This is a genomic window from Pseudomonas aegrilactucae (assembly GCF_019168305.1).
Classification (GTDB): Bacteria; Pseudomonadota; Gammaproteobacteria; order Pseudomonadales; family Pseudomonadaceae; genus Aquipseudomonas; species Aquipseudomonas aegrilactucae.
This window is the reverse complement of the sequence record NZ_JAHTBI010000023.1, coordinates 57,253-113,871: the sequence shown is the minus strand read 5'-3', so window position 1 is coordinate 113,871 and position 56,619 is coordinate 57,253. Positions and strand designations below refer to the sequence as shown.

Here is a 56,619-nt window from a genome sequence, read left to right as displayed (position 1 = left end):
GGCCAGGTGCTGGGTGACCTGGACTACTACGTCGCACTTACCGACTCGGAGTACGACGGTTATCAGGACCACAGCAGCGGCAGCAGCAAGGGCATCGCCGCCAACCTCGGCTACCGCTTCAACCCAAACCTGGAAACACGCTTCTACCTGCGCTACCGCGAAACCGAAAACGAACTGGCCGGGCGCGTGACCAAAGACCAGATCAAGCACCACCCGCGCTCGGCCAACCCGCTGTACGTGAGCCGCGATGCCAGCCGCCCGCAACCAGGCAGCACCTGGCTGGCCAACAAGACCACGTTCTACCTCGATGACGACTCACGCCTGGAAACCGGGCTGGTCTACCACGACTATCCGATGGACCTGCGCGAAGGCACCAAACGCCTGAAAGTCGCCTACACCGACGTCAGCGGCACCCTCAATTACCTGCGTCGCGACACTCTGTTGGGGCACGAAAGCAAGACCACCGTGGGCTGGCGCACCACCAAGCATCTGCCCAACACCGGCGCCTCCGAGTTCGTGCGGGTGCAAACCGGCACAGACTCGATCGGCACCAAGACCCGCGACTTCACCTACCAAGGCTCAGACAACGTCATCCACTTCAGCAACGAACTGGAGCTGGTGCCCGACCTGTGGCTGACCAGCGGCCTGGCGATGATCTACACCCGCCGTGAAAGCGCCGTGACCTACCCGGCAGGCGGTGGCAAGGTCAGCCAGCACGACTGGGACTATGCGCCGCGCCTGGGGCTGCGCTACGACCTCAGCCCCGAACTGCAGTTGTACGGCAACCTGAGCCGCTCGGTAGAGCCCGCGCACCCGTGGGCACTGATCTGGAGCTCGCCGGCGATCAACGGCGTACAGACCCAACCCATCGAACTGCAGAACCAGACCGCCACCACCCTGGAACTCGGCGCGCGCGGCGACTCGATGCTGGGCCGCTGGGACCTGGCCTGGTACTACTCGGCCGTGCGCCACGAGCTGCTCGCCGTGGAAACGGTAGCAGCCAGCAGCACCACCAACGCGATTGTCGGCGAGGTGAACGCCAGCCCTACCGTGCACCAGGGCATCGAGGCCGGCCTGGACAGCCTGCTGTGGGAACGTGGCGGGGTGGGCAAGCTGTCGTTGCGCCAGGCCTATACCTTCAGCGACTTCCACTACCGCGATGACGATGCATTCGGCGACAACCGCCTGCCCGGCATCCCCCTGCACTATTACCAGGCAGAGGTGCGCTTCGATCACCCGAGCGGCTTCTACGCCGGGCTCAACACGCAGATGGCCTCCAAGGTGCAGGTCGACTACGCCAACTCCTACCAGGCCGACCCATACGCGCTGCTGGGTGCGACCTTCGGCTACGCCTCGCCCAGGCAGGACTGGCAGACCTGGCTGGACCTGCGCAACCTGACCAACCAGCGCTATGCGGCCACCGTCACGCCCGGTTACGACGACCGCGGCCAGGACATCGCGCGCTCTACCCCCGGCGAAGGCTTCGCCGCCTACGTCGGCATGTCCTATAGCTGGAATTGATCACACCATCGACCCGCCTCAGGGCAATTGCACCTGAGGTTTGGTCGACACGAAAATCCCCCAGCTGGACATGAACAGCGCAGCAATCAACGGCCCGATCACGAACCCGTTGAGGCCGAACACCGCCAGCCCGCCCAGGGTGGAGATGAGGATCAGGTAATCGGGCATGCGCGTGTCCTTGCCCACCAGGATCGGACGCAGCACGTTGTCCACCAGGCCGATCACCAGCACCCCGAATGCGGTCAGCACCACGCCCTGCCAGATCGCCCCGCTGAGCAGGAAGTACACTGCCACCGGTGCCCAGATGATACCTGCGCCAACCGCCGGCAGCAGCGACAGGAACGCCATCAGTACTGCCCACACCAGCGCGCTGGGGATATCCAGCACCCAGAAGATAAACCCGCCCAACGCACCCTGGGTGACGGCCACCAGCAGGTTGCCCTTGACCGTGGCGCGCACCACGCGGTTGAACTTCAGTTGCAGGCGACGCTTCTGCTGCTCGGCCAGCGGTACTGCGGTGCGAAGCTTGCGCACCAGTTCAGCACCATCGCGCAGGAAGAAGAACAGCAGGTAGAGCATGATGCCGAAGCTGACCAGAAACTCGAAAGTGCCCTGGCCGAAGCTGAACGCCTGGGTGGCGAAGAACTGACTGCCCTGCATGGCGCCCTTGGCGATCTTGTCACGCAGCCCCTCCAGATCACCCATGCCCAGGCGCTCCAGGCCGGTCTGAGCGAAACCTGGCAGCATGTCCTTGAAACGTTCGATGTAGCTGGCGATATCCAGCTGGCCGCTTTCGATGTTCTTGTACAGCGTCGCGCCCTCCTGCACCAGCAGGGTGCTGATGATGATCACCGGCAGGATCGCGATCAGCAGGCACACCAGCAAGGTGATGCCGGCCGCCAGGTTGCGCCGAAAGTCCAGGCGCATCAGCAGCCGGCGTTGCAGGGGGGCGAACACGATACCGAGGATCACCGCCCAGAACACCGCGCCGTAGTAGGGCAATAGAATCCAGATGAAGGCCAGGGTCACCAGGACCAGCAGTACCACCAGGGCTTTTTGCTGCAATGCCGTTTCGCTCATATCCGCTCCTTTGCGCTCTGAACATTAGTGCGCTGCACACTGCAGAAAGTGCCCTTGCCGCAGATCAATAAATTCGCCAGCGCGCCGGCGTAGCATCGGCGTTTTTGTCGCGACCTTGCCATGACCTCCCTCGCCAGACCCGAATTGCTTGCCCCCGCCGGTACCCTGAAGAACATGCGCTACGCCTTCGCCTATGGCGCGGATGCCGTGTATGCCGGGCAACCGCGCTACAGCCTGCGCGTGCGCAACAACGAATTCGACCACGCCAACCTGGCGCTGGGCATTCAGGAAGCCCAGGCCCAGGGCAAGCGCTTCTACGTGGTGGTCAACATCGCGCCGCACAACGCCAAGCTCAAGACCTTCCTCAAGGACCTGGCGCCCGTGATCGCCATGGGCCCGGATGCCCTGATCATGTCCGACCCCGGCCTGATCATGCTGGTGCGCCAGCACTTCCCGACGATGCCGATCCACCTCTCGGTGCAAGCCAACACGGTGAACTGGGCCAGCGTGGCGTTCTGGCAGGCACAGGGCATCTGCCGGGTGATCCTGTCCCGCGAGCTGTCGCTTGAAGAGATCGAAGAGATCCGCCAGCACGCACCCGAGATGGAGCTGGAGGTGTTCGTGCACGGCGCCCTGTGCATGGCGTATTCGGGGCGCTGCCTGCTGTCGGGCTACCTGAACCGGCGCGACGCCAACCAGGGCAGTTGCACCAATGCCTGCCGCTGGCAGTACAGCGCCAGCCCCGCGCAGGAAAACGAGGTGGGCGATATCGTGCGCCAGGTAGAGCCGACCCTGGGCCTGGGCGCGCCGACCGAACAGGTGTTCGTGTTGCAGGAAGCCAATCGCCCGGGCGAGGACATGCCGGCGTTCGAAGACGAGCACGGCACCTACATCATGAATGCCAAGGACCTGCGTGCGGTGCAGCATGTCGATCGGCTGACGCGCATGGGCGTGCACTCGCTGAAAATCGAAGGCCGCACCAAGTCGCACTTCTACTGCGCACGCACTACCCAGGCCTATCGCCAGGCCATCGACGATGCCGTGGCCGGGCGCGCGTTCGACCGCTCATTGATGCTCGACCTGGAATCGCTGGCCCAGCGCGGCTACACCGAGGGGTTCCTGCGCCGGCATGTGCATGACGAGTACCAGAACTACGAGCGTGGCAACTCGGTGTCCGAGCGCCAGCAGTTCGTGGGTGAGCTGACCGGTGAGCGGATCAACGGCCTGGCCGAGGTCAAGGTGAAGAACCGCTTCGGGCTGGGTGATCATCTGGAGCTGATGACGCCGCGGGGCAACTACCCTTTCGATCTGCACCAGTTGCGTGATCGCCAGGGCAACCCGATCGAGCTGGCGCCGGGGGATGGGCACACCGTGTACCTGCCGATTCCTGAACAGATCGAACTGGCGTTCGGGTTGTTGTTGCGGGAGGTGAATCCGTAGCGGCCCCTTCGCCGGCAAGGCCGGCGAAGGCTGCGCAGAGTCAACGTGCGCTATTGGCCACGACGCCGGCATCCGTCTCACGAATCACCTGCACCTGATACTGCGGATCGGCCTTGATCTGCGCCTCGGTGAACGGGATCCTGTGCCACTGCTTGGCCGAGAACGCACGGGTCTGGTCACTGGCATGCGCCGAGTCGGCTTCGCTGGACTGGGAAAACGCCAACAGCCCCTGGGCATGCGGTCCCTTGTCATCGAAGCTGACCAGTTGCAGGTAGCTGGTACCGCTGACCACATGGCGCTTGCCGCCCTCGCCCGCCACGCTCTGCATCGCGTTGTAGACGCCCAGGTTCGCCGGGCCACCATGGATCGGCGTACCATCGAACGCCTGCTGGATCTGCCCCCACCGGCTGTCGGCATTGAGCCCTGCCTGCGCTACCTGCGCAGCCGACGCCAGGGCGGCTTCACGCACCACCTTGGCCACTGCCTCGCGCTCTACCGCGACCCCGCGTGGAGTGTGCTGCGCGTCGGCGGGATCGAATGGCACACGCCAGAATTCGCCGTATTTCTGCAACCCTTGAAGAATGTTCTGAAAGTGCACCAGGCCAATCCCGCTGTCCAGGTCGGCCTTGCGATCCCACGCCGCGAGGCTGCTGCACAGCGCCACGAGCGAGGCTTCGTCGCCCACGCCCTTGCACCACTGCAACAGGTCCGGCAACGCCAGCTCGGCCAGATACACCTGGTCGTCCATCACCATGGCTTGCAGGTCCTGCGCACTGATCTTGCCGGGCCGCGCCAGCTGCTGCAGCGCAAAGCGGCTGCGTGGCCCCAACGGCACATCCTCACGACTGACCAGCGGCGAGTAACCGCGCAAGGGGTGCGCCGGGTTCACCATCCACGCCGAATCGTTGGAGTGCTGGACGAAATCGCCACGGCTCAGGCTCGGCTGCAACTGTGCCGGAAAGATGCCCGGCTGCGCCGCACGTGCGTCGGTCTTCCAGTTGCAGGTGCTGCGCGAACCATCCAGCACGATCATCTCCAGGCCTGCCGCCGGGTCGCTGCAGGTCGCCAGCAAGGCTGCATCCACATACGGCACCACCGACTGGTTCAGGTACAGCGCCTGCCCCTTGGCATCCACCGCCACGGTGTTGACCCACGGAATACCGTGCAGACGCTGCACCGAGTGCTGCAGGGCCTGCAGGCTGTCGGCCTGGTTCATGCTGTACCACTGTTGCAGCACACGGGTGTTCTGCAGGTTGGCATCACGCAGGCTGAAGGCCACCTCGCCGGTCCAGTCCAGGCGACCAGGCCACTGCACCACCGGGCCGAATACCGAACCGTACAGCTCACGGCTCACCGTCTGCTGCTTGCCATCCTCGCCCTTGACCGAGACCTTGACCTGCACACGAGTCATGGCGACGGACTTGCCGTCGAGCAGGTAACGGGTCGGGTCTTTCGGGTCGAGCTGCAGGCGATGCAAGGTGAAATGCTTGGACGAGTCGACGGTGTGGGTCCAGGCCAGGTGCTGGTTGAAACCGATGTTGATCACCGGCAGGCCGGGCAAGGCCGCACCCATCACGTCCAGCTTGCCGGGAATGCTCAGTTGCATCTGGTAGAAGCGCATGCCGCCCACCCACGGGAAGTGTGGGTTGGCCAACAGCATGCCGCGCCCGTTGACCGAACGTTCATGCCCGATGGCCACCGCGTTGCTGCCGCGCTCCAGGGCAAAGTTGGCCTGGCGCGCCTGCACCCGGCTGAAATCTGGCGCCAACAGCTGCGCGGTGGCTTTGGGCGGGGTGGCCGCCGCCACGGCTTCGGCGAACTGGCCCACACCGCCTTCAACCAGCAGACGACGGGTCAACTTGATCAGGTCCAGCGCGGTGATCGGGCGCAGCCACTCGGCCTGCCGACACTCGCCAGGCAACCCCTGCGCCGTGCGTTCGGCCAGCGCGCGGTTGTAGCCCAGTGCATAGCCCTCGAGGCGCTCGCGGATAGCCACAGGCTGCGCCTTCCAGTAATCGGATACCGCCGCCGGGGTATTGAGCCAGGTGAAGAACAGGTCGCTGCTGAGGTTGTCGCGCTGCTCCAGGGTCAGTGCCTGCGGCCCGAAAAACCGCGAGCGCTGGCCATTGACCGTCAACACTTCGTTGGCCAGCAGGCACAGGTTGTCCTGGGCATAGGCGTAGCCGATGCCATAGCCCAGGCCACGGTCGTCCTTGGCCACGATATGCGGCACGCCAAAGCTGGTACGACGGATCTGCGCCTGGGCCTCACCCGGTGGCGCCACGCGGGCGTGGGACGAAAGGCTCGCCGCGACGAGCAACGCAGCCAGGCATAACTTGGGTATCGGACGAATGGCAGACACGCGAACTCCGGCACTATCAGGGTGAAAAGTCATCCTGAATGGACGAAATCGGCCCAGAAAATTTACCGCTTTTGCCGTGCTCGTTCGTCTCTATGAATACACAGAGAATATTTTTTTGCCGGGAAGATGCAGATTTGGCGCGCTCGTTCGTCTTATAGAGTGTGAGCGTAATACGAGAACTGGACAGGCTCTGGAAAGGGAGTTTTCACATGTACAACCAGCAACAGCCAATGACCCCGGTACGCTTCAGGCGCAAAGCACCTGTACCGATGCCGGAAAAGACCGACGCACCGGACACCGATCGCGCCGGCAACGAACACATCCGCGAGCTGCTCAAGGCCTTCGGCCTGCGCACCAGCCTGATACGCCTGAAGGTCATCGATGCCCTGCACGTGGCCGCCCGGGACGGACGCAGCATCGGCGTGCGGGGCGTGCACAGCCAGCTCGAACAGCTGGACATTCCGCTGTCGTTTCTGAGTGTGCGCGAGGTACTCAAGCGCCTGTGTGTGGAGGGTGTGATCAGCATGGGCAGCGACAAGTGCTACAGCCTGAACCCCGAAGCCCGCGCCGTACTGGAGCAACCCGTTCCACGTTGAGCGAACGGCCGGGTAATACCGGCCGCTGGCCCGCAGCAGGTCAGAACTTGACCTTGCGCCGCATGATGCCGTTGATGATCACGGCACAGACTGCCACGCCAATGGCGATGTACTGGAACACCTTCTCGCTGATCACGCCAGTGTTCTGCAGGTAGGACCCACCCAGCATGATCCCCAGCACCACCACGGCGACCAGGATCGAATATTTCAGGCGTTGCGCTTGAGTCATTGAAAAAATCCTTACGACTACGGGTTTGACGGCCCGACGGTGGCCGGCCGCCATGATACAACGCAGTGCCGCGCAGGAGGATGTTTTCCCTGTTTTTCCCGACGGCGGTCGCTGCGACCATGGGCATGGGCACCGGCCTGACGCGCCGTCGCCGATCACTCCCGCCTCACTCAGGGTATGCCAGGTTGCACCCGGCTCAGCCGACTCGCTTCACGCGACTCAAGGTCTGAAGAGAAAACCTGTCGTAACTTCCTACACAAACACCTCCGAGCACCTACAGCTCGCGTGTGCTAAAGCCAGCCCTTCCGACGGCCTTGCTACCTAGATCCTGCCACGGCGGGTAACCGAGAATCGACCCAGCCCCACTGCCAGCACACGCATGCCGATCACTCGGGTTGCGTTCGGACTGGGCACGGATGCTCAGCACCCGACGCGTGCAAGGCAGTGGCTTTTCTCGCACATTACCGCCCACAAGGAAGTCATCATGGAACTCTGTGACCTGAACCGGATTGACGTCGAGCAACTGCCACAGTCGCTGCAGATGCTCATCGAGTGCATCGGGCTGGAACACGCCTACCGGCTGACCAGCATCTACGGTGGACGCCCCAAATACATTCCCAAGCATCGCGAGCGCACTACGCTGGCCGAGATACTGCCGCCCGAAGCGCTGGATGCATTGATCAAACGCTACGCGGGCATGGCCCTGGAAATCCCCAAGGCCGACCATTTCAACCGACAGCTGCGCAACCAGCAGATCCAGCAGGAAAGCTCCAATGGCCAGTCCCGCAGCGTACTGGCCGACAAGTACGGCCTGAGCCTGCGCCAGATTGGCAACATCCGCCGTCAGGAGGCCTCCGCTTCACGCTGACAGGCATGCTTACGTGCCTCACCCTCTGCGGTGAGGCCGGGTTCAGAAATCGCGCTTGTAGAAAATGTCCAACGAACTGGCAATACCGCTGGCCGCCTCCAGGTACACCCGCTTGCTGAGCAGGTAACGCAAGGCGATGGTGTTGGCCGGCTCGAACACCCCTACACCGTAACGCAGGCTCAGCCGCTCGGTCAGGTTGCCACTGGCGACCACACTGGTGCTGGCCCCGCTGCCCTGGGTATCGAGCTGGAAGTCGTCAATCCCAAGGCTCGAGGCCAGGCTGCCGGTAATCCCGGCACTGCCGGCCAGGCCCAGGCCCAACGCGGCCTGCGCCAGCATGTTGTTATCTTCGCCTGTGGTCCCCAACGGCCGCCCCAATACCAGGTACGACAAGGCCTGCTCCTGGCTCATCGCAGGTTCGGAGAACACCTGGGTGGTCGGTTGCTCGGCGCTGCCGCTCAAGCGGATACCAGCAATCACATCGTCGGTCTTGCGAATCGCCTCGATATCCAGATACGGCTGGTCGATAGGCCCGGCAAACAGCAGGCGCGCGCGGCGAATGGTCAAACGTTGCCCGTAGGCGCGGTAGCGACCATCGGCCAGGCTCAGTTCGCCGCGGGTATCGAGATTGTCACCGATGTGCACATGCCCAAGCAGGTTGGCGGTCAGCCCGAAGCCGCTGAAAGCCAGCTTTTCCTGTCCGACCTCGACATTGATGTCCATGGCCACTGCGATGGGCGCCTTACCTTGTTCGGTCTGGTGCCCGACGATAACCGTATCGTCCGACACCTTCACCGTGGACGGGGGCAGTTCACGTACGGTGATCACGCCCTTGGGCACCAGCACCTTGCCAGTCACCGCAAGCTTCTCGCCGGCCATCTGGATCTTCAGGTCAGGCGCCACTTCCAGGGCCGCATAGGGTTCCACGCTCACCGGCAGGCGCTGGCCCTGCAACTGCACGTCCACCGACAGGGCCTGGGCCCAGCCGATCTGGCCGCTCAGGCGACCCTGGCCGGCCTCGCCGCTTTTCCAGTCACCGCTCAGTTGCACCTGTTCACCGGCAATCTGCGCCCGCAGGGTGAGATTGTTGAGGCTGATCGGCAACTCCGAACCTGACACCTCGCCATTGCTCAGCACCAGGTTGCCATTGACCTGTGGCGCCAGCAGCGTGCCTGTGATCTGGCCACTGCCGTTGAGCTGCCCGGCCAGGCGTTCGACCATCGGCGCAAACGGCCGCCCTACCGCCAGGTCCAGCCCGCTCAGGCGGAAGTCACCAGTCACCGGTTTGTTGCGCGCCAGCGGATCGATGCGCGCCGACAAGGTCAGCTCGCCCAGGCGCCCGCCCACGAAGTCCAGGCGCATGTCCACACGACGCGGGGCCAACGTGCTGCTCAGGCGCAAGGCCTGGTAAGGAAAGTCGAGCCACTGGTCCTTTTCACGTACCCGCAAGGTGCCGCCGCTGGCATCCACCAGAATCGAGCCCTTGGGCCCGCTGGCTGGCAGGTCGAGGTTGATGTCGGCGTTGAGCAGCCCCTGCCAGGCAAAATCCTTGGGCAGCCACTGCGCCAGGCTTTGCAGCGGGAACTGCTTGAGGTGGTAGCGCAACTTCGGCTCGGGCGCCAGACGCTGGTCTTCACCGCACAGGCTGGCTTGCCCGGAGCGCCAGCAGTGCGCACCGAAATCCAGTTGGCCGTTGGCCAGGCGCTGCAACTTGGCCGGTGCCTGCAAGCGCCAGTCCTGGCCACCGGCCTGGATCTGGCCGCTGGCCAGGCGCCCGCGCCAGTTGCCCTTGTCGAGCAGGCCATCCAGGCCCAGGTCGAGCTTGAGTTGCGGGCCATTGAGCGCCAACTGCAGCTGTTGCTGGCGGATATCGCCCTGGCCCCTGGCAGTGAGCGTACCCAGGTCTGTGTCACCCAGACGGATGGCCGTGACCTGCAGGTCGACCTGGGCACGCTGAGCAGCATCGAGTGTGGCCTCCAGGTTCAAGCGCTGCACACGATTCTCGGCCTGGGCCAGTTGCTGGCCCTGCAGGCTCAACTGCCCCTGCGGCGCCTGGAGCGTACCAGCCACTTCAAGGCGACCCTTGAGCTGACCCTGCAATTGCGGCCACAGTTGACCGAGGCGGGGCAGGTTGAGGTCCAATTGCCCCGCCAGGCGCTGCTGCAGGCTGCCACTGCCGATGATGCGGTTGTCGCCCAGCTGGATCTGCAGGGTGCCCAGGGTCCAGTGCTCGCCGGCGCCTTCGGCCTTGGCCTGCAATACGGCAGGCTGCCCGCGCAGGCGGCCCTTGAGGTCCAGGTCGGCGTTCAGCCGCAGGTGTTCATTTTTCAGCTCGCCCTGGCTGCGCAACGGGCCGGCCAGGGTGCCCGGCAGCTCGGCCAGCCAGTACGCGGGGTTGAGTGCCGACAGTTCAAGTGCCGCGTCCCAGGCCACGCCATCGGCAAACTTCACCGCGACAGCGCCCGCCACTTTGCCCTGCCCTGCCTCCAGCGCCAGTTGCGGCAGGCTCACCTGCCCCAGGTCGCCTGTGAACGGGCTGCTGACCTTGAAGGCGCCGGCCGGGCCGTCAAGGTCACCCTTGAACTCGCCCTGGTAATTGCCATCGCGGTAGCTGACCTTGGCAGTCAAGCGCCGCAGCGTCACCTGAGGCGCCTGCTCCAGCGGGTACAGGCGCAGCCAGGGGAAATCCAGCCAGTCGATGTTCGCATCTGCACTGAGGCCGGTTTCCCAGTTGGCGTTGGCCTGCAGCTTGATGCGCTGTTCGGGAGTGGCCGTGAGGTCCAGCGCCGCCAACTGTGCGCCCTTGGCGTCGACACGCCCACGCAGGCTCAGGCTGACCGGGCCCTGCTCAGCCGGCAGGCGGCCAGCCCCCACCAGTTGATAACCCTTTTGCAGGTCGCCGTAGGCACTCAGCTCCAGTTGCTCGAACTGCAGCGTATCAGGCAAGCCGGCAGAGGGTTTGAAACCCTTGGCACTCAGGCGCACCTGGGCCGGCAGATGTTCGGCCAGCGGCTGCAACTGCCCGGCCAACTGGCCCTGCAGGTAGCCGCTGCTGTCGGCTTGCAGGTCGAGGTTTTTTTGCAGGTCGCCCTTGATGCGCACTGCCAATTGCCAGGCCCGGCCGTCCACCGCTGGCAACTGCACCTGCCCCTGCACCTGCAGCGGCCAGTCGCCGACCGGTTGCAGCAGGCCGCTCAGGTTGAGGCTCAGGTCCTCGCGCTGCAGCGTCAGGCTGTCGATCTGCAAGCCCTGGCTAGTCCAGTGCGCAGCCAACTGCAGCTGGCTCAATTGCTCACTGCCGTCCAGGCGCAGGTGGCCGATGCGCACTTCGCCCAGCTCGATGGCCACGGGCAGTTCAAGACCCGGCAACTGCAACGGACCGGTGTCGGGGGGCGGCTCGCCAGGGGCGAAGTCGAGGTTGACCTGTTCGGCCTTCAGTTGCCCGATACACAAGGTCATGCGCAGCAGGCAACTGGGCGACCAGGCGAACACTGGCGCAAGCACTTCCACCCGGTCGGCACCCTGCTGCCACAGCAGGCGGTCGGCCTGCCACTGGCCACCCAGGCGCCCTTCGAAGTTATCCAGTTGCAAGCCGGGCACCAGGCTCAACGCCCAGCGGCTGCCCGCCTGGGTGCCGAGCAGTGCGCCCAGGCTCACGATCAGCAACACGGCCAGCAGCAACAGGCCGAGGCCAATCCGTTTCAACACCTTGCTCACAGCTCGGGCCCCATGGAAAAGTGCAAACGTATGCCGCCGTCGTCATCCAGCGCCTTGGCCAGGTCCAGGCGCAACGGACCGACCGGCGACACCCAGCGCACGCCGAAACCGACGCCCGTCTTCAGGCTGGGAATGTCCAGACTGTTGAACGCGTTACCCTGGTCGACAAAGGTCGCCACACGCCACTTCTCGGTAACCGAATACTGGTACTCGGCACTGCCGGCCACCAGGTAGCGCCCGCCGATCCGATCACCATCGTCATTCTCCGGCGACAGCGTCTGGTAGTCGTAGCCGCGCACGCTCTGGTCGCCACCGGCAAAGAAGCGCAGCGAGGGCGGCACCGATTTGTAGCCGTTGGTGGCGCTGCCGCCAAACTGCACGCGACCAAGGAAACGATGGTTCTGCCCCAGCGTGGTCAGGCCCTTGAGCAGCACGTTGCCATGCAACAGGTTGGTGTCCGACAGCAGCCCTTCCTTGGCCACCTGCGCGTCGAACTGCAGACGGTAGCCATTGTGCGGATCGATACGGTTGTCGCTGCGCAGGTACGAATAGCTGACACCGGGCATCAGCAAGGTGCTCAGGCCCGAGTCATCGCCCAGGCGATACTCTTCGCGCTGCCACTTCAGCGACACCACGCGCTGCCAGCCACTGGGCAGCTTGCTGTGCCATTCGGGGCCGACCGTCAGCAGCTTGCTGAGGGTGTCGGTACCGGCGATTTCCTCGTTCTGGTAGCCGCCGGCAAAGCGCAGTTTGTCGGTCAGCGGCGGGTCCAGCGGAATGTCGTACCACAGGCCGACGTTCTGACGTGGCGCCGAGAGTTCGGTTTCCAGGCCGTAACTGTGGCCTTGCGGGTTGACCCAGTGGCGGGTCCAGTTGGCCTTGCCGCGCGGCCCCACGTCGGTCGAAAAGCCCAGGCCCAGGCCCATGGTGCGGGGTTTGCGGGTTTGCAGTTGCACGTCCACCGGAATGTTCTGGGCCACGGCGGCGGTGGGTGCGGCGTCCACCCGCACGCCTTCGAAGTAGCCACTCGATTGCAGGGCATTGTTGAGTTCGGCGATCAGCTCGGAGTCGTACGGCGTGCCTTCCTTGAACGGCACCATGCGCTGCAGCAGGCTCTCGTCGAACGGCGCGTCGCCTTCGAACGTGACCTTGCCCAGTTGGTAACGCGGGCCGCTGTCGTACACCAGCTCGATATCGGCCACGCCTGCGGCCGGATCCACCGCCAGGCGCTGGCGCAGGAAACGGCCACTGAAGAAGCCGTAGCGCGAAGCCTGGTTCTGGATCAGGCGCTTGGCGTCTTCGTAATTGCCATGGTTGAGCACTTCGCCGCTGCGCAGGGCACGGCTGCTGGGGATGCGAAAGGCCTTCATCTCGCTGGCTGGCCCTTCGATGCGCACGGTCACCTCGCGCAGGCGCACCGGCTCGCCCGGCTCGATGCTCAGCACCAGCCGCGGGCCTTTGTCGGCCTTGGCCGGCGGCTTGACCTCGGTATCGATGTGCGCCTGGTAGTAGCCAAGTGCCTGCGCCGCTTTTCGGGCCTGCTCGACAGCGCCGCGGCTGAACCGCAGCAGCGCTTCTTCATCGCGGGTGCCAAGGCTGCCGATGTAGCCTTCGACATTGGCCTTGAGCTCATTATTGGCGGGCTTGATGCGTACTACCAGCTCGCTTTGTGCGTACACCGCGCAGCTGGCAACCCATAAAATCAACCCGCAGGTGAATCGTCCTGAATACGTCATAGGCGCGGATGCTACCAGAGCTTGGCGGGGGCTTGGAGCCCGGCGACGGTCCGATACACCACGCGCTCAGGCCTGAGCCTGGCTGAAACGCTGGGGATTGGGGTGAAAAAACACATGCTCAAGGATTGGTCCTACAGCAACTTCACCGATTTCCAGGTAGCCCTGTCGCTTATAGAACGCAAGGTAGTGCTCATTGCCGGTATCCAATACCACCCCTTCGGATTGCTCATCCTCGGCGCACCAATCATGCAGGGCCTGCAGCAATTGCTCGCCGTAATGATGCCCTTGAAACTGCGGGTGAATGCCCAGCAGTGGCAACACATGCACCGCATCGCCTGGCACGCAGGCCATCACCGCAGCCTGATAGTCGAGGTAGCGCCGGGTGCAGCGAAAACCGGTGCTCAGCAGCATGCGCATGCGCCATGCCCAGCTTTCGGTGATGCCCAGGCGGCGTTGCGGGGGTGCGATCAGGGCGATGCCGATCAGGCGGTCCTGCACCAGCAGGCCCAGCGCGGGGAGGTCCTGGAAGAAATGCTGGCGTACCAGCTCACGCACCGTGGCGCGTACGCGATGTTCGTAACCGGGGCGCTCGGCCTCGAACAGATAGCGGAACGTCGGCTCATGCCGGTAGGCCTGATACAGCAATGAACGCGCTTCACGACTGTAGCCACTGTCGAGCTGACGGACTTCGGCCGGTACGGCAGGGGTTTCGGACATGGTGACTCTCCTGGTGGGCATCATTGCCTCTGAGTGGTGCGCGGTCGCCAACGTTCCCTTTGACTATAGGCCAGGGCGCCAGGATCGCCGCCCTGAGACCTGAAGACGAAGCTTAATCAATCTTAATGATAATCAATAGCGATTATTTGCTATCAAGACGCCTTTCATCCCTTGCAATGGACTCTGCATGAAAGCAGTCACCCTTCTACTGGCGTGCGCCCTCGTCTTCGAGGCGGCCTATGCCGACGATACTGGGGGCGTTGCCCCTCCTGCACCGGCGACGCCTTCGCCGCTGGCCCCGGCAACCGACAGTTCTGGCCCCCTTGCAGCGACAGAGCCGGTCGAAAGCCTGCCACCTCCCGAGGAGCCTGCAATACCAACCGAACCGGTGCAGGACCGCCCTCCTTTTGAAGCGGAGCATCCCAGTACGGGCTACTACCCCGACTACTTCAATGACCCGGAACAAAACCTGGGCGCGCCGGACAGCAGCAATTGCGCAGGCAACCCCATCACCCTGTCCACCGGCAACAAGTTCCAGAACGAAACCGATATCGCGAGCTTTCGCGTAGATGCGCTGCAATTGACACGCTTCTACAACAGCCAGCGAAAGGTGCACTGGACCCACACCTACTCCAGCTACATCCGGTTCCATTCGTGGGGTTTGAAACTGATCATGCCTGACGGCCAGGCCATGCAGTTTGTCTATTCGGCGGACCGCAAGAGTGCAACATCGCCCGCGACCGCGCAGGGTCATTTCAAGAAAGTTGGCGATACCTGGGAATATCGCGACATGCAAAAGGATACGCGGGCGTATGACGCAAAGGGACGTCTGATCCAGTGGCGCGGGCACTCGGGCTACGCCTGGTCGATCCGCTATGACAACCTCAACGCCATCGTCACCGACAGTTACACCAATACCCTCACCCTGATGCATGACAGCTATGGTCGCTTGCAGACAGCAAGCACTTCGGCCGTGACAGTGCGCTATGCCTACGACAAAGCCGGACGTCTGCTGGCTGCCACACGCGACTTCGGCACCGTGCAGAAAAAACGACAGTATCACTACGAAGATCCACGTTTTGTGCACTACCTCACCGGGATCACCGATGAACGAGGCATTCGTTTCGCCACCTGGACTTACGATGGTAGCGGGCGGGCCAACAGCAGTGAGCATGCGGGCGGAACCGAACGGGTGGCCCTGCGCTATGAGAATGGCGGGCCTACGGTACTGACCAATGCGCTGGGCAAGGAATCGGTGCACCACTTCACCGTGGTCAAGAGTGTGAAGCGTACCGTGCGCGTGGAAGGCAAACCTTCTCCCAACTGCGCCATGAGCGATGCCTACTTCAATTATGACGATGCCGGCAACCTGGTTGAGCGAACAGACGAAAATGGCGTGAAAACACGCTACGCCTACAACGCCCTGGGGCTTGAGACCGCACGTACCGAAGCCTATGGCACCCCCATCGCTCGAACCATCACAACGCAGCGCGACAGCGATGGTGTATTGCCGATCAGCATCACCGAACCTGGCAAAAAAACCGTGCTCCGCTACGACACGCAAGGACGCCTGGTCGAACAGTCCATACAAGGAAGTGGCGCGCAATGAAACGGATGAACCTGCTCCCGGCCGTGTTCTGCATGGCCGTCACCAGCCAGGCGGTTGCCGCCTCGCCAACCACTTCCACACAGTACGCTTACAACGCCCAAGGTCAGATAACACGTATGGACGGGGCCGATGGCGGCACGTTCAGCTACGACAGCAAGGGTAATCTGACGTCCTGGACGCTACCCAGTGGCGAAGTGTTCAAGTACTTGAACTACACGACTGCCGGCTTGCCAGGCTCCATTGTCAGCGGTCCCGCCGCCTGGGATCTGACCTATTCGGCCGACGGCGAGGTTACCCAGTTGCTCAGCCGCAGTAATCCGGTCGTGATCAGCACTATGGCGTACAACGCCTCAGGCGATCTCACCCGGCTATCGCACCCTGACGGAAGTGCCCTTGAGTATGTTTACGACGATGCCCGACGCCTGAAAAGCCTGATCAACGGGCTTGGCGAAAAGGTACATTTCACCCGGGATGCTGCCGGCAATCTCACAACGACGACCTATACAAGGACCAACGGCAGCGTGACCGCAGTTGATCGTGCCAGATACGACGAAAAGAACCGTCTGATTGCCGACGAACAGTCGAGCAACAAGTTCCAGACGTTCGAGTATGACCTGGCCGGCAACCTGAAAAAGCACACCGATGCCTTGAACCAGGTGACTCACCTTGAAGTCGACGCCCTCGGCAGAAAAATCCGCAGCACCGACCCCGCCGGCGGCAGCATCGAGACCCGCTACGATGCTCAAGGGAATGTTGCCAGCATCACCGACGCTCGTGGCTTGAAGACCAGCTATCTGTACGACCACATGAATCGCGTCACTCAGATCGACAGCAACGATGCAGGCCGACAGCAACTGGCCTATGACGCCCGCGGCAACCTGGTGCGGCTCACCAATGCAAAGGGTGAACAGGTCGACATGACCTACGACACCCAGGGTCGCTTGCTGCACAAGCGCTACCCCTCGATGCCATCACAGGATGTGCAGTATGTCTACAGACCTGATCAGGTCCAGACGGATGTGATCACCGTCGACACGACTGAAAGCTACTACAGCTACGACAAGCAGCGATTGCTGATCCAGTCATCTTCTTTTGTTGATCCGTCCGGCAAACGAACAACCGTCGGCAACCAGTTCAACTATGATCGCGCAGGCCGTTCCACTGGCTGGAGCGGCCCATCGGGGAAGGTGATTTACACGCGTGACCAGGCTGGACAAATTGCCAGTATCCACTATGAGTTCAACAGCAAGACCTACAGCGTCGCCAAGCAAGTCAAGCACCTGCCATTCGGGCCGGTCAGTGAAATTGTCTGGGGTAACGACAGTGTGAGCAATCGGTACTACGACCAGAAGTACCGATTGACTGGAATGTCTGCCGGCAAAACCGGCGGGAGCTTCAGCTACGATGCCACCGGCAAGCTGACGAACCGCAAGTTGCCAGGCAGTAGCCAGAGCTACACCTACGATGCCCGAGGTCAGTTGCTGACTGAAACAGATGGCACTACGCGCACCGCCTACACATATGACGCCGCCGGCAATCGTACCCAGGCCAGGAAAACCAACGCGCAAACAGGCGCACTCCTCAACCAGCAGACACTCGCCTACGCCAGCGACAGCAACCGCGTCATCGGCAAGGACGGTGTTGCACTGCGCTCCGATGCAAACGGCAACCTGGTCGACGTCAACAATGGTCGAGTGTACATCTATAGCGCCGAAAACAGGTTGCAGGAGGTGCTCGACAAACAGAACCGGAAGATTGCCAGCTACCTCTACAACGCTGCGGGCCAACGCAAGGTCGCCTACAAGTTCTCGGCACCCTCGACAACCCCAAGCTACGCAACGCACTACTCGTACAACCAGAACGGCCAACTGATTGCACGCCAGGAGTACGACAGTGCTGGCAAGCTCAGCCGAGCCGCCACCTGGATCTGGATCGATCAGCTTCCGGTTGCCCAGGTGCTGCTTGAAGGGTTCAACCTTGCCACACCTCGAGTCTCGGTCTTCTACTTGCACGCCGATCCGCTCAATACACCGCGCATCGCCACTGATCGCTTGAGCAATATGGCGTGGTTGTGGGCATCAGACGGTTACGGCAACACCCCGCCGCTTGAACTACCGAGTGCGGACAGCCCGGCGCCAAGCCTGATTGCGCTGCGTTTCCCCGGCCAATACGATGAGGTTGAATCTGCGCTGTATTACAACTACTTCCGTGACTACAACCCGGACATCGGCCGCTATATGCAGAGTGATCCGATTGGCCTTGCGGGGGGCATGAACGTATTCTCCTACGCTGGCGGCAATCCCACGTCGTTTGTCGACTTGCTGGGGTTAGCGATGAGCGGCCAGGGGACGTCAAGTGCGGGGCCAGGCGGTTTTCCGCAAGGCGGCCTGGACAATCGAGCGGGGCCTGCTGGCAAGACTGTCGCACAGAAACTCGTGGATTATGTGGTGAAGAGCGGGGTCAAGGCAGCGGCACAAGCGGCTGCCAACTCGTTGATGGCGGGAGCCGGCCACTACGTGAACCAACCCTATATCGCGGGTGTAAAGCTGGCTTTGTACTCAGAAGGTCTCGGCGGCTGCGACGGTAATGGCAACTGTTCCGACACCCGTGAACCCCCTTATCAATGTCGCCCATGAAAAGGTTTCTGCGATGAAAATCAACTATGCGCATAAGGGTGTCAGTGCGCTGTGCATGAGCCCCTCCATACTTGTCAGCCTCTTGATAATGCCGAGCTCGCACATCCTCATCTCCCTGCCTGCCTGCTTGCTGGGGCTTGCACTATGCGGTATCGCGTATTACCGCATTGTGGAACGGCCAATGAACAGCCGTTTCTCCACCGGTCAGCGCTACCTGATCCTGTTTGCGGCCCAACTGCTGTTCTGGTACTCCGTCGTCAAGGTGAACGCGCGACTGTTGTAAACCCGACTGGAAACTCAGTGTGTCAGTCAGCATCCCTGGCTGACACACTGCCCCGCATCAGCTAGCATTCCCGATTTGCTCAGGATTGCGCCCTCCCATGAAGATCGTCTCGTTCAACATCAACGGCCTGCGCGCCCGCCCCCACCAACTGGCCGCGCTGATCGAGAAGCACCAGCCAGACGTGATCGGCCTGCAGGAAACCAAGGTGTCCGACGAGCAGTTCCCGCTGGCCGACGTTCAAGCACTGGGCTATCACGTGAATTTTCACGGGCAGAAAGGCCATTACGGTGTTGCACTGCTGTCGCGCCAGGCCCCACTGAGCCTGGTCAAGGGCTTCAGTACCGATGAAGAAGACGCCCAGCGGCGTTTCATCTGGGGCACCTTCGCCGATGACCACGGCAACCCGATCACCCTCATGAACGGCTACTTCCCCCAGGGCGAAAGCCGCGACCACCCCACCAAGTTCCCGGCCAAGCAGCGCTTCTATGAAGACCTGCAGGCCCTGCTCGAAACCCAGTTCAAGAATGACCAGCCGCTGGTGGTGATGGGTGATGTGAACATCTCGCCCGAAGACTGCGACATCGGCATCGGCCCTGACAACGCCAAGCGTTGGCTCAAGACCGGCAAGTGCAGCTTCCTGCCCGAAGAGCGCGAATGGATGGCGCGCTTGAAGAACTGGGGCCTGACCGACAGCTTCCGGCACCTGTACCCGGAGGTGGCTGACCGCTTCAGCTGGTTCGACTACCGTAGCCGCGGCTTCGAGGACGAGCCCAAGCGTGGGCTGCGCATCGACCTGATCATGGCCTCCCACGGGTTGTTGCCACGCATCAAGGCGGCCGGGGTTGACTACGATCTGCGTGCGATGGAGAAACCGTCCGACCATGCGCCGATCTGGCTTGAGTTGAGCTGACAACGCTGACCCTGCAGGGCACGGTGGGTTGTCAGCCTGGATGGTTTGACGGCACACCTCCAGGGTGCAGACCGCAATACCTAACGCACATGCATCGAACTGATCGCGGTCTTGTCCGCGTCGCGGTACTGCTCGGCGCTCATGTCTTCCAGGTTGTCGACCAGCCGCTCGTAGCGCTCAACCGACTGGCACGCCAGTAATTCCTTGATACTCGGCCCCGGGCTGTCCGGATCGTCCTCCTGGCGCTGGTCCTTCAAGCTGTCGCAACGCTGCTCGCTTTGCTCCAGCAACACCTTGGCCTCTTCCAGGTGCCTGGCCTGCGCGTTCTGCGCCTGCTCGAGCGAAGCCTCGGCCTGCTGCTGGCGAATGTCCTGCGCCATCTCGATAATGTCGTCGGCGTCCTTGCCATGCAGCGCCTTGGCCAGGCTCGCGCGGTCCAGGCCATACTTGCCGCGTACCACCTCCAGCGCCTGCTGGTACTCGACACGGTCCTCGAACGCAACCTCGTGCCCCACCTGCCCGCTGCTGTCGGCAAACTGGACCTCGCTGGAACTGTCGATTTCGCGACTGCAACCCAGGCACAACGCAACTGACGACGCCACCAACAACACGCTGAACATGTGCACGACAGACCCTCCCCTGACAGGTGATCACGCGTCAGAAACAACTGCGCCCTACCTCTACCTGAGCGTATCTCACGCCGGCAGAACCACCACTGCAACAGCGTCCATCCGGCCGTCATCGTTTGGTCATCAGCCTGTCTTAATCTGCGCCCACCCCTCTCAAGCCAAGAGCACACCCCGGCATGTTCCGACCCCTCTGTCTGCTGCTCGGCCTGCTGCCTGCACTGTGTGGCGCCGAACCGACCAGCCTGCGCCTGCAAGGCTCCAATACCGTGGGCAGTGTGCTGGGGCCGGCGCTGGTGCGCGGCCTGCTGCAGGCAAAAGGCGCCCAGGCGATCCAGACCCTGCCCGGCGCCCAGCCCAACGAGGTCTGGGTGCAAGGCGTCACGCCACAGGGGCAGACCCTGCGGGTGAGCATCGCCGCGCACGGTTCCAGCACCGGCTTTGCCGCGCTCAAAAGCGGCGATGCAGACCTGGCTGCCACCTCGCGCCCGATCAAGGACAGCGAACAGCAGGCGCTCAGTGCTCTGGGCAACCTGAAAGGCGCCGACGCCGAACAGGTCATCGCCCTGGACGGGGTGGCCGTCATCGTGCACCCGGACAATCCGTTGCCGCAGCTGAGCACCACGCAACTGGCGCAGATCTTCGCCGGCCGCATCACCACCTGGGACGCACTGGGCGCGGGCACCGGGCCGATTCACCTGTACGCCCGCGATGATCGCTCCGGCACCTTCGACACCTTCAAGACCCTGGTGCTGGATGCTCACCAACTGCCACTGGCCGACAGCGCCAGGCGCTTCGAGTCCGGCGAGCAACTGGCCGATGAGGTCAGCACCGACCGCCAGGCCATCGGTTTCAGCAGCCTGGCCTCGGTGCATGCCGCCAAGGTGCTGGCCATCGTCGACGGCACCTCCCAGGCCATGCTGCCCAGCCCCGCGCTGGTGGCCAGCGAGGACTACCCGCTGTCGCGTCGCCTCTACCTGTATCTGCCGCCCGGCCAGCGCAACCCGCTGGCCCGCGCCCTGGTCGAGTTCGCGCAGAGTGCACAGGGCCAGGCCATTGTCGCCAGCAGCGGGTTTGTCGCGCAGCAGGTTCGTCCCGTACAGGTACAGGCACTGCCCGACATGCCGGCCGCGTACCGCCAACTGGCCGGCAATGCGCAACGCCTGAGCGTGAACTTTCGCTTCCAGGAGGGCAGCGCCAGCCTGGACAACAAGGCCTTGAGGGATATACAGCGGGTACTGGGCTACCTGAGCGAGCACGACAAACTGGACGACAAGGTGGTACTGGTGGGTTTTGGCGATGCCAAGGATGACCCCGCACGTGCTGCCTTGCTGTCACGCCTGCGCGCCATGGCGGTCCGCCGCGAGCTGGTGCGCGCAGGCGTGGCGCTGCGCGAAGTTACCGGCCTGGGTGGACAGATGCCGGTGGCCGCCAACACGGGCGATCAAGGGCGGATCAGAAATCGCCGCGTGGAGGTCTGGGTCTACTGACGCACGGGGAATGAGACAACAATTGTTACAGCCTCCAACCTCATACAGCCCTGCAGGCGACTAGTCTTTGAAAAGTGACACCGGGCCCCTCTGACGGCTGACCGCCGCCATGTCGGAGTCACAGTTGTTTCATACAACTACGACTATCAGGAGGGGCTCATGAGCGCTCTGCCGTTATTTCTCTTCGACGATTTTCTGGGCACGGCCGTCTGGCTGTGGCTGGTCTTCATCACGCTGGTGGTGGCCTTGCTGGCCTTCGACCTTGGCGTGTTGCACCGACGCCCGCACGACATCGAAATGCGCGAGAGCCTGCTGCTGTATGCGGCCTACTTCAGCGTAGGGCTGCTGTTCGGCGGCTGGGTATGGCTGGAGCTGGGGGCGCAAAGCGCACTGGAGTTCTATACCGGCCTGCTGGTGGAGCAATCGCTGTCGATGGACAACGTGTTCGTCATGGCGATGATCTTCGGCTTTTTCGGCATCCCGCGCCGCTACCAGCACCGCGTGCTGTTCTGGGGGATTCTCGGGGTGGTGGTGCTGCGCGCCCTGATGATCGGCCTAGGCAGCGCGCTGGTGCAGGAATTCGACTGGATCCTGTACGTGTTCGGCGCATTTCTGCTGTTCACCGGCATCAAGATGCTGTTTGCCCGCCACGAGGCGCAACCCGACCTGGCGGGCAACCCGGTGATCAGGTTCGTGCGTCGGCACATGCGCGTCACCGATGATTTGCACGGCTCGCGGTTTTTCGTACGGATCAAGGTCGCCGGCCAGCACACCGCGCTGCTGTATGCCACGCCGCTGTTTCTGGCGCTGGTACTGATCGAACTGGCCGACCTGGTGTTTGCGGTGGACAGCGTGCCGGCGATTCTGGCCATTACCCAGGACCCGTTCATCGTCTACACCTCCAACATCTTTGCGATCCTGGGGCTGCGCGCGCTGTACTTCGCCCTGGCCGCGCTGGTGCACCGCTTTGTGTACCTCAAGTACGCGCTGGCGCTGGTGCTGATCTTCATTGGCGGCAAGATCTTCCTGCACGGCTTTATCGGCAAGATACCGGCGCTGGTGTCGTTGTGCGTGACCTTCGGGCTGCTGGCCGGTGGGGTGCTGCTGTCGCTGTTCAAGACGCGCGCCACCCAGGGGGAGGTCAGCCGGGTGGAGTAGCGTGCTCAGCGCGGCGATGCCATCACCGCGCTGCAGGGTCACTGCCCGCTGCGCAGCATCTCCCTGGGTACATACTTGCCCACCTCGTACTTGCCGATCGCGGCCCGGTGCACTTCGTCGGGCCCGTCGGCCAGGCGCAGGGTGCGCTGCATGGCGTACATGTATGCCAGCGGGAAATCGGCCGACACCCCTGCCCCGCCATGCATCTGGATCGCCCGGTCGATCACCCGCAACGCCACGTTCGGCGCCACCACCTTGATCTGCGCAATCTCGCTGCGGGCCACCTTGTTGCCCACCGTGTCCATCATGTACGCGGCCTTGAGCGTCAACAGCCGGGCCATGTCGATCTCCATGCGCGAATCGGCGATCTTGTCGAGGTTGCCGCCCAGGCGCGCCAGCGGCTTGCCGAACGCGGTACGCGCCACCGAGCGCCTGCACATCAGCTCAAGCGCCCGCTCGGCCATGCCGATCGAACGCATGCAGTGGTGGATACGCCCCGGCCCCAGACGCCCCTGGGCAATCTCGAAACCACGCCCTTCGCCCAGCAGCACATTGTCGTAGGGTACCCGCACGTTCTCGAACAGCACCTCGGCGTGCCCGTGCGGGGCATCGTCGTAACCGAACACCGGCAGCGGGCGCACGATCTTCACCCCGGGCGTGTCGGTGGGCACCAGGATCATCGAGTGCTGCTGATGCCGCGGGCCGTCCGGGTTGCTCAGGCCCATGAAGATCATGATCTTGCAACGCGGGTCGCAGGCGCCAGAGGTCCACCACTTGCGACCGTTGATCACCCACTCGTCACCGTCGCGCACCGCACGCGCCGCCATGTTGGTGGCGTCGGACGAGGCGACGTCGGGCTCGGTCATGGCGAACGCCGAGCGGATATCGCCGCGCAACAGCGGCTCCAGCCACTGGCGCTTCTGCGCTTGGTTGGCATAGCGCACCAGTACCTCCATGTTGCCGGTGTCGGGGGCCGAGCAGTTGAACGGCTCGGGGCCCAGCAACGAACGCCCCATGATTTCGGCCAATGGCGCATATTCCAGGTTGCTCAGGCCGGCGCCCTGTTCCGAATCCGGCAGGAAGAGGTTCCACAACCCTTCAGCCCTGGCCCTGGCCTTGAGCGCTTCCATGATCGCGGTCGGCTGCCAGCGATCACCTTCTGCAACCTCGCGCTCGAACACCGCCTCGGCGGGATACACATAGGCGTCCATGAACGCGGTAACACGTTCGCGCAGCGCCTGGACCTTGGGTGAATAGGCAAAATCCATGGGCAGTACCTTCTTCGGAAAAGGGATCTGGATTCGATGCTAGATCACCGGGCAAAATCCACCTAGCCTATTCTCGCCGTGTATAAACATTCATAACCCATATATGATCAGGCCATAACACCTACAAGAGCGGCGCCCATGAACCTGAGCAAGGTCGACCTGAATCTGTTCATCGTTTTCGATGCGATCTACACCGAAGCCAACCTGACCCGCGCGGGGCAGATCGTCGGCATCACCCAGCCAGCGGTCTCCAACGCCCTGGCGCGCCTGCGTGAAACCTTCAACGACCCGCTGTTCGTGCGTACCGCCCAGGGCATGGTGCCCACGCCCATGGCGCAGAACATCATCGGCCCGGTGCGCAATGCCCTCTCGCTGTTGAGGGTATCGGTGCAGGAAAGCCGCATCTTCAACCCACTGCAGGCGAACAAGACGTTTCGCATCAGCATGACCGACCTCACCGAGGCGGTGGTGCTGCCGCCGCTGTTCCAGCGGCTGCGCCGCCTGGCCCCGGCGGTGATGATCGAAAGCTTCCTGTGCAAGCGCCGCGAGACCACCAAGGAACTGGCCGCCGGACGCCTGGACTTTGCCGTGGACGCACCGCTCAACACCGACCCGCAGGTGCGCCACGTCAAGCTGATGCAGGACGCCTATGTATGTGCGCTGCGCCAGGGCCACCCCATGGCCAAGGACAGGATCAGCCTGGACGAATACCTGGGCATGACCCACATCCATATCTCCAGCCGACGCAACGGCCTGGGCTATGTCGACCTGGCGCTGGGCAAGCAGGGGCTCAAGCGCAAGATCGCTCTGCGCTCGCAGCATTACCTGATGGCCTCCCAGGTGCTGCAGCAGACCGACATGGTGATGACGGTGCCGGAGCGCTTTGCGCGGCGCCACCAGCTCAATTACGTGAGCCTGCCGGTGGGCGACGTGCCGCCGCTGGAAACCCACCTGTACTGGCATGAAAGCACCGACCAGGACCCGGCCAACCGCTGGATGCGCGAGCAGATGATCGAACTGTGCCAGGCAGTGGTGGCGCAGGACGAGCGCGACGCCCGGGGCTGAATGGCTGCTTGACGTTTACGTCAAGCAGCCAGTAGCTTAGCCACATGCCCCCTTCCCCGAGCCACGCAATGAGCAGCCAGACCTACAGCATCTCCGACCTCTCCCGCGAGCTGGACATCACCACCCGCGCCATTCGCTTCTACGAGGAACAGGGCCTGCTCAGCCCCGAGCGGCGCGGCCTGGAGCGCGTCTATTCAGCGCGCGACAAGGTCAGCCTGAAGCTGATCCTGCGCGGCAAGCGCATCGGTTTCTCGCTGGCCGAATGCCGCGAACTGATCGAACTCTACGACCCCACCAGCGGCAACCAGAAGCAGTTGCACAGCATGCTGGCGAAAATCGCCGAGCGCAGGTCACAGCTCGAACAGCAACTGCTCGACATCCAGCAGATGCAACTGGAGCTCGACACCGCCGAAGAGCGCTGCCAGCAGGCGCTGGCCACCACCCTGAACAACCAGATCAACGGCCACTGAGGCCCACAGGAACCCTTGCCATGTCATTGCCCACCCACGTGCGCCTGGTCGAAGTCGGCCCGCGCGACGGCCTGCAGAACGAAGCCCAACCCATCAGCGTGGCGGACAAGGTACGCCTGGTGGATGACCTGACCGAGGCCGGTGTCGCGTACATCGAAGTCGGCAGTTTCGTCTCGCCCAAGTGGGTACCGCAGATGGCGGGGTCCGCCGAGGTGTTCGCCCACATCCGCCAGCAACCCGGTGTCACCTACGCGGCGCTGGCGCCCAACCTGCGCGGCTTCGAAGACGCGCTGGCGGCAGGGGTGAAGGAAGTGGCCGTGTTTGCCGCGGCTTCCGAAGCGTTCTCGCAACGCAACATCAACTGCTCCATCAGCGACAGCCTGCAACGCTTCGTGCCGATCATGGACGCCGCCCGCCAGCACGGGGTGCGGGTGCGCGGTTACATTTCCTGCGTGCTGGGCTGCCCGTACGAAGGCCAGGTCAGCGCCGAGCAGGTAGCCCCGATCGCGCGCGAACTGCGTGACATGGGCTGTTACGAGGTATCACTGGGCGACACCATCGGCACCGGCACCCCCGGCGCCACCCGCCGACTGTTCGAGGTGGTCGGGGCACAGGTGCCACGCGCCGAGCTGGCCGGGCATTTCCACGACACCTACGGCCAGGCGCTGGCCAACGTTTATGCCAGCCTGCTTGAAGGGGTCAACGTGTTCGACAGCTCGGTCGCAGGCCTGGGCGGTTGCCCCTATGCCAAGGGTGCCAGCGGCAACGTGGCCAGTGAGGACCTGCTGTACATGCTGCAGGGGCTGGGCATCGACACCGGGATCGACCTGGACAAGCTGATTGCGGCCGGCCAGCGCATCAGCGCCGCACTGGGCCGGGCCAGCGGCGCGCGGGTAGCGCGTGCGCGCAGCGCGCGGTAACACAGGTGCGGTAACAGCCAGGGGCCGGGGCGAGTGTTACCGCCCCCACACCTGACAGGAAAATTCCGGGTAACACGGAAACAAATCGGCATAATTTCCCGAGGTTGTTTTTTCACATTTCAAGCAAACCATTGATTTTATTGAGTTTTAAAAAGTTGGCACGGCACCTGCTATATCATTCGTACAAGAACAATAAGAAATGCGAAACACCCAATAAAAATAAGACGTAACGGCTCTGACATAACAAAAACAACACGGCAGAGGCGAAGCTAACAGATTTTTTTGAAGTGGATGGCTTTTCGGGGGCGTGCCCCGCGACCTGACAGAGAACAATAAAACTACCCCAAGGTAGCGCCCGTCTCGGTTGGATCAGCAATGATGAAAGTCGATCAGCGCTCAAAAAAAATACGTTTGCTCTTGACCCCGCATGGGGGTCGCACAGCACCAAGAGGCACGGGTCACCAAAAACAACAATAGACCACCCTCCAATAATAAAAAGAGCACGCAACAAACTTTGAGGGGAGCTTAGGCTCCCCTCAGTGCTTCTCGTCTTCCGGATCTTGCCGGGGCTTCTCGGTTTCCAGCCGATCGACTACCCACGGCATCACCCCCAGCACCAGCAGCGCGAGCACCGTGCTTATCAGCGCCGTGGCTTCTCGGCCCATGCCGGTCGCCACACCGATCGCCGCCGTCATCCACAACCCGGCCGCCGTGGTCAGGCCTTTCACATGCCCCGCGTCGCCATCCTTGCCTTTGAGAATGGTACCGGCGCCCAGAAAGCCGATACCGGCCACGATCCCCTGCACCACCCGGCTCAAGGCCGCATCGTCGGCGCCCGCCATACGTGGCACCAGCACGAACAGCGCCGCACCGATGGCCACCAGCATATGCGTGCGCACGCCCGCCGCCTTGCCCTTCATTTCACGCTCGAAGCCCAGTACAGCCCCCAACAGCGCCGCCATCAGCAAACGTACCGTCACTTGCGTGAGTTGCCTGGCATCGGTGATGTCGGCGAACTCCGCGATCAGGGTCGACCCGACTTGATGCCACCAGGCGTCCATGGGCTATATCCAGATTGAAGGGGTTAAAGGGTGGACAACGGCGGTGCCGACAAGTGCGCCCATGACCGCTTATCAGTTGCACCCAGCAACCTGACCTGCGCCGGGGTCACAGCAACAGGAGCCCTGCACAGAGGAAGCGGCCATGCCCATCGAAATCGACGAAGCCACCCAGCGCTGCACCCTGATCGCCGAAGACCTGAACATCGAAGGTGAAGCCGGTGAGGTGACCATCGTTACCGACGAACGCCTGCGCATGTCGGTGGCCACCCTCGCCGGCCAACGCGTACCGATCACCGAACAGGAAGCCGATGCGCTCACTGTGGCCGGTGCGGTGGATGGTCGCAGGCATTTGAAGACCACCGAGGAGGGCTCGATTATCTAAGGGCTGCAGGGTTTCGACAGGTCATCTGATACGGTTTTAATACAGATACCTGAACCTGTTATGCAAACAGATGGGGCGCCATAGTGCTCTGGCCTGATCGAGGCCTGATGAGCGACGAACCATGAGCGAACGCATCCCCGTCCAGATCGTTGAAATTGCCGAGCCTTCCCCCTTCAAGAAGAAGGCCGCCAGCAGCGACAGACATATCCATACCCGCAGCTTCACCGGCTTGTTTCGAAACCTGCGCCTGGCGGGCGCGGGTTTTCTGTTTCTGCTGTTCTTCGGCACCGTGTGGCTGAACTGGGACGGACGACAGGCCGTGCTGTGGGACCTTGCCGACAGCAAGTTTCATATTTTCGGCGCCACCTTCTGGCCGCAGGACTTCATTCTGCTGTCGGCGCTGCTGATAATCTGCGCCTTTGGTCTGTTCGCCATCACCGTGTTTGCCGGCCGGGTATGGTGTGGTTACACCTGCCCGCAAAGCTCGTGGACCTGGGTGTTCATGTGGTGCGAAAAAATCACCGAGGGCGAGCGCAACCAGCGCATCAAGCTCGATGCCGCGCCGTGGGGCCTGAACAAACTCGCCAGACGCTCGGCCAAGCACACCTTGTGGCTGGCCGTCAGCCTGTTGACCGCGCTGACCTTCGTGGGCTACTTCACGCCGATCCGGCCGCTGACCGAAGCGCTGCTCACCTTGCAACTGGGCGGTGTAAGCCTGTTCTGGATCCTGTTTTTCACCGGTGCCACCTACATCAACGCCGGTTGGCTGCGCGAAGCGGTGTGCATGCACATGTGCCCCTACGCACGCTTCCAGAGCGTGATGTTCGACAAGGACACCCTCACGGTGGCCTACGACCCGCGCCGCGGCGAATCGCGCGGGCCGCGCAAGAAGGACGCCCACCACAAGGCCCAGGGCCTGGGCGACTGCATCGACTGCCACCTGTGCGTGCAGGTGTGCCCCACCGGTATCGACATCCGTGACGGCCTGCAGATGGAATGCATCGGCTGCGCCGCGTGTATAGACGCCTGTGACAGCATCATGGACAGGATGAACTACCCGCGCGGGCTGATCGGCTACAAGTCCGAGCACACGCTGCAGGGGGGCACCACCCACTGGATGCGCCCGCGCCTGCTGGGCTACGTGACCGTGCTGGTAGTGATGATCGGGGCGCTGATCATTGCCCTGCAGCAACGCCCGATGGTGTCGATGGACGTGATCAAGGACCGTGGCCTGTTCCGCGAGAACGCCCAGGGGCAGATCGAGAACATCTATACCCTCAAGGTCATCAACAAGACCCAGCAGCCCCAGACCTACCACCTGCGCCTGGTGGATGCCGACGGTTTCGAGCTGCATGGCAAGACCACATTCAGCCTGGCGGCGGGCGAAATGAGCGAGGTGCCGGTGTCGGTGGCGATGCTTGCCGAACGTGCGCCCAGCAGCTCCCAGGACATCAGTTTCGAGCTCATCGACAGCGACGATCCGAATGTACGCAGCCTGGCGCGCAGCCGGTTTGTCGCACCGTTGAACCGCTGATCACATACACTCCGCTGAATCAGACTGCCCAGAGCCATGATGAAACGCTACGAGAAATTCGCCGACGACATTGCCGAGCTTATCCGTTCCGGGGTACTCGGCCCGGGCCAGCGCGTGCCGTCGGTGCGCTATGCCAGCCAGACCCACGGCGTCAGCCCGTCCACGGTGTTCCAGGCGTATTACCTGCTGGAGCGTCGTGGGCTGATCCGAGCCCGGCCGCGTTCGGGCTACTTCGTCAATGCCCATGCGCCGCGCCAGTTCAGCGAACCGCAGGTCATCGAGCAGGCCAGCGAGTCCACCGAGGTGGATGTCAGCGAGCTGGTGTTCTCGATCCTCGACTCGATCAAGGACCCGCAGACGGTCGCCTTCGGCTCGGCCTTCCCCAGTCCCCACCTGTTCCCGCTGCCGCGCCTGGCGCGTTCGCTGGCCAGCGCCAGCCGCGAGATGGACCCGCGCATGGTGGTCACCGACCTGTCGCCGGGCAACCCGCAACTGCGTCGCCAGATCGCCCTGCGCTACATGGTGGGTGGCTTGATGTTGCCCATGGAGGAGCTGCTGATCACCAACGGTGCGCTGGAGGCGTTGAACCTGTGCCTGCAGGCGGTGACCGAGCCGGGCGACCTGGTGGCCATCGAGGCGCCGGCGTTCTATGCCTGCCTGCAGATCCTGGAGCGCCTGAAACTCAAGGCCGTGGAGATTCCGGTGCACCCGCGCGAGGGGATCGACCTTGGGGTGTTGGCGCAGACGCTGGAGCGCCACCCGGTCAAGGCCGTGTGGTGCATGACCAACTTCCAGAACCCGGTCGGCGCGAGCATGCCGGAAGAGAAGAAAAGGCAACTGGTGGAACTGCTGCGCGAGCATCAGGTGCCGCTGATCGAAGACGACGTGTATGCCGAGCTGTACTACGCACAGCAGGCGCCCAAGCCGGCCAAGGCGTTCGACACCGAAGGGCTGGTGATGCATTGCGGCTCGTTCTCCAAGAGCCTGGCGCCGGGTTACCGGATTGGCTGGGTAGCGGCTGGGCGCTATGCGCAGAAGATCGAGCGGCTCAAGCTGATGACATCGCTGTGTGCCTCGATGCCGGCCCAGGCGGCGATTGCCGACTACCTCCAGCATGGGGGGTACGACCGTCATTTGCGGCGCTTGCGCTATGCGCTGGAAGAGCAGCAGAACGCCATGCTGGCGGCGATTGCCCGGCATTTCCCGGCGCAGACGCGGGTGAGCCACCCCAGCGGGGGTTACTTTCTGTGGCTGGAACTACCGGAGCAGATGGACTCGCTGAAGTTGTTCCAGATGGCGCTGGCGCAGGGCATCAGCATTGCGCCGGGGCCGATCTTTTCGCCTACGCGGCGGTTTCGCAACTGCATCCGGCTCAACTACGGCAGCCCATGGACCGAGCAGTCGGAACAGGCGATGGAAACGCTGGGGCGCATTGTGCGGTCGTTCTAGAAGACAGGCGCAACGGCCGCCGGCCTCATCGTTCGATTCGCGATCAGCGCGCATCCCCCCCACGCGGCTTGTAGAACAGGAACTTCTCCGTCTCGGTGGTCTTCACATACTTACTGGCCCAGTCCGGCGATACCCTGCGGTCGTGAAAATACATCGCGCCGCGGGTGCGGTCGGTCAACTGCTGGTTCAGCGCCTTGCGCGCAATCTCCTTGGCCAGGGTGTACTGCACCGCTTCCTCGACATCGTCCGAGCGCCCATCGCACCACCATGAAAACTGGCAGGTGCGCTCCTTCACCCCCTGCTTGACCACGTCGCACACCGTGTCCGGAAACCCTTCATGCCCCAGCCGGTTCATCACCACGCTGGCCACCCCTTCCATGTCCGCCGCCGCGCCGCCCTTGGACTCCCAATAGAGGGTGCGCGACAGGCAGGTGATTGCATCATCCAGCGAGGCCGCACCCTTGGGGTCAACCGCCTGGACCTCGGTGCGGGTGATCGCTTCCCCCTTCGGCACGCTGGCCGCATCGCCCTGCTCGGCCGCCTTGTGTTCCAGCACCTGAGCCTTGTCTTCGGCCACCTGAGCAGGGGGTGCTGCCCAGGCCACGCCACAGTGCACACCACCCAACACCACGAGCAAGCAGTAAACCGCAGCAACTGAGCGCATGACCGAGCCTTCTTGTGAGCCTCTGATTACTGCACAGTAGCTGCATCCGCAGCTTCGCGCCGCCCTACCCCAGCGACGCCGGTGGGCAAGGACTATCGCAATACCCAGAATGTACGGCGCTTCATGCCGGCCATCTCCCCCCAAAAGTACCCACAACCCGCCCCCGGCTGGTATTGTGCGCCCTTGAACACCTACCGCATGACTGTGAGGAAATAACGTTGAACGCTGATGCGAACATGACCGGCGACCTGTTCGAAGTCGACAAGCGCCTGGGGCTCAAACCCGTGGTCGACTTCAACACCTACCTGGGCGCCGCATTCGCCGACGGCGCCTGCGCCTGCAGCCGTTGCCTGGAGAACCAAGGCGACGAAAGCGGCTACGCCTACGCCCACACCTTCGACTTCCAGGGCCAACTGACCCACCGCCGCTTCGCCACCACCGCCGCCAGCGACGTGCTGATGGCGCTGAAGAAAGCCTGGCTCTCATACACCAAGGCCGAACTGGAACTCACCGGCCCGCTGGACATGGACACCCTCAAGGCCTTCGTCGAACCCCAACTGCACAAACGCCTGGTGCCGCTGCTGCTCGCCAGCGGGCTGGCCAACGAGGTCGAGGGGCAGCTGGTGCTGCAGGCACAAGCCGCCGCCTGATCCCCCCTGCGTGGCGGCGTGTCAGTTGCCTTTGCCGGCAAAACCAGCGAAGCGCTTGTTGAACCCCGCCACACGCCCTTCCGACTTGGCCTTGCGCTCCTGCCCCGTGTAGATCGGATGCGAGGCGCTGGACACATCCAGCGCCACGTAGGGATACGTCACGCCATCACTGTGGGTAAAGGTCTTGTCGGTATTCGCCGTCGAGCCGATCAGCCAGAACGCATTGGCGCCGACATCATGGAACAGGACCGAACGGTAATCAGGATGAATGCCAGGTTTCATAAAGGCCTCTTTCGTGGAATGTTATACAGTAACCAAATGTAGATGATATTGGTTCCTGTTTCAACACCCATCGAGAAGCCACCCTGCACAGGCTACACACGCACGCATCCACCCTGTAGTATTGAGAACAATTCACATTCACTTCAGGTCGTTCACGGGTGCATACGCCTTCTTCCAAGCTGGGCTTTTTCTTCAGCGACCATCATCGTTGGCTGCTGCAGCATATCCAGAAGCGCCTGCGCAACCGCGCCGACGCCGAGGACACGGCGGCCGAGGCCTTCTGCCAGCTGTTAGTTGCACGGGTCGACCCGGACAGCATCGAGCAGCCACGCGCCTTCCTGTCGACCATTGCGCGCCGGTTGATCTTCGACCGCCATCGCCGGCGCCAGCTGGAAAACGCCTACCTTGAACGCCTGTCGAGCCTGCCCGAGCAGCTGGCGCCCTCCCCCGAGGAACAACTGCTGCTGGTGGAGGCGCTGGTGGCGATCGACCGCGCCCTGGCTGGCCTGCCGGCCATCGTCAAGGCGGCCTTTCTCTACAGCCAGCTCGACGGCCTGAGCTACGTCGAGATCGGGCGCAAGCTCGAACTGTCCGAGCGCACCGTCAGCCGCTACATGAAGCAGGCGCTGCGCCAGTGCTATCTGGCCGAGGTGGCGCCGTGAGCACCCCGCACCTGGACCGCGCAGGCGAACAGGCCATCGACTGGATGGTGCGCCTGAGCGCCGACCGCAACGACACCCGCCTGCATGCCCGTTTCGACGCCTGGCTGCACAGCGACCCGGCGCATGCGCAGGCCTGGAGCCGTCTGCAAGAGCGCCTGGGCGGCTCGTTCGGTACGCTGCGCGCGCTGGACAAGCGCCTGCCCGGCCAGGCGGGGGAAGCCCGCCGCCTGCTGCTGCAGCCCGGCACTACGCGCCGCGACGTGCTGCGTGCCATCGGTGGGCTGGGCCTGCTCGGTGGCGGCCTGTGGCTGGCCGCCCGCAGCGACGCCGGCAGCGCACTGATGGCCGACCTGCACACCGGCAGCGGTGAGCGACGTGACTTCGACCTGGCCGACGGCAGCCACCTGAGCCTGAATGCCGCCAGCGCCGTGGACCTGCAGTTCGACGCCCGCCAGCGCCTGGTGATCCTGCGCCAGGGCGAGTTGGTGATCCAGGTCGCACCCGACCCGCAACGGCCCCTGCGCGTACGCACCGTGCAAGGTGAAGTACGCGCGCTGGGCACCCGCTTTCTGGTCAGCCAGCAGGCTGATGTCACCCGCGTGGTAGTGCTGCAGCACGCCGTGCGCGCACGCCTGCATGACGGCACCGAACTGGACCTGCAGGAAGGCCAGGCCGCCCTGCTGCACCCCCAGCGCATCGAACGCCTGGGCGGTAACGAGCGTCATCGTGCCGACTGGCTCAACGGCCACCTGAACGTGCTCGACGACCCGCTGGAGTCGGTGGTGCAAGCCTTGCGCCCCTACTGCCGCGGCTATGTGCGTGTCGCCCCGCAAGTGCGCCACCTGCGCGTGCAGGGCGTATTCCCGCTCAACGATCCGCAACGCAGCTTCACCGCACTGGCCGAAACCCTGCCGATCCAGGTGCGCCAGTACGGCCCATGGCTCACCCTGATCAGCCCAAAACCCTGAACCGCACAGCGGCCCGAATATTTTTATGAAAAACAATCGCATTTGTGTCCGGTTTTCATTTCTCGTCACACCTATCTCCTGACTGCCAACATAATCAGGAGAATTCCGTGCTCAACCCTTGGTCCCGCGCCCTCCCCGTCGCCATCGCCCTGACGACCCTGAGCTGCGCCGTCGCTGCCCAGCAGCAGGTGCTTGCGTTCAACCTGCCTGCCGGCCCGCTGGCCAGCACGCTGAATGCCATCGCCAGCCAGAGCGGTCAGATCGTCTCGCTCGACCCTGCCCTGGTGCAGGGCAAGCAGGCCCCGGCCGTTCGTGGCCAACTGAGCGCCGAACAGGCCATGCGCGCGGCATTGGCCGGTAGCAGCCTGCAACTGCTGGTCACCGGCAGCGGCCACTTCAGCGTGGTACAGGGCCTGGAGGCCGACGGCGCGCTGGAACTGGGTGCCACCAGCATCACCGAGCAGCGCAACCTGGCCACCACTGAAGGCTCGAACTCCTACGCGGCGCGAGTCACCACCATCGGCAAGGGCGAACACAGCCTCAAGGAAATCCCGCAGTCGGTCAGCGTGATGACCCGCAAGCAGATGGACGACCAGGGCCTGACCAACCTCAAGGACGCCGCCAACCAGACCACCGGCCTGGTCGGCCAGCAGGGCGTGGGCAAGGGCATGATCCTGATGTCGCGGGGCTTTCAGATCGACGACTGGCAGTACGACGGCGTACCGATCCCGCGCAACACCTACTCGCTGGGCAACTGGGCGACCCAGGACCTGATCTTCTTTGACCGCATCGAGTTCCTGCGCGGGGCCTCGGGGCTGCTGCAAGGCACCGGCAGCCCCGGTGGCGCGATCAACCTGGTGCGCAAGCGCGGCCAGGACAAGCCCACCGTGACCGTCACCGGCAAGGCCGGCTCGTGGGACCACTACGGCCTGCAACTGGATGCCGGCGGCCCGCTGAACCAGCAGGGCACGGTCCGCGGGCGCTTCGTGGCCGACGAAGACCAGAGCCAGTCGTTCATCGACTACGAGTGGAGCAAGACCCACTCGCTGTATGGCGCACTGGACGTCGACCTGAGCCCAGACACCACCGTGGGCGTTGGCATCAGCTACTCCGACAACACCTCGCGGCCGATGCTGCGCGGTATCCCGCGCTACGCGAACGGCAGCCAGGCCAATGTGCCACGCTCGACCTACACCGGTGCGCGCTGGAACCATTCGGAAATCGACGTGACCACGGTGTTCGCCGACATCGATCACCGTTTCAACGACGACTGGAAAGTGCATGCGGCTGCGGTGTACATGACCGAAGACAACAACTCGCTGCACCAGCGGGTGCAGACCGCGCTCGAAGGGCTGAACCCCGACGGCAGCGGTGTCCAGTATGCCGACTGGTACACCGACTTCGACTCCACCAAGGTCGGGCTGGATACCTACGTCAACGGTCATTTCGAGGCGTTGGGACTGCAACAGGAACTCACCGTAGGCGGCAACTATTCCCAGCTCAAGACCGACGATGTTTTCGCACGCACCTTTACCAACGACGACAACATTTTTGCTATCGACCACGATCGCCCCAAACCCAGCTACGACAGCCTGATGCGCAACGGCGGACGCGCCACCGCCAGCGAATATGACATCCGCCAGAAGGGCGTGTACGGCAGCTGGCGCGTCAAGCTGGCCGAGCCGCTGACCGTGGTGCTGGGGTCGCGGGTGAGCTGGTACGACTTCCGCTACTCCGATGTGGTTACCCGCAACAACGTGGTCTCGGTCAATCAGCCGAGCATCATGACCGAAACCGGCGTGGTCACCCCGTATGCCGGTATCGTCTACGACCTGACCCAGGAATGGGCGGCGTACGCCAGCTACACCGATGTATTCGAGCCGCAGAGCAATCTCGATGCATCGCATTCGGTACTCGAGCCGATCATCGGCAGCAATTACGAGGTGGGCCTGAAGGGCGAGCTGATGGATGGACGGGTCAATACCTCGTTCGCGGTGTTCCGCTATGACCAGAAGAACCGCGCCATACAGGACACCGCGTCGGACTGCGGTACCGGCAGTTGCTCGATCGCTTCCGGCAAGGTCCGCAGCCAGGGCATCGAAGCCGAAATCAGTGGCGAAGTACTACCTGACCTGCAAGTGTTTGCCGGGTACACCTACAACACCACCACCTTCATGAATGATCCAGAGAACGAAGGCAGGGTCTTCAACCAGTGGACGCCCAAGCACATGCTGCGCGTGTGGAGCGACTACCGCTTGCCGGGCGACTGGAGCCGCGTGAGCGCGGGCCTGGGCTTCAGCAGCCAGAGCCATACACTGGGCTACGAGCGCACGTACGAGGTACCGGGTTACACCGTGTGGAACGCGCGCGTGGCGTATCAGCTGACGCCTGAGGTGAGCCTGGCAGTGAATGCCAACAACCTGTTCGACAAGCACTACATCGCCTCGGGCTACAACCAGCTCGATGGCAACAACAACTACGGCGAGCCGCGCAACATGATGTTCAGCGTCAAGTACACGCCTGAGTTCTGAAGCACCCACAGCAGGGGCTGCGTTGCAGCCCTTCGCTGGCAAGCCCCACAGGTACTGCGCCGCTCTTGAAACCGGCGACAATCCTGTGGGAGCTGGCTTGCCAGCGAAGGGCTCAACACCATTTCACCTGATCAACACCTTCGCCATCACGAGGGTCCGCTCCTCCCCCTCCACCACCTCGCGCACCACGACATACCCCAGGCGCGCATAAAACGCCTGCGCCGTCAGCGAAGACGGCACCCGCAGCGTCTGTACCCCCGCCACCCGCGCCAACGCCTCGATCCGGTTCATCAGCACGCGCCCAATCCCCAACCCTTGCCGCCCAGGCGCCACGAACACCGTGCGCACCACCTCCCCATCGAGGCTCGCCGTCCCCACCACTTCACCCGCCACCTGCGCCACCAGCACCTGCCGGCACGTCAGCAAGCGGGCGACCGCCTCGGGCGAGAAACTGACCTCGACCCGCGCGATGACTGCCGGCGAGTAGTCCTGGCTGTTGGTCTGGCGCAACGCTGCAATGATCACCTGGCTGACCGCCTGGGCGTCGTCGGCATGGGCGTCGCGTACCTCACACTGTGCGGGTGGGTTCGCCCGCACCTTGCGCTCGAAAATCCAGGTGTCATGTACCCCATGCCACGGCGTGTCGCGCACGCCTTCCACCACCCGCAGCACCTCGAAGCCCAAGGCCCCGGCCAGACGGTGGCTGGGGCCGTTGACCGACGCCGCGGTGAGCTGCAACGTGCCAAAGTCGTGTGCGGCCAGCAACGCGCGAATGCCCTCGGCCATCAGCCCCTGCCCACTGAAGCGCACATTGGCCCAGTAACCCAGCACGTGCTCACCGCCACTGCCGGGGTGCAGCCCCACGCACCCAATGATCGCCGCCTGGTCAGGCGTGAGGATGAAATAGCGCTTCTCGCCCTGCACCTGCGCATGGTCCAGCAGCGCCTGACGCAGGTTGTTGCGCGTGTCCTGCAGCGCCGGTGCCGCCTTGGCCCATGGCAGAAAAGGCTGATGCGACGCAAAACTGTCGATCAGCGCCTGATTGACCCGCTCGGCCAGCGCCGCGTCGGGCAACACGATGATCGTCCTCTGCGTACTCGCCACCCCTACCAGCCCCATGTCCTCGCTCCCTGAATACTCGACCTGTCCGGATGATTGTCACAAATAATTTCGTCGGTGCGACATTTTGTCTTTCATTGATTCGGGAACAGGTTCAAAATGAAACTGTACCGTACAGTACCAATCATGAATCCACGCCCCCATGCCCGCGCAGCTGGGGTCGTGTCATGGACCCTCAGGAATGAAAAACACAGAACATCCCGGGGCACCCGCCTCGTCTGCTACTCGTCTTGCCTTGCTCATTTTCGGCGCCCTGCTCGGGCTTAGTGGCCTTGCCCTGGCCATCGGCGGCCTGCGCCTGATCAGCCTGGGCGGCTCGTGGTATTACCTGCTGGCAGGTGCCACCCTGCTCGGTGCCGGGGTGCTGTATGCCCGGCGCAAAACCCTCGGTGCCGGGTTGCTGGCGCTGCTGTTCGGCGCCACTGTGCTGTGGTCGCTGTGGGAAGTCGGCCTGCGTTTCTGGCCGCTGGTACCCCGGCTAGCGCCCTTCCTGGTGATCGGCCTGGTGGCCGGCGCACTGCACCCGCAACTGACCCGCGGCCGCCACCGCACCGCGAGCCTTGCCTGCGCTGCGCTGTTCGCCGTGGCATTGATCGCTGGCGGGGCGTCCACCTTCGTCCCGCATGGGGTGATGCACGCCAACCGGCAACCGGTGCTCGATACCCCGGCGGCCAGCGCCGCCACGGCGCAGGACTGGCAGCACTACGGCAACAGCCCCAAGGGCACCCGTTTCACGCCCCTGGACCAGATCAACAAGGCTAACGTCGACCAGTTGAAAGTGGCCTGGAGCTACCGCACCGGCGAGATCGCCGAAGGCGCGTCAGAGTCGCAGAACACGCCGATTCAGGTTGCAGACACGGTGTACACCTGCACCCCGTTGAGCAAAGTCATCGCGCTGGACGCCGACACCGGCAAGGAGCGCTGGACGTTCGACTCCAAACCGACCAACGACAAGACCTGGAACCGCTGCCGCGGCCTGGGCTATTACGAGCCGGCCAAGGTCACCCAGCCGTTCCCGTTCGCTGGCCGTGCGCCGACGCCACAGGCCACTGGCAGCGCCTGTAGCCGCCGTATCGTGCAGGTCACCCTGGATGCGCGGCTGATCGAGATCGACGCCGACACCGGCAGGCCCTGCGAGCACTTCGGCGACAAGGGCTCAGTCGACCTCACCCAGGGCCTGGGCCTGGTCGACGAAGGCGTGCCGTACTACGCCTACACCTCCGCCCCGACCGTTGCGCGCAACCTGATCATCCTGGGCGGCTGGGTGTTCGACGGCCGCTCCACCGACGAGCCGTCGGGGGTTGTGCGCGCCTTCAGCGCCGACACCGGCGAACTGGTGTGGGCCTGGGACCTGGGCAACCCGGCGATCACCAGGCTGCCGCCCGAGGGCCAGACCTACACCCGCAGCACGCCGAACATGTGGTCTACCCCGGCGTTCGACGACGAACTGGGGCTGGTCTACCTGCCCACCGGCAATCAGCAACCGGACTTCTGGGGCGGCAATCGCCCGCCGCTGACCGAGCAATACTCGTCGGCCGTGGTCGCCCTGGACATGGCCACCGGCCGTGAACGCTGGACCTTCCAGACGGTGCACCACGACATCTGGGACTACGACGTGGCTGCGCAACCGGCCCTGTACGACGTGCCGGATGGCAAGGGCGGCAAGATCCCCGCGCTGATCCAGCTGACCAAGCGCGGGCAGATCTTCATGCTCGACCGGCGCACCGGCCAGCCCATTGCGGATGTGGTGGAAAAGCCTGTACCGCAGGCCCACGCCGAAGGCGACTGGGTGGCCAGGACCCAGCCCTACTCGGTGGGCATGCCGGCGCTGGGCGCCGAGCCACTGACCGAACAGGACATGTGGGGCGCAACCTTCTTCGACCAACTGATGTGCCGCATCAACTTCCGCCAGCTCAACTACCAGGGTGAATTCACGGCCCCGAGCACAGACGAAACCCTGATCTACCCGGGTTACTACGGCGGCTTCAACTGGGGCGGCGCAGCCATCGACGAGCGCAGCGGCTACCTGTTCCTCAATGACATCCGCATCCCGCAGGTGGTCAAGCTGGTCAAGCGCGAGAACGTCGACCTGTCGCACCTCAAGTCCGGGCATGGCGTGGGCAGCACCTATCCCATGGACGGTACCCCGTTCGTGATCGACCACAAGGCCTTCAACTCGCCCCTCGGTATTCCCTGCCAGAGCCCGCCGTGGGGTGTGTTCGCAGCGATCGACCTGAAGACCCGCCAGCAGGTCTGGGAGCGCCCGGCCGGTACGGTGCAGGATGCGGTGATCAACGGCGTGCGCGCCAACCTGCCGATCCCGCTGGGCATGCCGACACTGGGCGGTGGCGTGAGCACGGCGGCCGGGCTGGTGTTCTATGCCGGCACCCAGGACTTCTACCTGCGCGCATTGGATATCGCCACGGGCGAGCAAGTGTGGAAGGGCCGCCTGCCCGTCGGTGCGCAAGCCACGCCGATGAGTTACGTGTCGCCGCGCTCCGGGCGCCAGTACGTGGTGGTGGTGGCCGGCGGTGCGCGCCAGTCTCCAGATCGCGGGGATTACGTGATAGCGTACGCGCTCCCTGACAAAGAGTAGCGCTCATGACCCGGTTGCACCGTGCCCCAACTTCCCCCACAGGCAGAAGTCTGGAGCGGCGGCGCAACTTGCTGGTGACCGCCAGCGAGCTGTTTCTGGAGCACGGTTACGATGGTGTCAGCATGGACGCCATCGTTGCCGCTGCAGGCGGCTCCAAGGCCACGATCTACCGCTATTTCGGCAGCAAGAACGACCTGTTGGTGTCGGTGGTGGAGTACCTGTGCGACGACTTCATCATCGACCTGCGCCAGCTCGATACCAGCACGGCAGGGCTGGCCGAGGGGTTGCGCCTGATTCTCGACCAGTTGGTGGCGGTGGTCACCAGCCCGCGTCACGTGGCGTTCTACCGGTTGGTGGTCAATGGTACGGCGCACGTCCCCGAAGTGGGCCAGACCTGGTACGAGCATGGCCCACAGGTGTGGCATTCGCTGATGTTGCGCCTGCTGGAAGATCAGCGTGCACAGGGCACGGTCGCGGCGGATGCATCGTTGTCGGAGTTGCCGCATGTGCTGTTCGATGCGCTGTTTTCACACCTCACCACGCGCACCGTGATGCTCGGGCAGCACTGCACGGCACAGGCGTTTCGACCGATGATCGACGAGTTGACCGGCCTGGTGCTCAGGCGCCTGCAGCAGAATCCGGCAGTGTAACTGGGCTGCGTTGCAGCCCTTCGCTGGCAAGCCAGCTCCCACAGGTACTGCGCCGCTCTTGAAACCGGCGACAATCCTGTGGGAGCTGGCTTGCCAGCGAAGGGCCGCACAGCGGCCCAAGGGTTCAGCTCACCACGCGGTAGCACGGCTCGTACGCCGCCCCACCAGGCAGCTTCATGCGGTGCTGCTCCACGAACGCCTGCAACAGCCGATCCAGCGGCTGCATGATCGCGGTATCACCATGGATCTCGTACGGCCCATGCTCCTCGATCAGGCGGATGCCCTTGTCCTTGACGTTGCCCGCCACGATTCCGGAGAACGCCCGACGCAGGTTGGCCGCCAGTTCGTGCGGCGGCAAGTCGCGGCTCAGCTGCAGGCTGGCCATGTTGGCGTGGGTCGGGTCGAACGGGCGCTGGAAGCCCTCTTCGATCTTCAGCAACCAGTTGAAATGGAACGCGTCGTTGCGCTCGCGGCGGAACTGCTTGACCCCCTTGAGCCCCTCGGTCATCTGCCGCGCCACCTGGGCCGGGTCGTCGATGATGATTTCGTACAGTGCATGCGCCGCTTCACCCAGCGTGGCACCAACGAAGGCATGCACCTGTTGCAGGTAGGCCTCGGCGCTTTTCGGCCCGGTCAGAATCACCGGGAACGGCAGCTCGCGGTTGTCCGGGTGCATCAGGATGCCGAGCAGGTACAGGAACTCTTCGGCCGTACCCGCGCCCCCCGGGAAGATGATGATGCCGTGGCCCACCCGCACGAACGCCTCGAGGCGTTTTTCGATATCGGGCAGGATCACCAGCTCGTTGACGATCGGGTTCGGCGCCTCGGCGGCGATGATGCCCGGCTCGGTCAGGCCCAGGTAGCGGCCGCTGCTCATGCGCTGCTTGGCATGGGCGATGGTGGCGCCTTTCATCGGCCCCTTCATCACGCCAGGGCCGCAGCCGGTGCAGATGTCCAGCTTGCGCAGGCCCAGCTCGTGGCCGACCTTCTTGGTGTACTGGTATTCCTCGCTGCTGATCGAGTGGCCACCCCAGCACACCACCATCTTCGGCTCCACGCCCGGGCGCAGGGTGCGCGCGTTGCGCAGCAGCTGGAAGACGTAGTCGGTGATGCCCTGGGAGCTTTCCAGGTCGATGCCCATGCGGTCCAGTTCACTTTCGGTGTAGACGATGTCACGCAGGGCGCTGAACAGCATTTCGCGGGTGCTGGCGATCATCTCGCCGTCGACGAACGCGTCGGCCGGAGCGTTCAGCAGCTCGAGGCGCACGCCGCGGTCCTGCTGGTGGATACGCACTTCGAAGTCCTTGTAGGCGTCGAGAATGGTCTTGGCATTGTCGACATGGGCGCCGGTGTTGAGAATGGCCAGGGCGCACTGGCGGAACAAGGTGTAGATGCTGCCGGAACCGGCTTCGCTCAGTTGCTGCACTTCACGTTGGGAGAGTGTCTCCAGGCTGCCTTTGGGGCTGACAGATGCGTTGATTACGTGTCTTGGGGTCATTCTGGATTCCATATGTACGACGCCAGCGAACGGCTGTGGCATCGGGGTATTAACGCCTGACGCAATGCTGCATACAGGTTTTATCAGGTGGCCGGTCGCAATGGCAAACGGTCTGCCTGAAAGAGTAGGCCCGATCCGGCGTTGACGCCCTGCTCATCGCGGCTCAGGCCATGCCCTTGCCCCAGCACGCCGCCACCTGCTCAGTCCGCTCGGCCCGCACCCCGCGCAGCTCGCGCGGGTAGGTCACGCCGGCCTGCTCCTCGAAGCGCGTCGCCACGAACTGCCCGTTGCTGGCACGCAGGACCTGCCCCGTCACCTGGCACAGGTCCGAGACCAGGTACAGCACCCCAGGCACCACCCACTCGGGCTTGAGGTCATCCGGCTCACCCTGCTCGCCCCACATCCGTGTGCGCGCCACCGGCGACACCGCGTTGACCAGGATGCCGTGCGCCGCGCCCTCCTCGCTCAAGGCGTTCATGATGCCCAACTGCGCCATCTTGCCCGCCGCATACGCCGCCAGTCCGGTTTGCGCGTAGCACGCATACATCGCCCGGTCCGAGGTGGTGAGCACTACCCGCGGCGCCTTGGATGCCTTCAGGTGCGGCCAGGCGTGCTTGCACAGCCACAGCGGCGCCTGCACGTTGATCCCCAGCGCGCGGTCGATGAATGGCGCATCGACCTGCTCGATCGACTGATAGCCCACCCAGCCGGCGTTGTGGATCACCCCGTCGAGGCCGCCGAACTGCTCCACCGTCAGCGCCACCAGCTCCCGACAGGCCGCTTCATCGGTCAGGTCTGCACTGTGCCCCAGCGCCTGGTGCCCCGCCGCGCGCAAGGCCTGCGCCGCCTGTTCGACCAGCATCGGGTCGCTGCCGCAACCGGCACGGTCGGTACCCCGGTCGCTGAGCACCACACGTGCCCCGCGCTCGGCCAGGGCGGTGGCATAGGCCAGGCCCAGGCCACGGGCGGCGCCGGTGATGAGAAAGGTACGTTGGGTGAAGTTCATGATCGCTCTCCTGTAGAGTCGTCGAGCCTATCGAGTGCGCCACGCCACGTTGAATACTATCGACGGGGCGAATCGATACGCCCGAGATATCGCACCGTACCTGGAAGCCACCATGATCGAGACCCGCCTGTTACGCCAGTTCATCGCCGTGGCCGAAGAGCTGCACGTCCACCGCGCCGCCGAGCGCCTGCACATCGCCCAGCCGGCGCTGAGCCAGGCAATTGCGCGACTCGAGCACAAGCTTGGCTGCGCACTCTTTGTGCGCCATCCGCGCGGCGTTCAGCTGACACCCGCAGGCGACGCGTTCGTGATGACGGCGCGGGCCACCTTGAGCACCTTGCACGAAGGCATGGTGCACGCCCGTGAAGTGGCCGAGGGGGTTGCCGGCCACCTGCGTGTGGGCAGCCTGGCGCTGGCCGGCTACCCGCAACTGCTCAAGGCGCTGGGCGAATTCCGTCAGGCCTGGCCCAAGGTGCGGGTCAGCCTGCTGCAGCAGCCTTCGGCGCAGTTGGCCGAAGGCATGCTCAAGGGCGAACTTGACATCGCCTTCATGCGCTACCTGCCCGACCTCAGCGAGCGCCTGCACGCCGAATTGATCCTGGACGAGCCGCTGTTGCTGGCGGTACCTGCGGCGCACCGGCTGGCCCAGCTATCACGGGTGGGCCTGGCCGAGGTGGCCGAGGAAGATTTCGTGTTCACCCCACCGGCATTGGGCAACGGCTTTCACCAGCACGTAGTGGCCCTGTGCGAACGCGCCGGGTTCACTCCGCGCCTGCGCCAGCAGGCCGCGCAGATGCAGACGCTGGTGAGCCTGGTCGCCTGCGGGTTCGGCGTGGCCCTGGTGCCGGCGGCGGTGGCGCAGGCCAATCAGCAGCCCGGTGTGCACTTCTGCACGCTTGAGGGCAGCCCGTCCCTGGGCCTGTACATGACCACCCCGCGCGACACGCCCGCGCCGCTGGCCAGACGTCTGGCCGGGCTGCTGGGCAACGCTAGAGTGCCGTGCCCACCGCGCTGACCAGCGCATAGTTGTAGGCGCCCTGCGACCAGTACCGCGCCTGCAATGGGCCCTCGACCCGCTCGCCGCTGGGCATGCGCACAAAGCGCTCGCTGGGCGAACGCAGGAACAGGCTGACTCGCTCGCCCCTGGCATCCTCGAACACCAGCAGCGCCGCCGGCCCCTGCTCGTTGCTCAGCAGCCGCGCGCCCACCGGCATGAAGCCATAGACCGACAGGTCAGGCAGTTGCCCGACCTGACCAACGTGCTCGCCCAGCCAGGCCTGCAACTGTGCCGGCCGTTGCACGGTGAGGTCCAGGGCCGCGGCATGCGCGAACAGACGGTGCGCCTGCAGCGCATCGGCCATCGGCGGGTTGCTGGCCTGCAGGCTGGACTCGCGCGCCTGCCAGCCACCCAGCCCCCCGACGCCCAGGGCCACCAGCAGCATCGCCGCGCTGGCCCATCGCCGCTGCCGACGCTGGCGCAGCGTACGGCGTACTGCACGCGGGTCCAGGCGCGGGTTCAGCGGTTGCTCGGCAAGCCCGGCCAGGGCGGTGCGCAACTGCCGTGCATCACTGCGCCAGCCGTCGATACGTTCGGCCTGTGCAGGGTTGGCCGCCAGGTACAGCTCTACCTCGCGCCGCCGACCCGGTTCCAGGCGCTCGTCGACATAGGCGTGCAGTTCGTCATCGGACGGGATCAGACAGCTCATTTCAACCTCCGCAATGCCGGGGGCGGCGTGTTGCCCTCGGCCAATTCTCGCAGCGCCGCGCGTGCCCGCGACAAACGTGACATCACCGTGCCAATCGGCACGTCCAGGGCCTGCGCCGCCTCCTTGTAGCTGAGGCCTTCGACACTGACCAGCAACAGCAATGCACGCTGCTCGGTGGGCAAGCGGGCAAAGGCCGCCAGGCCCGACTCGGCCATCACGATGGCCTCGGTGTCGCTGCCCGCTTCCTCACCGCGCCCGAACCACGCCAGCCAGCGCGCATGGCGCCGCTCCCGGCGCTTGGTGTCGATAAACAGCCGATACAGGATCGCGAACAGCCAGGCGCGCAGGCTGTCATCGCCGGCCTGCTGGGCACGGCGGCTCAGCGCGCGCTCGACCGTGGCCTGCACCAGGTCGTCGGCACTGCTGGCATCGCGCGTCAGCCACAGGGCGAAGCGGCGCAGGCGCTGGAGCATGTCACGCAGTTGGGCGTCGTCGAGGTCGTTCATGGTCAGGGGTCTGGGCGCTCGGCAGTCAGTGTACGAGGCAGACGCACACGGCTGAAATTTATTCCCGCCGTCAGGGAATAAACCTGCGTGCCACCCGTCGTACCGGCTCATTCACTGACCGGATCGCCGCCCATGAGCACTCCGTTACACGGTCGCGCCCGCGCCCTGCGCCTGGCCGCCATCGGCCTGGGCATCGCTGCGCTGGGCGCAGGCTTTGCTTACGCCGCCGGCTGGATCGGCCCCCAGCGCCTGACCCCGCAGCGCATCATCGACACCTTCGAGGCCCAGGCCGGGCACTACCCCGGCTACCGCAAGAACCACGCCAAGGGCCTGTGCGTGGCAGGCTACTTCCAGAGCAGCGGCCTGGCCGCATCGCTGTCGCGGGCACGGGTGTTCAGCCAGGCAAAAGTGCCGGTGGTCGGCCGCTTCGCGATCGGTGGCGCCAACCCGTTCAGCGCCGACGCCAGCGTCGCCACCCGCAGCCTGGCCGTGCAGTTCAGCAGCGACGACGGCCAGCAGTGGCGCAGCGGCATGAACACGCCGCCGGTGCTGGCGGTCAGCGATGCCGAGGGCTTCTACCAGCAGGTGCTGGCCATGACCCCCGACCCGGCCACCGGCAAGCCCGACCCGGCGACGTTGCAGGCATTTTTCGCCCAGCACCCCGAAAGCGCGGCCTTTCGCCAATGGGCCAAGAACTACACGCCGTCCGACAGCTTCGCCAGCTCGGCCTTCCACAGCATCAATGCGTTTCGCCTGATCGACGCTGGCGGCGTGGCGCACCCGGTGCGCTGGAGCCTGCTGCCGCAGGCCGCGTTCGCGCCGCTGCCGGCGCAGGTGGCGGACAAGGATTTTCTCCAGCACGACCTGCAGCGGCGCCTGGCCCAGGGCCCGTTGCGATGGACCTTGCGCCTGACCCTGGCGGCCCCCGGCGACCCGGTGGACGACCCCGCGCACCCCTGGCCCGCCACGCGGCAACAGATCGACGCAGGCACCCTGGTGATCGAGCAGGTCGATGCCCCCGAGCAAGGCGCCTGCCGTGACCTGAACTTCGACCCGCTGATACTGCCTGACGGCATCCAGGCTTCCGACGACCCGATTCTGGCTGCCCGTTCCTCGGCCTATGCCGAGTCCTTCAAGCGCCGCAGCCGTGAAGGCGCCCCCCAAGGAGCCACACCATGAATACGCCCTCTACCCGCTTCCATCCGCTCGCGCGCCTACTGCACTGGCTGATGGCCGTACTGATCGTGGCCATGCTGTTCATCGGCGTGAGCATGGTGGTCGACCTGTCACCCCGGCACACCTGGCTGATCAGCCTGCACAAGGCGATCGGGCTGGCCTTGCTGGTGCTGGTGGTGGTGCGCATCATCACCCGGCTGACGTTCGCACCGCCGCCTTTGCCAGGCGATCTGCCCAGGCTTGAGCAATGGGCAGCCAAGGCATCGCACCTGGTGCTGTATGCACTGATGCTGGCGATGCCGTTGATCGGCTGGGGCATGCTGTCGGCGGGGGGCTACCCCTTACCATTGCAACTGCCGGCGCTGGTGCCCCACGACCTGCACCTGTACGGCCTGCTGCGCACCCTGCACGGCGTGCTCGCCTATGTGCTGTTCGCCACGGTGCTGCTGCACCTGGCGGCGGCGCTGGTGCATGCCCTGGTGCGCCGCGACGGCGTGTTGCGCAGCATGTGGCCAGGGCGCTGAAGAATGTCAGCGTGCGGCTGCGCAATGCGACGTTTCGTTCCAGTGGCGGGCAAACCAGGCTGACAACGCCGATTCTGCAGGCCATGGTGCGTTGCCCGCCATGGGCCCGACAGAAGACCGCGCAGGCGCAACGTCTACCGACTGCTGATCCACACAGGCCAGGATGAAGTCAATTAAATGATTGTTACTATCGTTTGCGACTTTAGCCTTGCGCCGTGCTGCGGCACAATGGCGCCACTACCCTCCGTTGCCTTGGATAGCCATGAACACCGCACAGCAACCGCCACTGATCTCCCCCGTCACCACTACCGCGTTCGACCTGCGCCCGCTGCTGGTCGCCAATATGGCCTGCACCATGGCCATGATGGCGTTTGTCTCGCTGATCGGGCCAATCGCCCGTGTGCTGGGGTTGGCGGCCTGGCAGGCCGGCACGGCGGTGACCGTCGCCGGGGTCATCTGGATGCTGCTGGCGCGCGCCTGGGGCCGCGCCAGTGACCGTTTCGGCCGCCGCCGCATCCTGCTGCTCGGCACCGCAGGCTTCACCCTGGCCTACTGGGGCTTGTGCCTGTTCATCGACGGCGCGCTGCGCTACCTGCCGTCAGCCACCCTGGCGTTCGCCGGGCTGGTACTGGGTCGCGGCCTGATCGGGGCGTTCTACGCCGCCTTGCCGGTCGGCTGCGCAGCCCTGATTGCCGACAACATTCAACCGCAACATCGCGCACGGGCCATGGCCTCGCTGGGCGCGGCGAATGCCGTGGGCCTGGTGCTCGGGCCGGCCCTGGCCGCGGTGCTCGCCCGCCACAGCCTGAGCCTGCCGTTCTACGCAATGGCCGTGCTGCCGATGCTGGCGTTGCTGGTGCTGCAGTTCAAGCTCAAGCGTCAGGAACTGCACCTCAAGCAGCCCGCCCGCGCAGTGCAACTGAGCGACCCGCGCCTGCGTCGTCCGCTGGTGGTGGCGTTCGTGGCGATGCTGTGCGTTTCGCTGGCCCAGATCACCGTCGGTTTCTTCGCCCTCGACCGGCTGGGCCTGGCCCCTGCCGACGCGGCGCAGGCGGCAGGCATCGCGCTGACCATGGTGGGGGTGGCGCTGATTTTCTCGCAAGTGGCCGTGACCCGGCTGAACTGGCCACCGCTGCGCATGATCCGCGTGGGCGGCTGCATCGCAGCGCTGGGCTTTGCCAGCGGCGCGGTGGCCGACAGCGTGTTCATGCTGTGGGCATGCTACTTCATCGCCGCCGCAGGCATGGGCTGGGTGTTCCCGGCATTCCAGGCCCTGGCGGCGAATGCCGTGCAGGCGGGTGAACAAGGCGCTACGGCAGGCTCGATCGGTGCGGCGCAGGGGCTGGGCGTGGTGGTCGGTCCGCTGGCGGGCACCCTGATCTACGCCGTCGACCCGCGCGTCCCCTACCTGATGGCGGCCCTGTTGCTGCTATTGATCGCCTTGTGGCCCGCGCCCTCACGGCAGTAGGCGGGATCGGCGGCGGAATGTGTTTTAATGCGTCGCCCATTATTTTTGACATCAAGGCGGCTATGGACACGGGGACACGACTCAAACTGGTACGTGAACGCACCAAGCTCTCGCAACGGGAGCTGGCCAGGCGCAGCGGCCTGACCAACTCGACGATTTCACAGATTGAGCAGAACCGCGTCAGCCCTTCGGTGAGTTCGCTGAAAAAGCTGCTGGAGGGGATTCCGATGTCCCTGGCGGAGTTCTTCAGTTTTGACGAGCCACCACGCGAGGAGCGCTTTGTGTTTCGCGCCAACGAACAGCCCGACCTGGGCAGCGGTGGCCTGCGCATGCTGCTGGTCGGGGCCAGCGTCGAAGGCCGGCAGATGCGCATGCTGCGCGAGCTGTATGCGCCGGGCGCCGACTCGGGCGAAGAGCCGATCGTGCACGCCGAAGGCGAGGAATGTGGCCTGGTCACCCGTGGCACCATCGAACTGCGCGTCGATGGCCAGGTCAGCGTGCTGAACTCGGGTGACGGCTACTACTTCCCCACCACCCTGCCCCACAGCTTCAAGAACATCGGGCAGGACGAGGCCGAGATCATCAGCGCCAACACCCCGGCGAACTTCTGATGGCAGCAGCGGCAAGCTGACGCAGACTCGCTTGCCGCTTGCCGCTGCTCTCCTACATCCACCCCAACCAGTGCCACCAGGTTGCCGCAAACACCAGCATCAACCCATACCCCACCAGCGTCACCACAATCCCCACCTTGGCAAACTGACGCGCATTGAACGTCTCGGTACCCAGGCACACCATGTTCTGCGGTGCGTTGATCGGCAAGATGAACCCGTAGCTGACCACAAACCCCAGCACCATCGTCATGCCCAACCGGTTGAAGTCCCCTGGCAACGTCTGCAGCACCGCGATCAGGATCGGCAGCAGCGCCGAGGTCAGCGCAGTGGCACTGGCAAAGCCCAGATGAATCACGATCAGGAATGCCGAGAGAATCGCAAACACCCCCAACGTACCCAACTGGTCCAGCCCGGTGTTGCCCACCACCTGCGCGCCCAGCCACTGCCCTGCGTGGGTGGTCAGCAACGTGGTGCCCAGGCTGATCCCGACCCCGAACACGATCACCGTGCCCCACGGGATGCGCGCCTGCACATCCTTCCAGGTCATCACTCCAAAACGCGGCAACAGCAGCAGCACCAGCCCCGCATAGGTGGTGGAGGTGGTGTCGAAGTGATGCAGCTTGCCCTCGGTGGCCCACGCCAGCAGCAACAGCAGCGAGACACCGAGCAGACGCTTCTGCGCTCCGCCCATCGGCCCCAGCGCCGCCAGTTGCTCAGCCACGGCGGCCTTGCCGCCGGGGATGCTGCCGCGCTCGGGCGGCAGCATCTTGAGCACCAGCACGATCAGCACCACCGACATGATCACCGCCCAGGGCGCGCCAGCGATCAGCCAGTCGATCCATGACACCCGCGCGCCGAGCATCTTGTCCATGAAGCCCACGGTCAGCAGGTTCTGCGCAGCAGCGGTCTGAATGCCGATGTTCCAGATACTGGTGCCCTGGGCCACGATGATCATGATGCCGGCGGCGATGTTGGAACGCCTGTCGACGCCGAAGGCGGCGATCACCCCCATCATGATCGGCACCACGCAGGCACTGCGCGCGGTGGCACTAGGCACCACCAGGCTGAGCAGAATGATCACCACCATGGCGCCGAGCAGGATGCGCCGCGTGCTCACCCCGACACGATTGAGAGTGACCAGCGCAATGCGCCGGTCCAGCCCGGTGTGGGTCATCGCCGCAGCGATGAACAGCGCACCGACCACCAGCGCCAGCGCCGGGTTGGCGAAGCCGGTCAGGGCCATGCTCACCGCCGCCGACGAGCCATAGGTCACCGACGGGTCGGCGAGGGTCGGTGCCGTACCCAACAGGAACGCCAGCAGCGAGGTGATCATGATCGCACTGGCCTCGTACGACACCGCCTCGCTGATCCACACCACCACGGCAAACGCCAGGATCGCCAGCACACGGTGCCCGGCCACCGGCAGATCGGCCGGCAGCGGCAACAGCAACACGCCGATCAGCGCGGCGATGCCCAGCAGCAGGCCAAGCGGTAACACCGGCTTGGCGCCAGTGGAGGGTGATGAAGCGGCAGGTGTGCTCATGGCAGGAACTTCTTTGGCAACAGAACGGTGATACATGATCGCCACTGCGGCGCAGCGCTACGCTGATCCGGGTCAAGCCAATGTCACAATGTACGCCCCGGAATGCCCGCCCCAGAGCACTTTGTAGGACATTCCTACGGGCTCGACAGCGACGACCGGCACGCTCAAAAAAGACTGAGCAGTCATTTGTAGTGAACCAAAAAAATCACTACAAAACCTATTGACGGCATTCGTCGCCCCTTGCATGATGAGGCCGTCTCCCTGATCGGGAGCGCTGGCAAAGGGTGTTCCAGGCAGTTCGAGCGGTTTCGGGCTGTCCGTGGAGAGGGACTGTCCAAAAGGCAGAGTGAAGAAAGCCCCTGTTGCGACGCTGCTGTAGCAGCCTTGGTAGATCGCTACATGAAGTAGCGCAGGTTTGAACTCACCAACGACGAATAGGTAATAGGGGGCTTTATGATGAACTTGAACAACCAACCCACCATCGATGAATTGGCCCGGCTGTTCGCAGCGCGCAAGGACAGCCTCGATGACCACCTGCTCTGGGTCAGTGCGGCAGGTGATGTGCATATCGACCGCATGCCGCCGCACACGGACGAAGAGTCGATCGATGCCAAACGCGAAATGCGTGCGCGCTTCAAGCTGTTCCGCCGTGGCCAGGGCTATGTCGGCAAGAAGGCGGCGGCAGACACCGCGTTTGTCGGCAAGGTGCTTGAAACCCTGCAACAGGAATGGCCCGCGCTCCGTGAGCGCCAGGATGTGAAGGTGATCGAACGGCTTTGCTGAGCCGACCGCATTGAAAAAGGCGACCTACGGGTCGCCTTTTTCATGGGGCAATGATCTCGCACACCGTATCGTGCACGCCAGCCGCCACCACCCTGCTCATCAGGCCTGACGGCGCAACAGCGGCTGGCGCAGCGGCAAGGCCCCGGTGGCCAGCGCCCGCGCCCGGTCAACCCCGCGCACCAGCGCGCGGCTCATGGTCTCGCCGGGGCACGAGGGGTAGTACTCCTCGATCACGGCCTTGCCACGGCGGGCATACACCCCCAGAAACATCTGCGTGGCGCCGGTACGTGACAGGCGTACCTGCACATCGATACTCGTACCGTCACTGAGCTCTTCGTCATGGCTACGACTGTGCAGTTGGGAGTCTGCCCAATCCCAGTAAGTCTCTTCCCTGATGCGCATCGTGTTACTCCGTGGTCAATCCAGCCGACAGTAAGGCATACAACCGCCCCGACAGCCAGCAACAGCCGTGATGCCGTTGAGCAAGGTCAACAAAGCCGCATAAAACGGCAGTTTCAGCCGACCGCCCGTCCCTTTGCGCGATGGCGTACAGCACACATGAAAAAGCCCCGGCACAGCAGCACGCTGTAACCGGGGCCCGTGTCGGGGTGCAGGCTACTTCTTGCGCAGCCCCGGCAAGAACCGGCGCCGCTCGCTGCGCGGGGGCAGCTTGGTGTGCACGCGCGCCGGCGCGTCGTCCAGGGTCATGTTGGCAAACCCCAGCTCAAATGCCGCCTGGCCGCACCGCACCTGGCTGTTGATGGGAAATTCGTCACCATCGTCTTCAACATACGAGTCTTTCATACCCGGCTCCCCTGCAAGCGATCACTACCGGCAAGCAGACGATTGCCTAGAAGATAGTGACCTTGATGCCTTCAGAGACTAGCCGGACATTTGAAGACTGCCCGGTCACCTTTTGTCGCACCCGACCAATGGCCAGAAGCTACCGGAGCTTGACCGCGGTGCCGGTGACGAACACCACAACCATGCCGCCCCGCGCCGAGGGCATGCTGATTTCATAGTCCAGGCCGATGACCGCGTCGGCCTGCAGGCTGCGCGCGCGCTGGCGGATCTCGTCGGTGGCCTGGATGCGCGCCTCTTTCAGGGCGCTTTCGAGGGTTTGCGAACGGCCGCCGAAGAAGTCGCGAAAGCTGGCAAAAATGTCGCGAACCACGTTAATGCCCTGCACCGACTCGGCGCTGACCACATCCAGGTAGGCGGCGACTTCGCGGCCCTCGACGGTGCCGGTAGTGGTGATGATCATGGCCTTCTCCTTGAGCGTTTTCGGCCTGGGCCGACAAAAAGAGGCGATGTTAACAAACGAACGGTTTTAGTGCTGGCGACTTGCAGGCCAGCCAGGTGCAGCTATTTTCAGTGGAGCGTTTGTCGCGGCGTATCGAACCCTGTGGGATCGACCCGCGCTGAAGGCACCCTCGTCCTCACATGAATAAACTGTTCCAGCGATCAGGCGCCGACGTCATGCAAAGGATCTTTGCCATTTGCCATGTGCCGACCTGCATGCTGTTTTTCTCACTGTGCGCCAGCGCCCAGGCCGAATTCAACGCCAGCTACGAAGAGGCACGCGCCATTGCCAAGGACGCCTACCTGTACGGCTTCCCGGTGGTGGCGATGTACAAGACCCTGTTCACCCAGGCCGTGGACGCCGGCAGCCCGGACTACAAGGCGCCATTCAACCAGATCGGCAACAGTGCCCAGGTGTTCACGCCCAGGGACAGCGCTTTCATCACCCCCAACGCCGACACGCCCTACTCGTTCGTGTGGATGGACCTGCGCAGCGAACCGCTGGTGCTGAGCCTGCCGCCCGTCGAGAAAGACCGCTACTACTCGGTGCAACTGATCGACCTGTACACGCAGAACTTCGACTACCTGGGCACCCGCACCAACGGTAACCAGGGCGGCCGCTTCCTGATCGCCGGGCCCGGCTGGCAAGGCCCCACACCGCATGGCATCGAGCGCGTGATCCACAGCGAAAGCCAGATCGTGTATGCCCTGTACCGCACCCAGCTGTTCGGCCAGGCGGACCTCGCCCGGGTCAGGCAGATCCAGCAGGGCTACCGCGTGCAGCCGCTGAGCGGCTACCTCGACCAGTCGCCGCCCCCGGTGCTGCCGGCGGTGGCCTGGATCAGGCCGCAAGCGGATATCAGCGACACCCCGGCGCTGTTTCGCTACCTCAACTTCATGCTCGCCTTCGCCCCGCCAGTGGACAGTGAGCGCGAACTGCTGGAGCGCTTCGAGAAGATCGGCATCAGCGCCACCAAGCCGTTCGAGGAGAGCACCCTCGATGCGCAGCAGACCCAGGCCCTGCAAGCGGGCATCGACGACGCCAAGGTGGAGTTCGCACAGTTCAAGGCGACCCATATCGACACCCACAGGGTCAGCAGCGGCGACCTCTTCGGCAGCCGTGAACACCTGAACAACAACTACCTGTACCGCTACGCCGGGGCCAGGCTGGGGATCTTCGGCAACTCCGCCGAAGAGGCCAGCTACATGGGCTACTACACCGACGAGCGTGGCCAGCCGCTGGACGCCGGCCAGCACGACTACACCCTGCATTTCGCCAAGGGCCAACTGCCCCCGGCCAGGGCCTTCTGGTCGCTGACGCTGTACGACGGCAAGACGCGTCTGCTGGTGGACAACCCCCTGGACCGCTACCTGATCAACTCGCGCATGCTCGACAGCCTCACGCGCGACGCCGATGGCGGCCTGACCCTCCACGTGCAGCATCGATCCCCCGGCAAGGCACACGAAAGCAACTGGCTGCCGGCCCCCGACGGTCCGTTCTACGGCGTGCTGCGCCTGTACATGCCCGGCCCGCAGGTGGCCAGCGGGCAGTGGAAACTGCCCTTGCTCACACCGGCCCCGGTCAGCACAAAAGCGTCCAATTGAAGGACTACCTGCATGCCTTCCAGGCCCCTCGCGCGGCTGAACCCGGCAAGCGCTTCACCGTTTTGCAACTAGAGTTAGCTGCACGAGATTTCGCCCTACGACCCCAGGCTTTCAGGAGCACACGTACATGGCTGCACTTCAACCAGCGACACTCAACGCGATCAGAACCCATCAGGCCTCGCTGGTGGCCGAATGGCTGGCGGGCCTTGAAGCCTCGGGCGCGTCGCGCAACCTGAAGGCCGACGATCTCAAGCAGCAGACCGAGGAGTTCCTGCACCTGCTGCACAATGGCCTGCAGCAAGGCGACACCAAGCAACTCAACGCCCAGGCCTGGGACGCAGCCCGCCTGTTCCTCGAAAAGCTCTCCCACAGCCGTGCGCTGGTCGGCCAGGACTCGCAGCAGACCGCCACCTTCATCTTTGCCCTCAAGGGCCCGCTGTTCGCCCTGCTGCAACGCGAGTACAGCGAGCAACCGGCACAGTTGGCCGGGCAACTGCTGGAAGTATCCGAACTGCTCGATGCCCTGGGCCTGCACACCATCCGCACCTTCCAGAAGTCCCGCGAGTCGGTGATCAAGCGCCAGCAGGAAGAACTGCTGGAACTCTCGACCCCGGTGGTCAAGCTATGGGACGGCGTGCTCGCGCTGCCGATGATCGGCACCCTGGACTCGCAACGCACCCAGGTGGTGATGGAGTCGCTGCTGCAGCGCATCGTCGACACCGGTTCGGAAATCGCCATCATCGACATCACCGGCGTACCGACCGTCGACACCCTGGTGGCCCAGCACCTGCTCAAGACCGTGACCGCGATCCGCCTGATGGGTGCCGACTGCATCATCAGCGGGGTACGCCCGCAGATTGCCCAGACCATCGTGCACCTGGGCCTGGACCTGCAGGGCGTGGTGACCAAGGCCAACCTGGCCGACGCGCTGAAGCTGGCCTTGCAGCGCATCGGCCTGACTGTCGGCAAGGCGGTGTGAGCCCATGGACCGTATCCCGATTCTGCAAATCGGCGACTTCCTGCTGGTGACCATCCAGGTCGACATGCATGACCAACTGGCCTTGACCCTGCAGGACGACCTGTCCGAGCGCATCAGCAAGACCTCGGCCAAGGGCGTGCTGATCGACATCTCGGCGCTGGACATGGTCGACTCGTTCATCGGCCGCATGATCGGCACCATCTCGGGGCTGTCGAAAATCATGGACGCCCAGACCATGCTGGTGGGCATGCAGCCCGCCGTGGCCATCACGCTGGTGGAGCTGGGCCTGACCCTGCCGGGTGTCAATACCGCGCTCAACGCCGAGCGCGGCATGCAACGGCTCAAAGCCCAGGTTGAACAGTCATGAACGCCGACGACAGCGGCACCCAAGCCATCCAGCTGGAACAGGACGTGGTACTGGCACGCCAGCTGGCACGCCGCCTGGCCCAGGGCTGCGGCATGAGCCTGATCAACCTGACCAAGCTGGTCACGGCCGCCAGCGAACTGGCGCGTAATGCCGTGGTGTATGGCGGCGGTGGCCACATGGACTGGCAGATCGTCGAAAAGGACCACCGCAAGGGCCTTCGCCTGACCTTCCGCGACGAAGGCCCTGGCATCCCCGACATCAAGCTGGCGATGACCGATGGCTGGACCAGCGGCAGT

Annotated in this window: 53 protein-coding genes (2 of these 53 cut by a window edge); 32 read left to right on the top strand and 21 right to left on the bottom strand. The window is 64.0% G+C overall.

The window, feature by feature from the left end:
* Positions 1-1,521, top strand: partial view of a TonB-dependent receptor family protein gene (locus KUO17_RS07840; protein WP_217974812.1) — the 3' portion only. The gene continues 570 nt to the left of window position 1, outside the view; 1,521 of the gene's 2,091 nt are visible here — the last part of the coding sequence; its start codon lies off the left edge, out of view; the stop codon is at positions 1,519-1,521.
* An 18-nt stretch (positions 1,522-1,539) separates the two neighbouring features.
* Here KUO17_RS07840 and KUO17_RS07835 read toward each other — a convergent pair whose 3' ends face one another.
* A complete protein-coding gene (locus tag KUO17_RS07835) occupies positions 1,540-2,601 on the bottom strand; it encodes an AI-2E family transporter (RefSeq protein WP_217974810.1) in 1,062 nt (353 codons plus the stop codon).
* 120 nt (positions 2,602-2,721) lie between these two features.
* Between KUO17_RS07835 and trhP the strand changes: the two genes are divergently transcribed.
* The gene (trhP, locus tag KUO17_RS07830) at positions 2,722-4,041 is read left to right on the top strand and encodes a prephenate-dependent tRNA uridine(34) hydroxylase TrhP (protein WP_217974808.1); all 1,320 of its coding nucleotides are present in this window, start codon (positions 2,722-2,724) and stop codon (positions 4,039-4,041) included.
* A 40-nt stretch (positions 4,042-4,081) separates the two neighbouring features.
* On the opposite strand, the gene pvdQ is transcribed toward trhP, so the two are convergent.
* Positions 4,082-6,436, bottom strand: a complete 2,355-nt coding sequence (gene pvdQ, locus KUO17_RS07825) for a bifunctional acylase PvdQ (RefSeq protein ID WP_217974806.1) — start codon at positions 6,434-6,436, stop codon at positions 4,082-4,084.
* 236 nt (positions 6,437-6,672) lie between these two features.
* Here pvdQ and KUO17_RS07820 point away from each other — a divergent pair, with 236 nt between their 5' ends.
* Positions 6,673-6,999: a fe2+ zn2+ uptake regulation protein gene (locus KUO17_RS07820; RefSeq protein ID WP_255263471.1), complete on the top strand. Its 327-nt coding sequence runs from the start codon at positions 6,673-6,675 to the stop codon at positions 6,997-6,999.
* Between the two features lie 40 nt (positions 7,000-7,039).
* Here KUO17_RS07820 and KUO17_RS07815 read toward each other — a convergent pair whose 3' ends face one another.
* A complete protein-coding gene (locus KUO17_RS07815) occupies positions 7,040-7,228 on the bottom strand; it encodes a hypothetical protein (RefSeq protein WP_217974802.1) in 189 nt (62 codons plus the stop codon).
* Positions 7,229-7,712: 484 nt separating this feature from the next.
* On the opposite strand from KUO17_RS07815, the gene KUO17_RS07810 reads away from it, so the two are divergent.
* Positions 7,713-8,096 carry a Mor transcription activator family protein gene (locus tag KUO17_RS07810; RefSeq protein ID WP_217974800.1) on the top strand — a complete coding sequence of 128 codons (384 nt, stop codon included), beginning with the start codon at positions 7,713-7,715 and terminating at the stop codon, positions 8,094-8,096.
* A 42-nt stretch (positions 8,097-8,138) separates the two neighbouring features.
* Here the strand turns inward: KUO17_RS07810 and KUO17_RS07805 are convergent, their stop codons facing one another.
* The 3 genes from KUO17_RS07805 to KUO17_RS07795 form a co-directional block, all read right to left on the bottom strand.
* A complete protein-coding gene (locus KUO17_RS07805) occupies positions 8,139-11,813 on the bottom strand; it encodes a translocation/assembly module TamB domain-containing protein (protein WP_217974798.1) in 3,675 nt (1,224 codons plus the stop codon).
* Complete coding sequence (locus KUO17_RS07800) at positions 11,810-13,549, bottom strand: autotransporter assembly complex protein TamA (RefSeq protein WP_217974796.1); 1,740 nt, start codon at positions 13,547-13,549, stop codon at positions 11,810-11,812. The genes KUO17_RS07805 and KUO17_RS07800 overlap by 4 nt, the downstream gene beginning before the upstream one ends.
* A 66-nt stretch (positions 13,550-13,615) precedes the next feature.
* Positions 13,616-14,266: a GNAT family N-acetyltransferase gene (locus tag KUO17_RS07795; protein ID WP_217974794.1), complete on the bottom strand. Its 651-nt coding sequence runs from the start codon at positions 14,264-14,266 to the stop codon at positions 13,616-13,618.
* Between the two features lie 187 nt (positions 14,267-14,453).
* On the opposite strand from KUO17_RS07795, the gene KUO17_RS07790 reads away from it, so the two are divergent.
* The 4 genes from KUO17_RS07790 to xthA all read left to right on the top strand — a co-directional run bounded on the left by KUO17_RS07790 (position 14,454) and on the right by xthA (position 19,704).
* Positions 14,454-15,875, top strand: a complete 1,422-nt coding sequence (locus tag KUO17_RS07790; protein ID WP_217974792.1) for a DUF6531 domain-containing protein — start codon at positions 14,454-14,456, stop codon at positions 15,873-15,875.
* Positions 15,872-18,511: an RHS repeat-associated core domain-containing protein gene (locus tag KUO17_RS07785; protein ID WP_217974790.1), complete on the top strand. Its 2,640-nt coding sequence runs from the start codon at positions 15,872-15,874 to the stop codon at positions 18,509-18,511. Before KUO17_RS07790 ends, KUO17_RS07785 begins: the two co-directional genes overlap by 4 nt.
* Positions 18,512-18,524: 13 nt before the next feature.
* Positions 18,525-18,794, top strand: coding sequence for a hypothetical protein (locus KUO17_RS07780; RefSeq protein WP_217974789.1), 270 nt, complete (start codon positions 18,525-18,527; stop codon positions 18,792-18,794).
* Positions 18,795-18,891: 97 nt separating this feature from the next.
* Positions 18,892-19,704, top strand: a complete 813-nt coding sequence (gene xthA, locus KUO17_RS07775; protein ID WP_217974788.1) for an exodeoxyribonuclease III — start codon at positions 18,892-18,894, stop codon at positions 19,702-19,704.
* 80 nt (positions 19,705-19,784) lie between these two features.
* On the opposite strand, the gene KUO17_RS07770 is transcribed toward xthA, so the two are convergent.
* On the bottom strand, positions 19,785-20,330 hold the full coding sequence (locus KUO17_RS07770) for a hypothetical protein (protein ID WP_217974787.1): 546 nt from the start codon (positions 20,328-20,330) through the stop codon (positions 19,785-19,787).
* 179 nt (positions 20,331-20,509) lie between these two features.
* Here KUO17_RS07770 and KUO17_RS07765 point away from each other — a divergent pair, with 179 nt between their 5' ends.
* Both KUO17_RS07765 and KUO17_RS07760 read left to right on the top strand, forming a co-directional pair.
* Positions 20,510-21,820: a substrate-binding domain-containing protein gene (locus tag KUO17_RS07765; protein WP_217974786.1), complete on the top strand. Its 1,311-nt coding sequence runs from the start codon at positions 20,510-20,512 to the stop codon at positions 21,818-21,820.
* 159 nt (positions 21,821-21,979) lie between these two features.
* Positions 21,980-22,978 (top strand): TerC family protein, encoded by a 999-nt coding sequence (locus KUO17_RS07760; protein ID WP_217974785.1) that lies wholly within the window; start codon positions 21,980-21,982, stop codon positions 22,976-22,978.
* A gap of 38 nt (positions 22,979-23,016) precedes the next feature.
* Here the strand turns inward: KUO17_RS07760 and KUO17_RS07755 are convergent, their stop codons facing one another.
* The gene (locus tag KUO17_RS07755; protein ID WP_217974784.1) at positions 23,017-24,246 is read right to left on the bottom strand and encodes an acyl-CoA dehydrogenase; all 1,230 of its coding nucleotides are present in this window, start codon (positions 24,244-24,246) and stop codon (positions 23,017-23,019) included.
* Between the two features lie 138 nt (positions 24,247-24,384).
* Here KUO17_RS07755 and KUO17_RS07750 point away from each other — a divergent pair, with 138 nt between their 5' ends.
* The 3 genes from KUO17_RS07750 to KUO17_RS07740 all read left to right on the top strand — a co-directional run bounded on the left by KUO17_RS07750 (position 24,385) and on the right by KUO17_RS07740 (position 26,701).
* Positions 24,385-25,311 carry a LysR family transcriptional regulator gene (locus KUO17_RS07750; protein WP_217974783.1) on the top strand — a complete coding sequence of 309 codons (927 nt, stop codon included), beginning with the start codon at positions 24,385-24,387 and terminating at the stop codon, positions 25,309-25,311.
* A 68-nt stretch (positions 25,312-25,379) separates the two neighbouring features.
* The gene (locus KUO17_RS07745; RefSeq protein ID WP_163950105.1) at positions 25,380-25,781 is read left to right on the top strand and encodes a MerR family transcriptional regulator; all 402 of its coding nucleotides are present in this window, start codon (positions 25,380-25,382) and stop codon (positions 25,779-25,781) included.
* Positions 25,782-25,801: 20 nt separating this feature from the next.
* Positions 25,802-26,701 (top strand): hydroxymethylglutaryl-CoA lyase, encoded by a 900-nt coding sequence (locus tag KUO17_RS07740; RefSeq protein WP_217974781.1) that lies wholly within the window; start codon positions 25,802-25,804, stop codon positions 26,699-26,701.
* Positions 26,702-27,237: 536 nt separating this feature from the next.
* Here KUO17_RS07740 and KUO17_RS07735 read toward each other — a convergent pair.
* Positions 27,238-27,762: an MgtC/SapB family protein gene (locus KUO17_RS07735; protein ID WP_217974779.1), complete on the bottom strand. Its 525-nt coding sequence runs from the start codon at positions 27,760-27,762 to the stop codon at positions 27,238-27,240.
* Between the two features lie 142 nt (positions 27,763-27,904).
* On the opposite strand from KUO17_RS07735, the gene KUO17_RS07730 reads away from it, so the two are divergent.
* The 3 genes from KUO17_RS07730 to mapR all read left to right on the top strand — a co-directional run bounded on the left by KUO17_RS07730 (position 27,905) and on the right by mapR (position 31,127).
* Entirely contained in the window at positions 27,905-28,144 is a 240-nt protein-coding gene (locus tag KUO17_RS07730) for a DUF3203 family protein (protein WP_217974777.1), read from the top strand.
* 121 nt (positions 28,145-28,265) lie between these two features.
* The gene (gene ccoG / locus KUO17_RS07725) at positions 28,266-29,678 is read left to right on the top strand and encodes a cytochrome c oxidase accessory protein CcoG (RefSeq protein WP_217974775.1); all 1,413 of its coding nucleotides are present in this window, start codon (positions 28,266-28,268) and stop codon (positions 29,676-29,678) included.
* Between the two features lie 39 nt (positions 29,679-29,717).
* Entirely contained in the window at positions 29,718-31,127 is a 1,410-nt protein-coding gene (gene mapR / locus KUO17_RS07720) for a GntR family transcriptional regulator MpaR (protein ID WP_217974773.1), read from the top strand.
* A gap of 43 nt (positions 31,128-31,170) precedes the next feature.
* Here the strand turns inward: mapR and KUO17_RS07715 are convergent, their stop codons facing one another.
* Entirely contained in the window at positions 31,171-31,791 is a 621-nt protein-coding gene (locus KUO17_RS07715) for a cell wall hydrolase (protein WP_217974771.1), read from the bottom strand.
* 218 nt (positions 31,792-32,009) lie between these two features.
* Between KUO17_RS07715 and KUO17_RS07710 the strand changes: the two genes are divergently transcribed.
* Complete coding sequence (locus KUO17_RS07710; protein ID WP_217974769.1) at positions 32,010-32,441, top strand: hypothetical protein; 432 nt, start codon at positions 32,010-32,012, stop codon at positions 32,439-32,441.
* Positions 32,442-32,462: 21 nt separating this feature from the next.
* Here the strand turns inward: KUO17_RS07710 and KUO17_RS07705 are convergent, their stop codons facing one another.
* On the bottom strand, positions 32,463-32,723 hold the full coding sequence (locus KUO17_RS07705; protein WP_217974767.1) for a type B 50S ribosomal protein L31: 261 nt from the start codon (positions 32,721-32,723) through the stop codon (positions 32,463-32,465).
* 158 nt (positions 32,724-32,881) lie between these two features.
* On the opposite strand from KUO17_RS07705, the gene KUO17_RS07700 reads away from it, so the two are divergent.
* From KUO17_RS07700 to KUO17_RS07690, 3 genes are all read left to right on the top strand, one after another.
* Positions 32,882-33,385, top strand: a complete 504-nt coding sequence (locus KUO17_RS07700) for a sigma-70 family RNA polymerase sigma factor (RefSeq protein WP_217974765.1) — start codon at positions 32,882-32,884, stop codon at positions 33,383-33,385.
* Positions 33,382-34,353 (top strand): FecR domain-containing protein, encoded by a 972-nt coding sequence (locus KUO17_RS07695; RefSeq protein ID WP_217974763.1) that lies wholly within the window; start codon positions 33,382-33,384, stop codon positions 34,351-34,353. The genes KUO17_RS07700 and KUO17_RS07695 overlap by 4 nt, the downstream gene beginning before the upstream one ends.
* Positions 34,354-34,460: 107 nt before the next feature.
* On the top strand, positions 34,461-36,884 hold the full coding sequence (locus KUO17_RS07690) for a TonB-dependent siderophore receptor (protein ID WP_217974761.1): 2,424 nt from the start codon (positions 34,461-34,463) through the stop codon (positions 36,882-36,884).
* Positions 36,885-37,007: 123 nt separating this feature from the next.
* Here the strand turns inward: KUO17_RS07690 and KUO17_RS26925 are convergent, their stop codons facing one another.
* Entirely contained in the window at positions 37,008-38,003 is a 996-nt protein-coding gene (locus tag KUO17_RS26925; RefSeq protein ID WP_341869592.1) for a GNAT family N-acetyltransferase, read from the bottom strand.
* A gap of 181 nt (positions 38,004-38,184) precedes the next feature.
* Here KUO17_RS26925 and KUO17_RS07680 point away from each other — a divergent pair, with 181 nt between their 5' ends.
* Positions 38,185-40,599, top strand: a complete 2,415-nt coding sequence (locus tag KUO17_RS07680) for a membrane-bound PQQ-dependent dehydrogenase, glucose/quinate/shikimate family (RefSeq protein ID WP_217974760.1) — start codon at positions 38,185-38,187, stop codon at positions 40,597-40,599.
* A gap of 5 nt (positions 40,600-40,604) precedes the next feature.
* Positions 40,605-41,249: a TetR/AcrR family transcriptional regulator gene (locus KUO17_RS07675; protein ID WP_217974759.1), complete on the top strand. Its 645-nt coding sequence runs from the start codon at positions 40,605-40,607 to the stop codon at positions 41,247-41,249.
* Between the two features lie 124 nt (positions 41,250-41,373).
* Here the strand turns inward: KUO17_RS07675 and ppnN are convergent, their stop codons facing one another.
* Both ppnN and KUO17_RS07665 read right to left on the bottom strand, forming a co-directional pair.
* Positions 41,374-42,747 carry a nucleotide 5'-monophosphate nucleosidase PpnN gene (gene ppnN, locus KUO17_RS07670; protein ID WP_217974758.1) on the bottom strand — a complete coding sequence of 458 codons (1,374 nt, stop codon included), beginning with the start codon at positions 42,745-42,747 and terminating at the stop codon, positions 41,374-41,376.
* 163 nt (positions 42,748-42,910) lie between these two features.
* Positions 42,911-43,753: an SDR family NAD(P)-dependent oxidoreductase gene (locus tag KUO17_RS07665; protein ID WP_217974757.1), complete on the bottom strand. Its 843-nt coding sequence runs from the start codon at positions 43,751-43,753 to the stop codon at positions 42,911-42,913.
* Positions 43,754-43,865: 112 nt separating this feature from the next.
* Here KUO17_RS07665 and KUO17_RS07660 point away from each other — a divergent pair, with 112 nt between their 5' ends.
* Positions 43,866-44,768: a LysR family transcriptional regulator gene (locus KUO17_RS07660; protein WP_217974756.1), complete on the top strand. Its 903-nt coding sequence runs from the start codon at positions 43,866-43,868 to the stop codon at positions 44,766-44,768.
* Here the strand turns inward: KUO17_RS07660 and KUO17_RS07655 are convergent.
* Complete coding sequence (locus tag KUO17_RS07655; protein ID WP_217974755.1) at positions 44,743-45,459, bottom strand: anti-sigma factor family protein; 717 nt, start codon at positions 45,457-45,459, stop codon at positions 44,743-44,745. The genes KUO17_RS07660 and KUO17_RS07655 overlap by 26 nt on opposite strands.
* A complete protein-coding gene (locus KUO17_RS07650; protein ID WP_217974754.1) occupies positions 45,456-45,965 on the bottom strand; it encodes a sigma-70 family RNA polymerase sigma factor in 510 nt (169 codons plus the stop codon). The genes KUO17_RS07655 and KUO17_RS07650 overlap by 4 nt, the downstream gene beginning before the upstream one ends.
* A 132-nt stretch (positions 45,966-46,097) precedes the next feature.
* Here KUO17_RS07650 and KUO17_RS07645 point away from each other — a divergent pair, with 132 nt between their 5' ends.
* The 4 genes from KUO17_RS07645 to KUO17_RS07630 all read left to right on the top strand — a co-directional run bounded on the left by KUO17_RS07645 (position 46,098) and on the right by KUO17_RS07630 (position 49,744).
* Positions 46,098-47,144, top strand: coding sequence for a catalase family peroxidase (locus KUO17_RS07645; RefSeq protein WP_217974752.1), 1,047 nt, complete (start codon positions 46,098-46,100; stop codon positions 47,142-47,144).
* Positions 47,141-47,665: a cytochrome b gene (locus tag KUO17_RS07640; RefSeq protein WP_217974750.1), complete on the top strand. Its 525-nt coding sequence runs from the start codon at positions 47,141-47,143 to the stop codon at positions 47,663-47,665. The genes KUO17_RS07645 and KUO17_RS07640 overlap by 4 nt, the downstream gene beginning before the upstream one ends.
* A 262-nt stretch (positions 47,666-47,927) precedes the next feature.
* On the top strand, positions 47,928-49,133 hold the full coding sequence (locus tag KUO17_RS07635) for an MFS transporter (protein ID WP_217974748.1): 1,206 nt from the start codon (positions 47,928-47,930) through the stop codon (positions 49,131-49,133).
* A 62-nt stretch (positions 49,134-49,195) separates the two neighbouring features.
* Positions 49,196-49,744 (top strand): cupin domain-containing protein, encoded by a 549-nt coding sequence (locus KUO17_RS07630; protein ID WP_163949747.1) that lies wholly within the window; start codon positions 49,196-49,198, stop codon positions 49,742-49,744.
* A gap of 52 nt (positions 49,745-49,796) precedes the next feature.
* On the opposite strand, the gene KUO17_RS07625 is transcribed toward KUO17_RS07630, so the two are convergent.
* Positions 49,797-51,287: a DASS family sodium-coupled anion symporter gene (locus tag KUO17_RS07625; RefSeq protein ID WP_217974746.1), complete on the bottom strand. Its 1,491-nt coding sequence runs from the start codon at positions 51,285-51,287 to the stop codon at positions 49,797-49,799.
* A 72-nt stretch (positions 51,288-51,359) separates the two neighbouring features.
* Positions 51,360-51,761, bottom strand: a complete 402-nt coding sequence (locus KUO17_RS07620) for a hypothetical protein (protein WP_217974744.1) — start codon at positions 51,759-51,761, stop codon at positions 51,360-51,362.
* Between KUO17_RS07620 and KUO17_RS07615 the strand changes: the two genes are divergently transcribed.
* Complete coding sequence (locus tag KUO17_RS07615; RefSeq protein WP_217974742.1) at positions 51,741-52,070, top strand: hypothetical protein; 330 nt, start codon at positions 51,741-51,743, stop codon at positions 52,068-52,070. The genes KUO17_RS07620 and KUO17_RS07615 overlap by 21 nt on opposite strands.
* Positions 52,071-52,169: 99 nt before the next feature.
* Here the strand turns inward: KUO17_RS07615 and KUO17_RS07610 are convergent, their stop codons facing one another.
* The 3 genes from KUO17_RS07610 to KUO17_RS07600 form a co-directional block, all read right to left on the bottom strand.
* Positions 52,170-52,472 (bottom strand): hypothetical protein, encoded by a 303-nt coding sequence (locus tag KUO17_RS07610; protein WP_217974740.1) that lies wholly within the window; start codon positions 52,470-52,472, stop codon positions 52,170-52,172.
* A gap of 213 nt (positions 52,473-52,685) precedes the next feature.
* Positions 52,686-52,874 (bottom strand): hypothetical protein, encoded by a 189-nt coding sequence (locus tag KUO17_RS07605; protein ID WP_217974738.1) that lies wholly within the window; start codon positions 52,872-52,874, stop codon positions 52,686-52,688.
* A gap of 139 nt (positions 52,875-53,013) precedes the next feature.
* A complete protein-coding gene (locus tag KUO17_RS07600; RefSeq protein WP_217974736.1) occupies positions 53,014-53,334 on the bottom strand; it encodes a YbjQ family protein in 321 nt (106 codons plus the stop codon).
* 215 nt (positions 53,335-53,549) lie between these two features.
* Here KUO17_RS07600 and KUO17_RS07595 point away from each other — a divergent pair, with 215 nt between their 5' ends.
* From KUO17_RS07595 to KUO17_RS07580, 4 genes are all read left to right on the top strand, one after another.
* Complete coding sequence (locus tag KUO17_RS07595; protein WP_217974734.1) at positions 53,550-54,977, top strand: DUF1254 domain-containing protein; 1,428 nt, start codon at positions 53,550-53,552, stop codon at positions 54,975-54,977.
* A 127-nt stretch (positions 54,978-55,104) separates the two neighbouring features.
* Positions 55,105-55,956 (top strand): STAS domain-containing protein, encoded by an 852-nt coding sequence (locus tag KUO17_RS07590; protein ID WP_217974732.1) that lies wholly within the window; start codon positions 55,105-55,107, stop codon positions 55,954-55,956.
* A 4-nt stretch (positions 55,957-55,960) separates the two neighbouring features.
* Positions 55,961-56,323: an STAS domain-containing protein gene (locus tag KUO17_RS07585; protein WP_217974730.1), complete on the top strand. Its 363-nt coding sequence runs from the start codon at positions 55,961-55,963 to the stop codon at positions 56,321-56,323.
* Positions 56,320-56,619 carry the 5' portion of an ATP-binding protein gene (locus tag KUO17_RS07580; RefSeq protein ID WP_217974728.1) on the top strand. It continues 105 nt past the right edge of the window, so only the first 300 of its 405 coding nucleotides appear in the window; the start codon lies at positions 56,320-56,322; its stop codon lies off the right edge, out of view. Before KUO17_RS07585 ends, KUO17_RS07580 begins: the two co-directional genes overlap by 4 nt.

Excerpts from the sequence above, each read along its gene's own strand:
- KUO17_RS07835 (WP_217974810.1), bottom strand. The coding sequence starts at position 2,601 with ATGAGCGAAACGGCATTGCAGCAAAAAGCCCTGGTGGTACTGCTGGTC.
- trhP (WP_217974808.1), top strand. The coding sequence starts at position 2,722 with ATGACCTCCCTCGCCAGACCCGAATTGCTTGCCCCCGCCGGTACCCTG.
- pvdQ (WP_217974806.1), bottom strand. The coding sequence starts at position 6,436 with ATGACTTTTCACCCTGATAGTGCCGGAGTTCGCGTGTCTGCCATTCGT.
- KUO17_RS07820 (WP_255263471.1), top strand. The coding sequence starts at position 6,673 with ATGCCGGAAAAGACCGACGCACCGGACACCGATCGCGCCGGCAACGAA.
- KUO17_RS07815 (WP_217974802.1), bottom strand. The coding sequence starts at position 7,228 with ATGACTCAAGCGCAACGCCTGAAATATTCGATCCTGGTCGCCGTGGTG.
- KUO17_RS07810 (WP_217974800.1), top strand. The coding sequence starts at position 7,713 with ATGGAACTCTGTGACCTGAACCGGATTGACGTCGAGCAACTGCCACAG.
- KUO17_RS07800 (WP_217974796.1), bottom strand. The coding sequence starts at position 13,549 with ATGACGTATTCAGGACGATTCACCTGCGGGTTGATTTTATGGGTTGCC.
- KUO17_RS07795 (WP_217974794.1), bottom strand. The coding sequence starts at position 14,266 with ATGTCCGAAACCCCTGCCGTACCGGCCGAAGTCCGTCAGCTCGACAGT.
- KUO17_RS07790 (WP_217974792.1), top strand. The coding sequence starts at position 14,454 with ATGAAAGCAGTCACCCTTCTACTGGCGTGCGCCCTCGTCTTCGAGGCG.
- KUO17_RS07785 (WP_217974790.1), top strand. The coding sequence starts at position 15,872 with ATGAAACGGATGAACCTGCTCCCGGCCGTGTTCTGCATGGCCGTCACC.
- KUO17_RS07780 (WP_217974789.1), top strand. The coding sequence starts at position 18,525 with ATGAAAATCAACTATGCGCATAAGGGTGTCAGTGCGCTGTGCATGAGC.
- xthA (WP_217974788.1), top strand. The coding sequence starts at position 18,892 with ATGAAGATCGTCTCGTTCAACATCAACGGCCTGCGCGCCCGCCCCCAC.
- KUO17_RS07765 (WP_217974786.1), top strand. The coding sequence starts at position 20,510 with ATGTTCCGACCCCTCTGTCTGCTGCTCGGCCTGCTGCCTGCACTGTGT.
- KUO17_RS07760 (WP_217974785.1), top strand. The coding sequence starts at position 21,980 with ATGAGCGCTCTGCCGTTATTTCTCTTCGACGATTTTCTGGGCACGGCC.
- KUO17_RS07755 (WP_217974784.1), bottom strand. The coding sequence starts at position 24,246 with ATGGATTTTGCCTATTCACCCAAGGTCCAGGCGCTGCGCGAACGTGTT.
- KUO17_RS07750 (WP_217974783.1), top strand. The coding sequence starts at position 24,385 with ATGAACCTGAGCAAGGTCGACCTGAATCTGTTCATCGTTTTCGATGCG.
- KUO17_RS07745 (WP_163950105.1), top strand. The coding sequence starts at position 25,380 with ATGAGCAGCCAGACCTACAGCATCTCCGACCTCTCCCGCGAGCTGGAC.
- KUO17_RS07740 (WP_217974781.1), top strand. The coding sequence starts at position 25,802 with ATGTCATTGCCCACCCACGTGCGCCTGGTCGAAGTCGGCCCGCGCGAC.
- KUO17_RS07735 (WP_217974779.1), bottom strand. The coding sequence starts at position 27,762 with ATGGACGCCTGGTGGCATCAAGTCGGGTCGACCCTGATCGCGGAGTTC.
- KUO17_RS07730 (WP_217974777.1), top strand. The coding sequence starts at position 27,905 with ATGCCCATCGAAATCGACGAAGCCACCCAGCGCTGCACCCTGATCGCC.
- ccoG (WP_217974775.1), top strand. The coding sequence starts at position 28,266 with ATGAGCGAACGCATCCCCGTCCAGATCGTTGAAATTGCCGAGCCTTCC.
- mapR (WP_217974773.1), top strand. The coding sequence starts at position 29,718 with ATGAAACGCTACGAGAAATTCGCCGACGACATTGCCGAGCTTATCCGT.
- KUO17_RS07715 (WP_217974771.1), bottom strand. The coding sequence starts at position 31,791 with ATGCGCTCAGTTGCTGCGGTTTACTGCTTGCTCGTGGTGTTGGGTGGT.
- KUO17_RS07705 (WP_217974767.1), bottom strand. The coding sequence starts at position 32,723 with ATGAAACCTGGCATTCATCCTGATTACCGTTCGGTCCTGTTCCATGAT.
- KUO17_RS26925 (WP_341869592.1), bottom strand. The coding sequence starts at position 38,003 with ATGGGGCTGGTAGGGGTGGCGAGTACGCAGAGGACGATCATCGTGTTG.
- KUO17_RS07680 (WP_217974760.1), top strand. The coding sequence starts at position 38,185 with ATGAAAAACACAGAACATCCCGGGGCACCCGCCTCGTCTGCTACTCGT.
- KUO17_RS07675 (WP_217974759.1), top strand. The coding sequence starts at position 40,605 with ATGACCCGGTTGCACCGTGCCCCAACTTCCCCCACAGGCAGAAGTCTG.
- ppnN (WP_217974758.1), bottom strand. The coding sequence starts at position 42,747 with ATGACCCCAAGACACGTAATCAACGCATCTGTCAGCCCCAAAGGCAGC.
- KUO17_RS07665 (WP_217974757.1), bottom strand. The coding sequence starts at position 43,753 with ATGAACTTCACCCAACGTACCTTTCTCATCACCGGCGCCGCCCGTGGC.
- KUO17_RS07660 (WP_217974756.1), top strand. The coding sequence starts at position 43,866 with ATGATCGAGACCCGCCTGTTACGCCAGTTCATCGCCGTGGCCGAAGAG.
- KUO17_RS07655 (WP_217974755.1), bottom strand. The coding sequence starts at position 45,459 with ATGAGCTGTCTGATCCCGTCCGATGACGAACTGCACGCCTATGTCGAC.
- KUO17_RS07650 (WP_217974754.1), bottom strand. The coding sequence starts at position 45,965 with ATGAACGACCTCGACGACGCCCAACTGCGTGACATGCTCCAGCGCCTG.
- KUO17_RS07645 (WP_217974752.1), top strand. The coding sequence starts at position 46,098 with ATGAGCACTCCGTTACACGGTCGCGCCCGCGCCCTGCGCCTGGCCGCC.
- KUO17_RS07640 (WP_217974750.1), top strand. The coding sequence starts at position 47,141 with ATGAATACGCCCTCTACCCGCTTCCATCCGCTCGCGCGCCTACTGCAC.
- KUO17_RS07635 (WP_217974748.1), top strand. The coding sequence starts at position 47,928 with ATGAACACCGCACAGCAACCGCCACTGATCTCCCCCGTCACCACTACC.
- KUO17_RS07630 (WP_163949747.1), top strand. The coding sequence starts at position 49,196 with ATGGACACGGGGACACGACTCAAACTGGTACGTGAACGCACCAAGCTC.
- KUO17_RS07625 (WP_217974746.1), bottom strand. The coding sequence starts at position 51,287 with ATGAGCACACCTGCCGCTTCATCACCCTCCACTGGCGCCAAGCCGGTG.
- KUO17_RS07615 (WP_217974742.1), top strand. The coding sequence starts at position 51,741 with ATGATGAACTTGAACAACCAACCCACCATCGATGAATTGGCCCGGCTG.
- KUO17_RS07610 (WP_217974740.1), bottom strand. The coding sequence starts at position 52,472 with ATGCGCATCAGGGAAGAGACTTACTGGGATTGGGCAGACTCCCAACTG.
- KUO17_RS07605 (WP_217974738.1), bottom strand. The coding sequence starts at position 52,874 with ATGAAAGACTCGTATGTTGAAGACGATGGTGACGAATTTCCCATCAAC.
- KUO17_RS07600 (WP_217974736.1), bottom strand. The coding sequence starts at position 53,334 with ATGATCATCACCACTACCGGCACCGTCGAGGGCCGCGAAGTCGCCGCC.
- KUO17_RS07595 (WP_217974734.1), top strand. The coding sequence starts at position 53,550 with ATGCAAAGGATCTTTGCCATTTGCCATGTGCCGACCTGCATGCTGTTT.
- KUO17_RS07590 (WP_217974732.1), top strand. The coding sequence starts at position 55,105 with ATGGCTGCACTTCAACCAGCGACACTCAACGCGATCAGAACCCATCAG.
- KUO17_RS07585 (WP_217974730.1), top strand. The coding sequence starts at position 55,961 with ATGGACCGTATCCCGATTCTGCAAATCGGCGACTTCCTGCTGGTGACC.